Here is a 56,731-nt window from a genome sequence, read left to right as displayed (position 1 = left end):
CGGGTGCACCGCGGTGACGTCGCCGAACTTCTTGCTGATCCCGGTGAGCGTGACGCCCGCCCGCTGCTCCGTCACCGCGCTCACGCCCCGATCACCTTGGACCACTTGTCCTGGTACGCGGTCTCCTTGTCGTCGTTCATCGACATGAAGACCTGGCCTTTGTCGATCATCTGCCGGTCGGGGAAGATCAGCGGGTAGTCGGCGAGCGAGGCGTCGATCTTCTTCATCTCGGCGCGGGCGCCGACGACGGGGCAGATGTAGTTGACCCAGGCCGCCAGCTCGGCGGCGACGTCGGGCCGGTAGTAGTAGTCGATCAGCTTCTCGGCGTTGGTCTTGTGCCGGGCCCTCGCCGGGACGAGCAGGTCGTCGGTGGCGTAGAGGTAGCCCTTCTCCGGGATCACGAACTCGATGTCGTCGGTGTCGAACTGGAGCTGCACGATGTCGCCCGCCCACGCCAGGCAGGCGGCGATGTCGCCCTTGACCAGCTCCTCGGTGTAGTCGTTGCCGGTGAAGCGGCGGAGCTGGTCGCCGTCCACGGCCTTCTGGACCCGGGCGAGGGCGGCGTCGAAGTCGTCGTCGGTGAACTTCGTCGGCGACTTGCCCATGTCGATGAGCGTCATGCCGATGGTGTCCTGCATCTCCGTGAGCAGCGACACCTTGCCCTTGAGGCTCTCGTCCTCCAGCAACTGCGCGACGGAGGAGACCGCGCGGCCCCCGGTGGCCTTCTTGTTGTACGCGACGACCGTGGCCAGCCCCGCCCACGGCATGGTGAACTGCCGCCCCGGGTCGTGCGCGGCGTTGCGGAAGCGCGGTTCGAGGTTGACGTTGGCGTGCGGCAGGTTGCGCGGGTCCAGGCGCTGGGCCCAGCCGTGCCGGATGAGCCGGCCGGCCATGAAGTCCGACAGGCACACCAGGTCGCGGCCGGTGTCCTGGCCGGCGGCGAGCTGCGGCTTGATGCGGCCGAAGAACTCGACGTTGTCGTTGACGTCCTCGGTGTACGTCACGCGGATGCCGCTGCGCTCCTGGAAGCGCTCCAGGGTGGGGCGGACGTTCTCGTTCTCGTCGTCGACGTCGATGTACAGCGGCCAGTTGGAGAAGGCCAGCTCCTTCTCCTGCTTCGAGTAGTCCTTGGCGGCGGCGGCTTCGCCGTCCCGGCCGCCGCCGTCGGCGGCCGGGATGCCGCACGCGCCGAGCGCCGGGAGCGCCGCGGCCCCGGCCAGCGCGCCGCCCGCGGCGAGCAGCCGGCGCCTGGACATGGCGGCCCGGCCGCTGGTCAGGCTGCGCTCCCAGGCCCTCGCTATGGGTTCGGGGAGTGAGGCGAACGGGTCCATGGGGGTCGGCCTTCCTCGGGGACGGGCCAGTGGGCTGCGGGGCGCGTGGTACGGGGGTGCGCGGTGCCGGGGCCGGGCGAGCGGTGCGCGGCGGGCGTACGCGGGCGCCGGGCGGCTCAGGGGGTGAACACGGTGCGGTGCCACTCCTTGCGCGCGGTCCCGGTGATGTCCTGCATCACGTGCTTGATCTGGGTGTACTCCTCGAAGGAGTACACGGACATGTCCTTGCCGAAGCCGGAGGCCCGGTAACCTCCGTGCGGCATCTCGCTGATGATCGGGATGTGGTCGTTGAGCCACACGCAGCCGGCCCGGATCTCCCGGGCGGCGCGCGCGGTGCGGTAGACGTCGCGGCTCCAGGCGGAGGCGGCGAGGCCGTAGGGGGTGTCGTTGGCGAGCGCGATGCCCTCGTCGTCGCCGTCGAAGGGCAGCACCGCCAGCACGGGCCCGAAGACCTCGCTCTGCACGATCTCGCTCTCCTGCGCGGCGCCGGTGACGAGGGTGGGTTCGTAGTACGCGCCCGTGAGGTCCGGCGCCCGGCCGCCGGTGACGACGCGGGCGCCGGCGGCGCGGGCCCGGTCGACGAAGGCGGCGACGCGGTCGCGCTGGGCGTACGAGACGAGGGGGCCGAGGTCGGTCGCGGGGTCGAAGGGGTCGCCGAGCCGGACCCGGGCCATGAGCGCGGCGACGCCGTCGACGAAGGCGTCGTACAGCGGGCGCTGGACGTACGCGCGGGTGGCGGCGGTGCAGTCCTGGCCGGTGTTGATGAGCGCCCCGGCGACCGCGCCGTGCACGGCGGCCTCGAGGTCGGCGTCGTCGAAGACGAGGAACGGTGCCTTCCCGCCCAGCTCCAGATGGAGCCGCTTCACTCCGGCCCCCGCGGCGGTGGCGAGGGCGGCGACGCGGCGGCCGACGGCGGTGGAGCCGGTGAACGAGGTCATCGCCACGTCGGGGTGCCCGACGAGGTGTTCGCCGGCGTCGGGACCGGCGCCGCAGACGACGTTGACGACGCCGGCGGGTATCCCGGCGTCGGCGGCGGCCTCGGCGAACATCAGCGAGGTGAGCGGCGTCAGCTCGCTGGGCTTCAGCACGATCGCGTTCCCGGCGGCGACGGCCGGCAGCACCTTCCAGGCGGCCATCTGCAGCGGGTAGTTCCACGGCGCGATGGAGCCGACGACGCCGACGGGCTCGCGGCGGACCGCCGAGGTGTGGTCGGCGCTGTACTCCCCGGCGGCCCTGCCCTCCGGCAGCCGGGCGGCGCCGGCGAAGAACGCGGCGTTGTCGACGGTGCCGGGGACGTCGAACTCGGTGCTGAGCCGGATCGGCTTGCCGCACTGCAGCGACTCGGCGTACGCGAACTCCTCCGCCCGCTCCGCCAGCAGCCCCGCGAGCCGGTGCAGCGCGTCGGAGCGCTCGCCCGGGGTCGCGGCGCCCCAGCCGGGCTGCGCCGCCGCGGCGGCGGCCACGGCGGCGTCGACGTCCGCGGGTCCGGCGAGTTCGTACCGCAGGACCTCCGCGCCGGTGGCCGGGTCCGTGACGGTCTGCGTGCGTCCGGACGTGCCGGGGACCAGGCGGCCGGCGACGAACTGCGCGCCGGGGGCGAAGCGTGCCGCCGCTTCGAGGCGAGGGGCCATCGAACCACTCCGGATGTCGTTTCGGCAGGATGTCGTTCCGGCAGGGGGTGATGGCTGATCATGACAGGAGGTGCCATATCCGGCAAGGGATTCCGTCGTCTTCATTTGAAGACGCGACGGAATCAGTCTTCCGAGGTGTCCTGGGCCACCATCGTCCAGTCCAGACAGCGGCGCTGGAAGTCCGCCTCCTCGCCGAGCCGTACGAGCTGCTCCATCCCGTACGCGCGCACCGGCCGCGCCATCCGCACCGCCGGCTCCTCCGCCCCGGCGGCCGCCCGGCCGCCGCCCGCCCGTTCCCGCAGGACGAGGACGCCCTGGCGCTGGAGCGCGTGGAAGACGGCGGGCAGCGCGCCGGGGGGCAGCCGCTCGTCGGCGCAGACCTCGGTGGCGTCCGGAAGACGAAACGTTCCTGGAAAGACGCTGCAGCGCGCCCACAGCAACTGCTCTGCGGGGGTGAGCAGACGGTGGGTCCAGCGCAGCGAGGCCCGCAGCGAGCGCTGCCTGGCCGGCCAGCGCGGCTCCTCGACGGCCAGGTCGAGGCAGCCCGCGGGGCGGGAGATGCGCTCCAGCAGCCGGTCGGGGCAGTGCCGGGCGAGCTGGGAGGCGGCGATCCTGGCCGCCAGCGGCAGGCCCTCCAGCAGGGCGCAGGTGGCGTGCAGGGCCTCGCGGTCGGCGTCGTCGTCGAGCATGGCGTGCGGCGCCAGGCTCTCCAGCAGCGTCACGGAGTCGGCGGGCGCCAGCGGTTCGAGCCGCAGGGTCGCCCCGCGCGGCCGGCAACGCCGCCGCGCTCCGCCGCCTGCGCCGGGCCTTGCTCCCGCCCCCGCGGCAGCGGAGACCACGACTCGGGCTCCCGCGCCGGCCGGGGGCGCCGTACCGGGGCCGCCGCCGAGCGGCACCCGGCTCGTCACCACCACCCGCAGCCCCGTCCGCTGCCGCAGCAGCGCGTCCAGTCCGTCGGCGACCGCCCCGGCGACGTGCTCGCAGGTCTCCACGAGCAGGACCGCCGCCCGCCGTCCGCTGTCCGGCAGCCGCCGCGCCGCCTCCGCCAGCCGCCGGTGCACCGCGGCCGGCTCACGCACCGGCGCCATGTCGACGCGCAGCACCTCGGGGGCGGAACGCCCGCGGCCGAGACGGCCGATCGCCTCGGCCGCGAGCGCGCTCTTGCCGACCCCGCCGGGGCCGGTCACCGTCACCAGCCGCGTGTCACGTAAGAGTTCCCGAAGGCGTGCGGTGTCCGCCCGGCGCCCGATCAGCGTCATGTGGCCGTGCCCATCGTCGTCCAGGCTGGTCTGCTGCGTTTCCGCTGCGTCGCCGCAGCGGCGGAGTCCTCGTCGGCTCCGCGGGTTCAGCCTGCCCCGCGGACGGGCCGCGGACATCGGTAGCCCGCGCGGATCGGTATACGTATCCGCGCGGGCCGGGCCCGCGGCCTACCTAGGTAGGTGTGCGGGAACCGCGCTCAGAGCGCGGTCATCACGTGCTTGACGCGGGTGTAGTCGTCGAAGCCGTACGACGAGAGGTCCTTGCCGTAGCCGGACTTCTTGAAGCCGCCGTGCGGCATCTCGGCGACCAGCGGAATGTGGGTGTTGATCCACACGCAGCCGAAGTCCAGCGCCTTCGACAGCCGCATCGCCCGGCCGTGGTCCCTGGTCCACACCGAGGAGGCCAGCGCGTACTGCACGCCGTTGGCGTAGGCGAGGGCCTGGTCCTCGTCGGTGAAGGACTGCACGGTGATGACGGGGCCGAAGACCTCGTTCTGGATGATCTCGTCGTCCTGCCGGAGCCCGGAGACGACGGTCGCGGCGTAGTAGTAGCCCTTGTCGCCGATCCGCCGGCCGCCCGCCTCGACGCGCGCGTGCGCCGGGAGCCGGTCGACGAAGCCGGCGACGCGCTCCAGTTGCGCGGCGTTGTTCAGCGGGCCGTAGAGCGCGTCCGCCTCGCCGGGGCCGGTCTTCGTCTCGGCCGCCGCCTTGGCGAGGGCGGAGACGAACTCGTCGTGGACGGACTCGTGGACGAGCACGCGGGTGGCCGCGGTGCAGTCCTGCCCGGCGTTGAAGTAGCCCGCCACGGCGATGTCCTCGACGGCCTTGGGGAGGTCGGCGTCGTCGAAGACGATGACCGGCGCCTTGCCGCCCAGCTCCAGGTGCACCCGCTTGAGGTCCTTGGCCGCGCTGCCCGCGACCTCCTTGCCGGCCCGGACCGAGCCGGTGATGGAGGCCATCGCGGGGACGGGGTGCTCGACCATCAGCCGGCCGGTGTCGCGGTCGCCGCAGACGACGTTGAAGACGCCCTTGGGGAGGATCCCGCCCATGATCTCGGCGAGCAGCACGGTGGCGGCCGGGGTGGTGTCGGAGGGCTTGAGGACCACCGTGTTGCCCGCGGCCAGCGCGGGGGCGAACTTCCAGATCGCCATCATCACGGGGTAGTTCCAGGGCGTGACCTGGGCGCAGACGCCGATCGGCTCACGCCGTACGTACGAGGTGAGGCCGTCCATGTACTCGCCGGCGGACTTGCCCTCCAGCATGCGGGCCGCGCCGGCGAAGAACCGGATCTGGTCCAGCATCATCGGCAGCTCTTCCTCGCGGGTGAGCTCCAGGGGTTTGCCGGTGTCCTTGCACTCGGTCTCCAGCAGTTCGTCCGCCCTGGCCTCCAGGGCGTCGGCGATCTTCAGCAGCGCCAGCTGCCTCGCCCCGGGGGTGGCGTCCCGCCAGCCGGGGAAGGCCGCCGCCGCGGCCTGCACGGCGGCGTCGACGTCGGCGGCGCCGGACAGGGGCGCGGTCGCGTAGACCTCCTCGGTGGCCGGGTCGACGACGTCCATGGTCCGGCCATCGGCGGCGTCCCGGAATTCTCCGTTGATGTAGTTGCGCAGACGGCGCGGTTCGCTGGTCACTGCGACCCTCCAGTAGTCGGTCCGCTGATGCGCCCCACCCTAACGGCGGGAGATTTGCCCGTCACGAGGCGCCTGAACAGGAAGACTTCCGTCGCCGCCCGCGGCCTCGCCCGTGCGGCCACTTCCCCGTCCTCGTACGAGATTGACAGCTCAAGCATCTTGGAACAAGCGAATCCATCGCCTGTACGCCATTCATCCACGGATTCAGTTCCCGATCCCTTGCGGCGGGCTCCGGCGCTCGGGCAGAGTGACAGCGTGGCCACACATGACAAGAAGCAGGCGGGCTCGGCGCTGGACGACGTCTCGCTGAAGATCGTCGAGCAGTTGCAGCAGGACGGCCGCCGCTCGTACGCCGCGATAGGCAAGGCCGTCGGCCTCTCCGAGGCGGCCGTGCGCCAGCGGGTGCAGAAGCTGCTGGAGCAGGGCGTCATGCAGATCGTCGCCGTCACCGACCCGCTGACGGTCGGCTTCATGAGACAGGCGATGATCGGCATCACCGTCGACGGCGACGTCGAGCCGGTCGCGGACGCGCTGGCCGGGCTCGACGAGGTCGACTACGTGGTGGTGACCGCCGGCTCCTTCGACCTGCTCGCCGAAGTCGTCTGCCACGACGACGCCCACCTGCTGGAGCTCATCAACAAGCGGATCCGGGCGCTGCCCGGCGTCCGCGCCACGGAGAGCTTCGTGTACCTGAAGCTGCGCAAGCAGACCTACTCGTGGGGAACCTGATAACCGTGAGCAAGGACAGCACCGCCGCATCCGGCGCCACCCCCTCGGCCACCTCGAAGGCCGCGTACGACCACCTGTGGATGCACTTCACCAGGATGTCGTCGTACGAGAACGCCCCCGTGCCCACCATCGTCCGCGGCGACGGCGCGTACATCTACGACGAGACGGGCAAGCGCTACCTCGACGGCCTCGCCGGCCTCTTCGTGGTGCAGGCCGGACACGGCCGCACCGAGCTGGCCGAGGCCGCCGCCAAGCAGGCCGCGGAGCTGGCGTACTTCCCGATCTGGTCCTACGCCCACCCCAAGGCCGTCGAACTCGCCGAGCGGCTGGCGGCCGGCGCCCCCGGCGACCTGAACAAGGTGTTCTTCTCCACCGGCGGCGGCGAGGCGGTCGAGACCGCCTGGAAGCTGGCCAAGCAGTACTTCAAGCTCACCGGCCGGCCCGGCAAGTACAAGGTGATCTCCCGCGCCGTCGCCTACCACGGCACCCCGCAGGGCGCCCTCTCCATCACCGGCCTGCCGGGGCTCAAGGCCCCCTTCGAGCCGCTGGTCCCCGGCGCCCGCAAGGTCGCGAACACCAACATCTACCGGGCGGCCGGGCACGGTGGTGCCCCCGAGGAGCCGGCGGCGTTCGGCCGCTGGGCCGCCGACCAGATCGAGCAGCAGATCCTCTTCGAGGGCCCGGAGACGGTCGCCGCGGTCTTCCTGGAGCCGGTGCAGAACGCCGGCGGCTGCTTCCCGCCGCCGCCCGGGTACTTCGCACGGGTGCGGGAGATCTGCGACACGTACGACGTGCTGCTCGTCTCCGACGAGGTCATCTGCGCCTTCGGCCGGCTGGGCCACATGTTCGGCTGCGACCGGTACGGCTACGTGCCCGACCTCATCACCTGCGCCAAGGGCCTGACCTCCGGCTACTCGCCGCTCGCCGCCTGCCTGGTCTCCGACCGCGTCGCCGAGCCCTTCTACGCCGGCGGCAACACCTTCCCGCACGGCTACACCTTCGGCGGCCACCCCGTCTCCTGCGCGGTCGCCCTCGCCAACCTCGACATCCTCGGCCGCGAGGACCTCTACGGCCACGTACGCGCCAACGAGGAGGCGTTCCACGCCACCCTGCGCCGGCTGCTCGACCTGCCGATCGTCGGCGACGTGCGCGGCAGCGGCTACTTCTACGGCATCGAGCTGGTGAAGGACAAGGCCACCAAGGAGACCTTCACGGCCGAGGAGACCGAGCGGGTCCTCTACGGCTTCCTCTCCCGGGCGCTCTTCGAGAACGGCCTGTACTGCCGCGCCGACGACCGCGGCGACCCGGTGGTGCAGCTCGCCCCGCCGCTCGTCGCCGACCAGGCGGTCTTCGACGAGGCGGAGCAGATCCTGCGGGGCGTCCTCACCGACGCCTGGGCGCAGCTCTGACCCTGCCCGCCGGAGTGCGCGCGCGGGGCGGTCCCTCCGTACGAGCGGACCCCCCGGCGCGCCGCCCGCCGCCTCACCTGCGGTTCCGCCGCCCCTTCCTAGGGTGCGAGTGACCGGAGCCCTGCCGTCCTCGTTCCACCACCGTGGGGGCGCAAGGGGACCCAGGGAAAGAGGTGTGCGATGACCGCGGCGACCACTCGGACCGCCCCACCCGACAACGACGTGCTGTGGGCCCGCTCCCTGCACTACGCCCACGGCGGCACCCCGGCGCTGGCCGGCGTCTCGCTGGGCGTCGCACAGGGCGAGATCCTCGCCGTCCTCGGGCCGCGCGGCAGCGGCAAGACGACCCTGCTGAAGTGCCTGTCCGGGCAACTGCTGCCCCAGCAGGGCGAGGTGTGGTTCAACAGCGGCCCCGTGCACACCCTCTCCGTCGGCGCCCGCGAGCGGCTGCGCCGGGACCGCTTCGGCTGGATCGGCACCCGTCCCGAGCTGGTCCCCGAGCTGACCGCCTGGGAGAACGTGGCGCTGCCGCTGCTGCTGGCCGGCGATGCGCACCGCGTGGCGCGGCGCGCGGCGATGGAGTGGCTGGAGCGCCTCGACGCGGGCGACATCGCGCGCTGCCGGCCCGCGGTGCTGCCGCAGCAGCAGCGGCAGCACGTGGCCATCGCCCGCGCGCTGGTCGCCGGGCCCGACGTGGTCTTCGCCGACGAGCCGACGGCTCCGCTGCGGCAGGCGGAGGGGGTGCAGGCGCTGCGTACGCTCGTCGCGGCGGCGCGCTCGCACGGGATCAGCGTCGTGCTCGCCGGGCCGGAGGGCGACGCGGCCACCGCCGGGGCGGCGGACCGGACGTTCGCGCTGGTCGACGGGCGCCGGGCGGGCGGGGCGCGGACGGCGGCGGAGGTCGCGGGGTACGGGGACGGGGCGGCGGCAACGGGTACGGAGGCGGGGGCGGCGCGGCCGGCCGGGGCGCCGGGGCCCGCGGGGACGACGGAGAACGCGGAGGACTCGTGCTCAGTCTCCGCCTAGCCCGCGGCTCCCACCCGCTGGTCCTGCTCCGCCGGCTGCTCGTCGCGTGCGCCTCGGCCGGCGTCGGCTTCCTGCTGCTGACCGCCCTGGGCCACGCCTCGCCCGAGCAACTGCTGTGGTGCGTGGCGCCGCTGGCGGCCACCGTCCAGTTCGCGGTGGCCGTGGCCCGTACCGACCCGCACGCCAGGCCGTCGCAGGCGCTCTCCTCCGCGGGCTTCGGCCCGGCCACGGCGCCGGCGGTCGCCGCGGTGACGACGGCGGTGTCGTGCCTGCTGGGCAGCGCGCTGGCGCTGCTGTTCTTCCTGCACCTGCGCGGCGACCTGTCGGGGCTGCCGTTCGACGGCGCCGCCGCCGCGCTCCTCGGCGCCGGCGGCCCGCTGCCCGTCGTCGGCGCGCTCACGCTGCTCACCTGCGTACCGGCGCTGGCCGCGGCGGCGAGCGCGGCGAGCCTGCGCCCGCGGCGTACGGCGGCGCAGGGCTCCGCCGCGGCGGCGGCCCGGCTGCGGGCCCGGCGCGAGGCGGCGGACGCGACCGGGGTGACCCTGGCCGCGCCGGGGCCGGACGGCGACGACCCGCCGGTCCCCGCCGACCTGCCGTGGGGCACCGCGCTGGCGACGACGGGCCTGGCCCTCGGCGCGTACGCGGGCAGCTTCGCGAGCGCCGGGGACGACGCGGCGCTGAAGTTGCCGCTGCCCGGCGGCTCCGGCGACGCGGCGCCCGCGGTCGTCGCGAGCTGGGCCCTGATCACGGCGGGCCTGATCCTGGCGGGCCCCGGCATCGTCCACCTCTGCGGCCGGCTGCTGTGCGCGCTGCGCCCGGGCGCCCTGCGGCTGCTCGCCGGGCGGGTGCTCCAGCAGGAGGCCCGCCGGGTGGGCCGCCCGCTGGGCGCCCTGTGCGCGGTGGCCGCGGGCGGGGTGCTGTGCACGCTCGTCTGGCCGGACGGCGACGACGCCCGGTCGCTGGGCCCGTTGACGGTGCTCGGCGCGGCCACGGTGGTGGGCTGCGCGGTGGCGACGGCGGGCATGGCGGCGCTGGAGTCCACACGCGCCCGTACCCACGCCACCACCGCCCTCCTCCGCCTCGGCGCCTCCCCCCGCCTGCTGCGCCGCGCGGCGCTGCTCCGCACGACGGTCCTCCTGGCGGTCTTCGCCCCCCTCTCCCTGGCCCTGGGCGAACTGGCCTCACTGCCGCTGCGTTAGCGGAGGGCGGCGACGGCCGTCCCCTCCCCTGTGCGGGGGACCGCCGCGTCCCCCGTGTGAGCGCCCGCGGTTCGCCCGGGCGCGTGACGACCCCGGGGGCGTCCGCTGCCTAGCCTCCCCGCATGACGACGTACGGAGACATCCGCGCCCGGCGCCTCCTCGCCGCCCTGCTCGTGCTGCTGGTGCTGCCGGCGGCGGGCGCGTGCGGGGCGGACCGTGACCGGGACCGGGGCGTGCGGGACGACGGTGCCGCCGGGAAACGGACGGAAGCGCGCACCGGCGATCCCGCCGCCCGGGCGGTGGAGAAGTACCTCGACGAGGTGTGGCCGGAAGACGCGCCCGGCACCGTCGTCGCCGCCCGCGGCGGCGCCGCGGTGACCTGCTCGGGGCGCGGGCCCGCCGACCCCGGGACCGGTGCGCGGGCGGGCTGCGGCACCGTGTACGACATCGCGTCGATGACCAAGCAGTTCACCGCCGCGGCGATCGTCAAGCTCCAGACCGAGGGGAAGCTGCGCGTCACCGACCCCCTCTCCCGCCACCTCGACGGCGTGCCCGCGGGCAAGCGCGGCATCACCCTGCACCACCTCCTCACCCACACCGCGGGGCTGCCCGAGTCCCTCGGCGACGACTACGACCCGCTCTCCCGCGCCGGGCTGGTCTCCGGCGCCCTCGCCGCCCCGCTCCACTCGCCGCCCGGCGAGCGCTACGCGTACTCCAACACCGGCTACAGCCTCCTGGCCGCCGTCGTGGAGGAGGCGTCCGGCACCGGCTACGAGCCGTACCTCGCCGGCCACCTCTTCCGCCCCGCCGGCATGACCGACACCGGGTACGTGCTGCCCGACTGGGACCGGGACCGCATCGCCGTCGAGTACGACCGCGGGGGCCGCCCGCAGGGCCGGCCGATGGACCATCCCTGGGCCGGCGACGGCCCGTACTGGAACCTCCGCGGCAACGGCGGCATGCTCTCCACCGCCCGCGACATGCTCCGCTGGCACCGCGCTCTCCTCGGCGACCGCGTCCTTCCCGCGAAGGCGAGGAAGCTGCTGTTCACGCGGTACGTCCCGGAAGGCGGCGGCGCCGGGTCCTTCTACGGCTACGGCTGGAGCCTGCTCGACCTCGGCGGCGCCCCCGTCGCCACCCACGACGGCGGCAACGAGTGGTCCTCGGGGCGCGTCGCCCGTTTCCTGGACGACGGCACGCTGGTCTTCTGGATCAGCAACGCCGCGACCCGCGCGGGCGCGTGGGATCTGCCGGACCTGGACCGGGAGTTGACGACGGGAATCGCCGAACGGGTGCGCGAACGCGCCTAGGGTGGGGCGCATGCCGCACTCCCCCTTCGAGATCGAGTCCCTGGCCGAGTTCGACGCCGCCGTCGCCTCCGGTTCCATCAGCGGGTTCCGCGTGCAGTCCGTCGATCTGACGGACCGCACGCGGCTGCTGCTCACCGCGGACGTGCACGGCGCGGTCTTCCTCGGCTGCCCGATGGCCGAGGAGGCGGCGCACCGCGTGCAGCGCGACGGCGCGCTGGTCTTCCCCGTCGTGCCGGATCTGCCGTTCGACCCGTACCGGGGTGCGCTCTACACCCCGGACGAGTTGTTCGCGGGCCTGGCGCGGGGGTACGCGCAGACGCCCGACGCCCGCTCGTACGCCTGGTTCCAGCGCACCCGCGCCGAGCACGACATATTCGCCGCCGTCATCCGCGGCATGCACGACGAGTCGATGTCCAACGCGCTGGACGAGCGGCTGCGCGCCTGCCGCCCCGTCGTCGGCGTCATGGGCGGGCACGCGCTGGAGCGCGGCGGCGAGGACTACGCGGGCGCGGCCCGGCTGGGCCGGGCGCTGGTGCGCGCCGGGTTCGACGTGGCCACGGGCGGCGGTCCCGGCGCGATGGAGGCGGCCAACCTGGGCGCGTACGCGGCGGAGTTCGACGACGCGATGCTGGACGAGGCGGTGCGGATGCTGGGCAAGGCGCCGTCGTTCACGCCCTCGGTGGCGCAGTGGGCCGAGGCGGCGTTCGCGGTACGGGAGCGGTGGCCGGGCGGCGGCGACTCGATCGGCATCCCCACCTGGTTCTACGGCCACGAACCGCCGAACGCCTTCGCGGGGCACATCGCGAAGTACTTCGCGAACGCGCTGCGCGAGGACGGGCTGCTGGCCCGCAGCACCGCGGGCGTGGTGTTCCTGCCGGGCGCGGCGGGCACGGTGCAGGAGATCTTCGACGCGGCGACGCCCAACTACTACGAGTCGCGCGGCGAGCCGCGGCCGATGGTGCTGGTGGGCCGCGACCACTGGTCGGCGCGGCTGCCGGCGTGGCAGTTGCTGTCGGCGCTGGCGGACGGCCGCTCGATGGCGCCGCGGATCGCGCTGGTCGACGGGGTGGAGGAGGCGCCGGAGGCGCTGCTGAGGCTGGGCGCCGCGGACTAGGACGCGGGCTCCACGCGCTGCCCGGCATCCTGCCCGGAGTACCGTCCGGCGTCCGGGTCCGGCGGCAGCGTGACCGTCACCGTGAGCCCGCCGCCGTCGCGGGGGCGGGCGGACGCGTCCCCGCCGTGGGCGCGCGCGACGGCCCGTACGATCGACAGTCCCAGCCCGGCCCCGCCGCCGGTGACCAGCCGGTCGGCGCCCAGGCGGCGGAACGGTTCGAAGAGGGCGGGGATCTCGTACGGGGGCACGGTGGGCCCGGTGTTGGCGACCCGGAGTTCGGCCCGGCCGCCGGCCCCGGTGGCGCAGGTGACGCGGACGTGCCCGCCCGCGCCGGAGTTGTGGCGGACGGCGTTCTCGACCAGGTTGTGCACCAGCCGCTCCAGCAGCAGCGCGTCGCCCGCGGTCCACGCCTCCGCGGTCTTCACGGTCACCTCGATCCCGGCCTTCGCCGCCTCGGAGACGGCCTGGGCGGCGACGTGGGTGACGATGTCGGCGAGGTCGACGGGGTGCCGTTCGGTGATCTCGTTCTCGGAGGAGGCCAGGAGCAGCAGCCCGCTGATGAGCCGCTCGTGGCGGGAGTTGATCTGCAGCAGGTCCTCGCCGAGGCGCCGGATGTCCGCGGAGGCGGCGGGCCGGTGCATGGCGGTCTCGACCAGGGCGCGGCCGAGGGTGAGCGGGGTGCGCAGTTCGTGGGAGGCGTTGGCGACGAAGCGGCGCTGGCCGTCGAAGGAGCGGTCGAGCCGTTCGACCATGGTGTCGAAGGTGTCGGCGAGTTCCTTGACCTCGTCGTCGGGGCCGGCGAGCGCGATGCGTTCGTGCAGCCCGCGGCCGGCGGCGGGGGCGTCGGCGATCCGCCGGGCGGTGTCGGTGACGCGGTGCAGCGGGGCGAGGACCCGGCCGGCGACGAGCCAGCCTGCGCCGGCCGCGGCGGCGCCGACGACGAGGAGGGCGATGCCGCCCTGGGTGAGGAGGGAGGTGCCCGCGGCGTCGCGCAGGACGTCCTCGCGGCTCTCGGTGAACCGCTGGTGTTCGGGCCCGGGTTCCGGACCGGGGCCGGGGGCGCGGGCGGGGGTGCCGGCCGGCGCCGCGGAGGGTTCGGTGGCGCTGCTGTTGAAGGTGCCGCCGGCGCCGAGGCGGGCGTTGAACAGGATGTAGGTGAGGCCGAGGAGTACGGCTCCGGCGGCCAGGAACATGGCCCCGTAGACGAGGGTCAGCCGGGCGCGCAGGGTGAAGCGCCGCGGCCGGAGCACGGTGCGCGGGCCGCTCATGGGATGCGGTATCCGACACCGGTGACGGTCTCGACGACGGGCGGCTCGCCGAGCTTGCGGCGCAGCTTGAGCACCGCGAGGCGGACGGCGCCGGTGAAGGGGTCGGCGTGCTCGTCCCACGCCTTCTCCAGCAGGAGTTCCGCGGAGACCGGGGCGCCTTCCGCGCGGAGCAGTTCGGCGAGGACGGCGAACTCCTTGCGGGAGAGGGGCACAGAGCGTCCGTCGCGTACGACCTCGTGCCTGGCCTGGTCCAGGGCGATCCCGGCGCGGCGCAGCACGGGCGGCGCGGCGGGCCGGGCGCGGCGGCCGAGGGCGTGGACGCGGGCGGCGAGTTCGGGGAAGGCGAACGGCTTGGTGAGGTAGTCGTCGGCGCCGAGGCCGAGTCCCGCGACGCGGTCGGCGACGTCGGCGGAGGCGGTGAGCATCAGCACGCGCGCGGCGGAGCCGGCGGCGACGAGGCGGCGGCAGACGTCGTCGCCGTGGACGGCGGGGAGGTCGCGGTCGAGGACGACGACGTCGTAGTCGTGGACGGCGGCGCGCTCCAGCGCGGCGGCGCCGTCGTACGCGATGTCGACGGCGTGCGCCTCGGCGCGCAGCCACTCGCGGACGGCGGCCGCGAGCACCGGCTCGTCTTCGGCGACCAGCACCCTCATCGGCGGCCTCCCGTAGCTGGGTTCGGAGGCTCATGGTGCCGAAGGACGCGTTTCCTCGCCGTTAGGAGACGGGGGCGTACGGCGGAAACGGCGGGGAAACGCGCCGCCGCGTTGCATCGGCCCGTACGGCGCGGGCGGCTTGCGCCCGCGCCCCGAAGGAGCGGAGACGACGATGCGACGACGTACGCGCACCGCGCTCGCGGCCCTGCCGCTGGCGCTCACCCTGGCCCTCGCGGGCTGCGGCTCCGGCGGCGGCGACGGGACGGTGGCGACCGCGGGCGGCGAGGAGAAGAAGAGCGGCGGGAAGGACCCGGTCGCGGACGACATGGACGAGCAGATGCTGCAGTTCGCGCGGTGCCTGCGGGAGAACGGCGTGGACGTCCGGGACCCGGAGCCCGGGCAGGGCGTGAACCTGAACATGGACGGCGTCGGCAAGGCGAAGGCGGAGCGCGCCATGGAGGCGTGCCGGGAGTACGACCCGGCGACCCTCTCGAAGAACGACCCGATCAGCAAGGAGCTGGAGGAGAAGCTGCGCGCGTACGCGCGCTGCATGCGGAGCAACGGTGTGGCGGAGTTCCCGGATCCGGTGCCGGGCGGCGGGCTGCAGATGGACGGCGCGATCGAGCGGGACCCGGACTACGACGGGGCGGCGAAGGCGTGCAAGAAGCTGATGCCGGCGGGCGAGGGCGAGAGCTCCACGAACGAGGTGGAGGGCGAATGACGGCGCAACCCGCCGCCTCCCGGCAGGAGCCGGGCCCCGGGGACCCGCCCGCGGCGGACCGACCGGCCGCGGACCCGACCGCCGGCGGCCCCGGGGCGGATCCGTCTCCGCCGCGCCGCGGCCGGCACCGCCGCAGGCGGCGGCGGATCGCCGCCGGGGCGGTGTTCCTCGCCGCGACGGGCGGCGCCGCGGCGGCCGGGCTCGGCCTCGGCGGCACCGGCGACCCGGCCGGCGCCGCCGACGGCGACCTGCCCCCGGCCACCGCCGAGGTGACCCGTGGCACCCTGGTCGACACCCGGAGCGCCGACGCCGAGCTGGGCCACGGCCCGGCCACCGGCGCCGCCGCCCGCACCGACGGCACGCTGACGGAACTGCCGCGCGCGGGCGCGCGGGTGACCCGCGGCGAGGCGCTGTACGAGCTGGACGACGAGCCGGTGACCCTGCTGTACGGGGACCTGCCCGCGTACCGCGCGCTGGCACCGGGCGCCGAGGGCACGGACGTGGCGCAGCTCGAGCGCAACCTGAGCGCCCTCGGCTACACCGGCTTCACCGTGGACGACGCCTACTCCGGCGCCACGGCCGCCGCCGTCCGCGACTGGCAGGCCGACCTGGGCGCCGGGGCGACGGGCCGGGTGGAGCCGGGGCAGGTGGTGTTCGCGCCGGGCCCGGTCGTGGTGGCGAGCGTCGACGCGCAGCGCGGCGACCTCGTCGCACCGGGCGCCGACGTCCTCACGTACACCGGCACCGACGTGGCCGTCACCGCGGAACTGGACGTCGCCGACCGGCGGCTCGCGCGGCGGGGCGCGAAGGCGGGCGTGGAGCTGCCGGACGGGCGGACGGTGCGCGGCACGGTCGCGGAGGTGTCCGTACGGACGCGGCCGGCCGACGGCGAGCAGGAGGCGCGGACAGTGGTGGAGGTCGTCGTCCGGCTCGAGGGCGCGGAGGCGCGAAAGGCGGCGTCCGCGTACGACGAGGCGGGCGTGCACGTGGACTTCACCGCGGGCCGGCGCGAGAACGTGCTGACGGTGCCGGTCGCGGCGCTGCTGGCGCTGGCGGAGGGCGGCTTCGGCGTGGAGGTGGTGACGGACGGCACGACCCGGTACGTACCGGTGGAGACGGGCCTCTTCGCCGGCGGCCGGGTCGAGGTCTCGGGCGAGGGCCTGACCGCGGGCACGAAGGTGGGCATGCCGCGGTGATCGAGCTGACGAACGTGGTGAAGACCTACCCGGGCGGCGTCACCGCGCTCGCCGGGGTCTCCCTGCGCGTGGCCGCGGGCGAACTCGTCGCCGTCACCGGCCCGTCGGGGTCGGGGAAGTCGACGATGCTCCACGTCCTGGGCACCCTGGACCGCCCCACGTCGGGCGGGGTGCGGATCGCGGGGTACGACGCGGGCGCGCTGTCCGACGCCGGCCTGTCCGCGCTGCGGGCCCACCGGATCGGCTTCGTCTTCCAGCAGTTCCACCTCGCGGGCGGCACGTCGGCCCTCGACAACGTCGCCGACGGCCTCCTCTACACCGGCCTGCGCCCGGCGGAGCGCCGCCGCCGCGCGGCGGGGGTGCTGCACCGGGTGGGCCTGGCCCACCGCATGGAGCACAGGCCGCACGAGCTGTCGGGCGGCGAGCGGCAGCGCGTCGCGGTGGCCCGCGCGGTGGCGGGCGACCCGCCGCTGCTGCTGGCGGACGAGCCGACGGGGGCACTGGACACGGCGTCGGGCGCGGGGGTGGTGGAACTGCTGCGGGAGCTGAACGCGGCGGGGACGACGGTGGTGGTGATCACGCACGAGCGGGAGCTGGCGGCGTCGCTGCCGCGGCAGGTGCGGTTGCGGGACGGCAGGCTGGAGCAGGAGGGGGCGAGGGCGAAGTGAAGGGAAGGCCGGCTGAGGAGATGCCACCCGCGGTCCTCCGGCCGGGGGACGTGGTGCGCGGCGGGGCGGTGGGGCTGCGGACGCGGCCGCTGCGGGCGGTGCTGTCGGCGCTGGGGATCGCGATCGGGATCGCGGCGATGGTGGCGGTGGTGGGGATCTCGTCGAGTTCGCGGGCGGATCTGGACCGTACGCTCGCCTCGCTGGGCACGAACCTGCTGACGGTCTCGCCGGGCCGGACGATGAGCGGCGGGCAGGCGAAGCTGCCGGCGCGGGCGGAGTCCATGGTGGCCAGGATCGGCCCGGTGACGTCGGTGTCGGCGATCGGCCAGGTCCCGGACGCGCACGTCTACCGCACGGACCGGGTCCCGGAGGCGGAGACGGGCGGTCTGGCCGCGTACGCGGCACGCACCGGCCTCCCGGAGGCGACGGGCGCGCGGCTCCGTACCGGCACCTGGCTGAACGCGGCGACGGCGCGCTATCCGGCGGTGGTGCTGGGCGCGACGGCGGCGGAGCGGCTGGGCGTGGGCCGGGCGGCACCGGAGGTGCGGGTACTGGTGGGCGGCGAGTGGTTCACGGTGGTGGGGATCCTGGAGCCGGCGCCGCTGGCACCGGAACTGGACACCGGGGCGCTGGTGGGGTGGCGGGCGGCGAAGGACCGGCTGGGCTTCGACGGCCGGGCGACGACGGTCTACACGAGGTCGGCGGACGCGGCCGTGGAGGAGGTCCAGTCGGTGCTGGGCGCGACGGCGAACCCGGCGGCGCCGAACGAGGTGGAGGTCTCGCGCCCGTCGGACGCGCTGGCGGCGAAGCGCGCGGCGGGCGAGGCGTTCACGCGGCTCCTGCTGGGGGTGGGCGCGGTGGCGCTGCTGGTGGGCGGCGTGGGGGTGGCGAACACGATGGTCATCTCGGTGCTGGAACGCCGCGCGGAGATCGGCCTGCGCCGCGCCCTGGGCGCCACCCGGGGCCACATCCGCACGCAGTTCCTGGCGGAGTCGCTGCTGCTGTCGGCCCTGGGGGGCGCGGCGGGCGCGCTCCTGGGGGCGGCGGTGACGGCGTCGTACGCGGCGTCGCAGTCCTGGCCGCCGGTGATCCCGGCGTGGACCCTGGCAGGCGGCCTGGCGGCCACCCTGACGGTGGGCGCCCTGGCGGGCCTCTACCCCGCCCTCCACGCCAGCCGCCTCTCCCCGACAACGGCCCTGGCAACGCCGTAGCGGGAGTGGGGGGTGGGGGTGATGTGGGGCCCTCACCCCCCGAGTACCACCACCTCCGACGGGTCGAACTCCACCCCCACCCGTGCCCCCGCCTCCGGCGCACCCCGCAGGGCCACCGACGACTCCAGCTCCGGTCCCCTCACCGGTCGCAGCGTCAGCAGCACGTGGTCCCCCCGGAAGGTCCGCCCCACCACCGCGCAGTCCAGCCCCGTGCCCGCCGGGCGAACCCGTACCCCCGCCGGCCGTACCAGCAGCGCGTGCTCCCCCGAGACCCCGGAATCGGCCACCCCCACCCGCCCCCACGGCGTCTCCGCCGCCGATCCGCGCACCGTCCCCCGTACGACGTTCGCAAAGCCCAGGAACCGCGCCACGAACTCGTCCGCCGGCCGCTCCCACACCTCCACCGGCGTTCCGGTCTGCGCCACGCGCCCCTCCCGCATCACCACCACCCGGTCGGAGAGCGCGAACGCCTCCCCCTGGTCGTGCGTGACCGCCAGCACCGTCGTGCCCAGCCGCCCGAAGAGCTGCCGCAGCTCCACCACCAGCCGCTCCCGCAGCGACCGGTCCAACTGCCCCAGCGGCTCGTCGAGCATCAGCAGGTGCGGCGACGGCGCCAGCGCCCGCGCCAGCGCCACCCGCTGCTGCTCCCCGCCCGACAGCGCCCCCACGGCCCGCCGCTGCGCCCCCGGCAGCCCGACGAGCGACAGCAGTTCCGCCACCCGCTCCCGGGCCGCCGCCCGCGAGGCCCCGTGCATGCGCAGCCCGAAGGACACGTTCCCGGCCACGTCCCGGTGCGGGAACAACTGCTGGTCCTGGAACATCAGCCCCACCCCCCGCCGGTGCGCCGGCACCCCGGCCAGGTCCCGGCCGCCGAGCAGCACCCGCCCGCCGGCGACGGGCTGCAGCCCGGCCACCGCCCGCAGCAGCGTGGACTTGCCGCTGCCGCTGGGCCCGAGGACGCTGACGATCTCGCGGTCCGCGACGTCGAGGGCGATCCCGTCGACCGCGGCGCGGGCGCCGTAGCGCACGGTGACGTCGTCGAGTACGAGCATCAGAACTCTCCCGCCTGGTTCTTGCGGACCCGTTCCAGCAGCAGCAGCGAGGCCGCGCACACCGCCATGAGGATGGTGCTCAGCGCCATCGCCTGCCCGTAGTTGGTCTCCCCGGCCCGCCCGAGGAGCCGCGCGACGGCGACCGGCAGCGTCGGCCGGTCGGGCCCGGCGATGAAGACGGTCGCCCCGAACTCGCCGAGGGAGACCGCGAACGCGAAGCCGGCGGCGACGAGCACCGCCCGCCGCACCAGCGGCAGGTCGACCTCCCGCCAGGCCCGCAGCGGTGACGCCCCGAGCACGGCGGCGGCCTCCCGCAGCCGGTCGTCGACGGCGCGCAGCACGGGCAGCATGGTCCGTACGACGAAGGGGACGCCGACCAGCGCCTGCGCGAGCGGCACGAGGATCCAGGAGGACCTGAGGTCGAGCGGCGGGCTGTCGAGGGCGATGAGGAAGCCGAAGCCGACGGTGACGGCGGAGGTGCCCAGCGGCAGCATGAGCAACGCGTCGAAGCCGCGGACGAGGGGCCCGGCGCGGCGGGTGACGGCGGCCGCGGCGAGGCCGCCGACGACGACGGCGATGACGGTGGCGACGGCGGCGTAGGCGAGGGAGTTGCCGACGGCTTCCAGCGGCGGGACGGCGAACGTGCCGTCGCTCTCCTGGAGCGCGCGGTAGAAGCCGGGGCCGTGGCCGCCGGGGGTGGCGAAGGAGCGTTCGACGAGGACGGCGAGCGGCGCGAGGAGGAGCACGGTGACGAGGGCGACGACGCCGCCGAGGAGGGCGCGTTCGCCGGCGCCGCGGGGGCGGCGGGCGGTGGTCTCGGGGGCGACGAGGCGCAGCGCGGTCTCCCGGCGGCGTACGGTCCAGGCGTGCACGGCCAGGACGGCGGCGACGGCGGCGAGTTGGAGGAGGGAGAGGACCGCGGCGGTGGGCAGGTCGAGGAAGTCGGCGGTCTGGCGGTAGATCTCGACTTCGAGGGTGGCGTAGGCGGGGCCGCCGAGGATCTGGATGACGCCGAAGGAGGTGAAGGTGAAGAGGAAGACCATGAGGGCCGCGGCGGCGACGGCGGGGCCGAGCGCGGGCAGGGTGACGTGCCGCCAGGCGGCGAGGCGGCCGGCGCCGAGGACTCGGGCGGCTTCTTCCTGGCGCGGGTCGAGCTGGGCCCACAGGCCGCCGACGGTCCGTACGACGACGGCGAAGTTGAAGAAGACGTGGGCGAGGAGGATGGCCCACACGGTGGTGTCCAGCCGTATGCCCCACCACCCGTCGAGGACGCCGCCGCGGCCGGTGAGCGCGAGGAAGGCGGAGCCGACGACGACGGTGGGCATCACGAACGGCACGGTGACCAGGGCGCGCAGCAGTTGCTTGCCGGGAAAGTCGAAGCGGGCGAAGACGTACGCGGCGGGCAGCGCGAGGACGAGGGTGAGCCCGGTGGAGGCGGCGGCCTGCCAGAGGGTGAACCAGAGGACGCCGAGGATGTCCGGGTCGCCGAGGACGTCGGGGATGCGGCCGAACTGCCAGCGGCCGCCCTCGCGCAGCCCGCGGGCGACGATGGCGCTCACGGGGTAGGCGAAGAAGACGCCGAGGAACGCGGCGGGTACGGCCATAAGCGCGAGCCGCCCGGCCGCCCCGCGTATCCGGCGGCGGCGCGCGCCCGCCGCCGGTCCGGTCGGCGTACCCGTACCCGGTCCGGTGTCCGTCTTGCCGCGGCCCGCGGCCCGGGTCACTTCACGACCAGCGAGGTCCACGTCTTGATCCACTGCTCCCGGTTGTCGTCGACGGTCGCCGGGTCGAGGGTGTGGGGGTCGGCGATCTCCTCGCCGTAGCGGGTGAAGACCTCGGGCAGCGCGGTGTCCTCGCGCACGGGGTGGACGAACATGTTCAGCGGCATGTCCTGCTGGAACCGCTCGCCGATGAGGAAGTCGATGAGGGCCTTGCCGCCTTCGGCGTTGCCGGCGTTGGCGAGCAGCCCGGCGAACTCGATCTGGCGGAAGCAGGTGCCGGTGGACACCCCGGTGGTGGCCTCCTGGGGCCGGGACTCCATGTCGAGCACGGGCGGGCTGGAGGCGTACGAGACGACGAGCGGCTTGTCGCCCTTGCCGGCGCCGGAGAAGCGCTCGTAGTACGCCTGCTCCCAGCCGTCGACGACCTCGACGCCGTTCTCCCGCAGCTTGCCCCAGTAGTCCTCCCAGCCCTCCTCGCCGTACTCGTCGGCGGTGGCGAGGAGGAAGGCCAGGCCCGGGGAGGAGGTGGCGGCGTTCTCGGTGACGAGGAGGTCCTTGTAGCGGGGGTCGGCGAGGTCGTCGAAGGTCTGCGGCGGGTCGAGGTTCTTCTCCTCGAAGTACGCGCGGTCGTAGTTGACGCAGACGTCGCCGTAGTCGACGGGGGTGACACGGTGTTCGTCCGCGTCGAGCTGGAGTTCCCCGGGTATGCGGTCGAGCCCCTTCGCCTCGTACGGCGTGAAGATGCCGTTGTCGAGGCCGCGGGAGAGCAGCGTGTTGTCGATGCCGAAGAAGACGTCGCCCTGGGGGTTGTCCTTGGAGAGGACGGCCTGGTTGACGGCGGAGCCGGCGTCCTTGCCCTTGAGGATGTCGACCGTGTACCCGGACTGCTTCTCGAACGCCTTCAGCACGCCGTCGGAGACGGCGAAGGAGTCGTGGGTGACGAGGGTGACGCTCTTGTCGCCCGCGCCGGACCCGGATCCGTCGCCGGAGTCCGAGCCGCAGGCGGCCAGGCCCAGGGCGAGGGACGCGGCCAGGGCGGTGGTGACGATGCGCTTCATCGGGCTGCTTTCGTGGCGGCGGGCAGCCCGGGCAGCAGCAGAGTCTCGACCGAACTTCCTACCCAGAATGACCTGGGCGAGGTTCGAGGGTCTGCGGCCTGGACGGTGCCGCACTCTCAGCGCTGCGAGCGCTCCCCTGTCGGTGTGTACACGTGAACGGTATCAGGCGGGGGTGTCGGCCGCGGAGGCGGCGAGCTGCCCGCAGGCGCCCTCGATCTCCTGGCCGCGGGTGTCCCGTACGGTCACGGGCACGCCGTGGGCCTCCAGGGCGGCGACGAACGCCCGCTCGTCCTCGGGCCGGGAGGCGGTCCACTTGGAGCCGGGGGTGGGGTTGAGCGGGATGAGGTTGACGTGCGCGCGGCGGCCCTTGAGGAGGCGGCCGAGGAGGTCGGCGCGCCATGCCTGGTCGTTGATGTCCTTGATGAGCGCGTACTCGATGGAGACGCGGCGGCCGGAGCGGGCGGCGTACTCCCAGGCGGCGTCGAGGACCTCGCGGACCTGCCAGCGTGTGTTGACGGGCACGAGGGTGTCGCGCAGCTCGTCGTCGGGCGCGTGCAGGGAGACGGCGAGGCGGCACTTGAGCCCCTCGTCGGCGAAGCGGTGCATGGCGGGCACGAGGCCGACGGTGGAGACGGTGATGCCGCGCTGGGAGAGCCCGAGCCCGTCGGGCTCGGGGTCGGTGAGGCGGCGGATGGCCGACAGCACGCGGTTGTAGTTCGCCAGCGGCTCGCCCATGCCCATGAAGACGATGTTGGACAGCCGCGCCGGGCCACCGGGCACCTCGCCGTCGCGCAGGGCGCGCATGCCGTCGACGATCTGGTGGACGATCTCGGCGGTGGACAGGTTGCGGGTGAGCCCGGCCTGGCCGGTGGCGCAGAACGGGCAGTTCATGCCGCAGCCGGCCTGCGAGGAGATGCACATGGTGACGCGGTCGGGGTAGCGCATGAGCACCGACTCGACCAGCGTGCCGTCGAAGAGCCGCCAGAGGGTCTTGCGGGTGGTGTCGCCGTCGCAGCTCAGATGCCGTACGACGGTCATCAGCTCGGGCAGCAGCCCCTCGGCGAGCTTCGCCCGGGATGCGGCGGGCACGTCGGTCCAGCCGGCCGGGTCGGCCGCGTAGCGCGCGAAGTAGTGGCGCGAGAGCTGCGCGGCACGGAACGGCTTCTCCCCCAGCTCGGCGACGGCGTCGCGGCGCTCGGCGGGGGTGAGGTCGGCGAGGTGCCGCGGCGGCTTCTTGGCACCACGGGGGACGGCGAAGGTGAGCTCTCCTGGCTTCGGCATAGCCGTACCAGTGTCGCAGACGGATTCACCCCCGCCCGCCTCATCCCCGAACGCCCTGATTCGTCGCTACGAGCCCACTGGCCGGCGCTCACCGAAACCGCGCCCCGGGAGGGGGGAGGCGGCGGCCGGGTCAGCCCGCGCCGACGAAGATCACCATCAGCAGCCAGACCACCGGCGCCGTCGGCAGCAGCGAGTCCAGCCGGTCCATGATCCCGCCGTGGCCGGGGAGCAGCGTGCCCATGTCCTTGATGCCGAGGTCCCGTTTGATCATCGACTCGGCGAGGTCGCCGAGCGTCGCCGAGGCGGCTGCCGCGGCGCCCAGCAGGAGCCCCTGCCACCAGCGGCCGTCGTCGATGAGCAGTTCCATGCACACCGCGCCCGCCGCCATCGCGAAGGCCAGCGCGCCGCCCAGGCCCTCGCGGGTCTTGCCGGGGCTGATGCGCGGGGCGAGTTTGTTGCGGCCGAGCTTGTAGCCCACGGCGTACGCGCCGGTGTCGCTGATCACCGTGAGGATCAGGAATGTCAGCACCCGCTGCGGCCCGTCGTCGTCCGCGGCGAGCATCAGGGCGACGAAGGAGGCGAGGAACGGCACGTAGAACGCGGCGAAGACGCCGGCGGTGACGTCGCGGAGGTAGTCCTCCGCGGGGCGCGTCAGCCGCCAGACGGGGACGGCGAGGGCGGTGAGCGCGAGGGCCGCTCCGGCGCCCTCGGCGCCGGCCGCGTACCCGGCGATGACCATGGCGATGCCGCCGAGCACCAGCGGCACCAGCGGCGTGCGGATGCCGCGGACCTCCGCCAGCCGCGACGTCAGCTCCCACAGCCCGACCGCCACCGCGACGACGATGACGCCGAGGAAGAGCACTTTCACGACGAAGAGCGTGGCCAGCACGATGGCGCCGAGGCCGAGCCCGACGCCTATGGCCGCGCCGAGGTCCCGGCCGCCGCGGCGCCGCTTGGGAGCGGGCGGCGGCGGGGTGGAGGGATCGCCCGGGGCGCCGGATCCCCCGGAGGGACCTGGGGAGGGTTCGTCGGCAGGGGCGTCGCCGGACACGATGGGCATGCGCGGAGTCTGCGCCCTTTCACCCCCGCCGTACACGGGACCCGCCGGGGCCCCCCTGGAGGAGTCGTTCATCAGACCTCGAGCAGCTCTGCTTCCTTGTGCTTGAGCAGCTCGTCGACCTGGGCCACGTACTTGTGGGTGGTGTCGTCGAGCTCCTTCTCGCCGCGGCGGCCCTCGTCCTCACCGATCTCGCCGTCCTTGACGGCCTTGTCGATGGTCTCCTTGGCCTTGCGGCGTACGGAGCGGATGGCGATCCGCGCGTCCTCGCCCTTGGCCCTGGCGACCTTGATGAACTCCTTGCGGCGCTCCTCGGTGAGCTGCGGGAAGACCACCCGGATGATGTTGCCGTCGTTGGAGGGGTTGACGCCGAGGTCGGAGTCGCGGATCGCCTGCTCGATGTTGCGCAGGGCGCTCTTGTCGAACGGGGTCACCACCGCCATCCGCGGCTCCGGCACCGAGAACGACGCGAGCTGGTTGATGGGGGTCTGGGCCCCGTAGTAATCCGCCGTGATCTTGTTGAACATCGCCGGATGCGCCCGCCCGGTGCGGATCGCGGCGAGGTCCTCCTTGGCGACCACGACGGCCTTCTCCATCTTCTCCTCGGCTTCGAGGAGGGTCTCTTCGATCACCACTGGCTCCTGGTCTCATCCGTGAACGGAACGGGAGTGCTCCCGTCCGCCCGTACCATGCCTGCACGGTGTCCGACCGGCAGGCCGTTGTCCATCCCTCAGACCCGGCTGCCGTGCGCGCTCACGAGCGTACCGATCTTCTCACCCCGCACCGCCCGGGCGATGTTGCCCTCCTTCAGCAGCTCGAAGACGAGGATGGGCAGTTCGTTGTCGCGGCACAGGGTGACGGCCGTGGCGTCGGCGACCTTGAGGTCACGGGTGATGACCTCGCCGTATCCGAGCGCGTCGAACTTCACCGCGTCGGGGTTCTTCTTGGGGTCGGAGTCGTAGACCCCGTCGACGCCGTTCTTCCCCATGAGCAGGGCCTCGGCGTGGATCTCCAGGGCGCGCTGCGCGGCGGTGGTGTCCGTGGAGAAGTAGGGCATGCCCATGCCGGCGCCGAAGATGACGACGCGGCCCTTCTGCATGTGCCGGATGGCGCGCAGCGGGATGTACGGCTCGGCGACCTGGCCCATGGTGATCGCCGTCTGCACCCGGGAGTCGATGCCTTCCTTCTCCAGGAAGTCCTGCAGGGCGAGGCAGTTCATGACCGTGCCGAGCATGCCCATGTAGTCGGAGCGGGCCCGGTCCATGCCGCGCTGCTGCAGTTCGGCGCCGCGGAAGAAGTTGCCGCCGCCGATCACCACCGCGATCTCGTACCCGTCGCGGACGACGGCCGCGACCTCGCGGGCGATGGCGTGCACGACGTCCGGGTCGACGCCGAGGTCCCCGCCGCCGGAGAACGCCTCGCCGGACAGCTTCAGCAGGAAGCGCGAGCTGTCCCTCTTCGTATGGTGGCCTTTGTCCGCCTTCTCCCGGTGGCCGTGGTCCGCGTCGGCGTCCTCGTTCATGAAGTCTCCTCGTGCGCATGCGAAAGAGGCCATCGCCGTGGGGTTCTCATCCACCCATTCCCGGCAATGGCCTCCTCGTCACTTCCGCGGCCCGGCGGCGGTCCCCCGCACCGGCCCGCAACAACTCAACCCGACCCTAGCGGGGCCGGTGGCCGTTCGCCGTACACCGTGCGCCCCGTACGCCGCGGCGACCCGCCCCGCGTGCGCCGGATCGCGGCGCGCGCCGTCCGGTCGCGCTTGCGCGCGCCGGGCGCACGGTGCCCGCCGGTGGCGCCGGTGCTCAGGCGCCGACGCGGATGCGCGCGAAGCGGATCACCTGCGCGCCGGCCTCGTCGAGCACCTTCCGCACCGACTTCTTCGGGTCCTTGGCGAACGGCTGGTCCAGCAGCACGTTCTCCTTGAAGAAGCCGTTCACCCGGCCCTCGACGATCTTCGGCAGCGCGGCCTCCGGCTTGCCCTCCTCGCGGGAGGTGGCCTCGGCGACGCGGCGCTCGTTCTCCACCGTGTCGGCCGGGACCTCCTCGCGGCTCAGCCAGCGCGGGCTGAAGGCGGCGATGTGCTGCGCCACCTCCTTGGCCGTCTGCGGGTCGGCCTTGTCCAGCTCGACGAGCACGCCGACCTGCGGCGGCAGGTCGGGCATGGTGCGGTGCATGTACGTGCCCACGTAGGCGCCCTCGAAGCGCGCGAAGCGGTCGAGGACGATCTTCTCGCCGAGGGTGGCGTTGGCCTCGTCCACGTACGCCTGGACGGTCTTGCCGTCGATCTCGGAGGCGAGCAGCGCCTCCAGGTCGGCCGGCTTGGTGGCCGCGACGTGCTCGGCGAGGGCGTCGGCGACGGCGATGAACTTGTCGCCCTTGGCGACGAAGTCGGTCTCGCACTTCAGCTCCAGCAGGACGCCGGAGGAGTTGTCGTCGGCGATCAGGGAGACGACGGCGCCGTTCTCGGCGGAGCGGCCCTCACGCTTGGCGACGCCCTTCTGGCCCTTGACGCGGAGCAGCTCCACGGCCTTGTCGACGTCGCCCTCGGCCTCTTCCAGCGCCTTCTTGCAGTCCATCATGCCGGCGCCGGTGAGCTCCCGGAGCTTCTTGACGTCGGCGGCGGTGAAGTTCGCCATGATTCGGTGGTTTTCTCTTCTCGACGGGTGACTGGGATCGGCGGATCAGGCCTGCGGGGCGTCGCCGGCGGGCTGCGTGCCCTCGGCGGCCTCGGTGGCCTGCTCGGCGGCCGGGGCGGGGGTCTCGTCGGCCTGCTCGGCGTCGGCGACCTTGGCGGTCTCGGCGGAGACCTGCACCTCGGCCTCGGCGGCGGCCTCGTCCGTCTTCTCGGCCGGGGCGGCCGGCGCGGTCTTGCCGTCCTTCTCGCCGGCGAGAAGGTCGCGCTCCCACTCGGCGAGCGGCTCGGCGTCGGTCTTGACGGCCTTCTCGTCACCGGTGGCGGCACCGGAGCGGGCGATCAGACCCTCGGCGACGGCGTCGGCGATGACGCGGGTCAGCAGCGTGACGGAGCGGATCGCGTCGTCGTTGCCCGGGATCTTGTAGTCGACCTCGTCGGGGTCGCAGTTGGTGTCGAGGATCGCGACGACCGGGATGCGCAGCTTGCGCGCCTCGCCGACGGCGATGTGCTCCTTCTTCGTGTCCACGATCCAGACGGCGCTCGGCACCTTCTGCATGTCGCGGATGCCGCCGAGGGTCTTCTCCAGCTTGGCCTTCTCACGGGAGAGGACCAGCAGTTCCTTCTTGGTGAGGCCGGAGGCGGCCACGTCCTCGAAGTCGATGGCCTCCAGCTCCTTGAGGCGCTGCAGCCGCTTGTGGACCGTGGAGAAGTTGGTGAGCATGCCGCCCAGCCAGCGCTGGTTCACGTACGGCATGCCGACGCGGGTGGCCTGCTCGGCGATGGCTTCCTGGGCCTGCTTCTTCGTGCCCACGAACATGATGGTGCCGCCGTGCGCGACGGTCTCCTTCACGAACTCGTAGGCGCGGTCGATGTACGACAGCGACTGCAGGAGGTCGATGATGTAGATGCCGTTGCGCTCGGTGAAGATGAAGCGCTTCATCTTCGGGTTCCAACGGCGGGTCTGGTGCCCGAAGTGGACGCCGCTTTCCAGCAGCTCCCGCATCGTGACGACGGCCATGGCCGTACTCCTCGTGTGTCTCGGTTGTGCGCGGCGGCCGGCCGGCCACCGCTCCTGACGCCCCTGCGCGTCGCGCCTCCGGCGGGAGCCGGAGGACCGAGTGACGCGGCCACCTTCAGGCAGGTGGCGGGGCGTGCGAAGTCGACCCGGAGAGCCGGGTCGCCACCAGAAGTGTACGGGACGGCGTCACCCGCCTGCGCCACGAAGCCCGGTCCCCGGGCGGGTCTCCGGGCGGTCCCCCGCCCCGGGTTGTCCACAACCGGCCGGTTATCCACAGAATCCGTCCATGATCCCCAAGCTCTCCCGGCCCTCGGCCAGACTCCCCCCATGAACGGACGACGCGAACCCCGCGCGGCCGGCGTCCCTGGCCGCGGGGCGCGGTGGGCGCTCGCGGCCGGGCTCGCCGCGGCCCTGACGGCGGGCGCCTGGCCCGCACCCCCGTTCACGCCGGCGGACACGACGGCCGACACAGCGGCGGAGGCGGAGGCGGAGGCGGGTGGGGAGGGGGCGGGGGCGGGGCGGGGGGAACGGGGGATACGGGAGACGTCCGCGCCCGGCGGGCGGTCCACCGGTCCGGGGCGGCCGGCCGCGGCGCCGGCCGAGCCGACGGCCCCCGGGGTGGAGGCGGTGTGGCCGGTTGACGGGGGGCCGCGGGGGCGGCCGGTGGTGGAGCGGGGGTTCGAGGCGCCGCGGTCGCCGTACGGCCCGGGCCATCGCGGGGTCGATCTGCGGGCATCGGCGGGGCAGCCGGTGCGGGCCGCGGCGGCGGGGCGGGGTTCGTTCGCGGGGCGGGTGGCGGGGCGCGGGGTGCTGGCCGTCGACCATCCGGGCACGGGCCGCCCGCCGCTGCGCACCACGTACGAGCCGGTGGTGCCCGCCGTACGCAAGGGCGAGCGGGTCGGGAAAGGGCAGGTCATCGGACATCTGCAGGGCGGCGGGTACCACTGCGCGACGGCCTGTCTGCACTGGGGGCTGCGCCGCGGCCCGGTCTACCTCGACCCGCTGTCGCTGCTGCCGCCCGGGCTGCTCACCGCGGGCCATGCCCGGCTGCTGCCGGTGTTCGGCGTCCCGCCGCCCGCGGGCGGCGGCTGACGCCGCGACGAGGGCGGTGCCGTCAGCGGGCGGCGCCGTGGAGGGCCACGGCGACGGCCGTGTCGGCGACGGTCTCCGGGGCGTCGGTGCCGAGTTCGGTGCGGCGGACGGCCGCGTCGACGACCCCCTGGAGGAGGGTGGCGGCGAGGCGGGGTTCGTCGTGGCCGAGGTCCGCCAGGGCCGCGACGACCATGGTGACGAGCCCGCCGTGCGCGGCGCGGATCTTCTCCCGGGCGCCGGCGTCGAGTTCGCCCGCGGAGATGGCGACGACGGCCCGGTGGCGGCGGTCGCCGACCAGCGCGAGCTGGGTGCGTACGTACGCCTCGACCTTGGCCTCCGGGGTGTCGGCGCGCTCCATGGCCGCCTCCACCTCGGCCGCCCAGCGCGGGAAGTCGACGGCGCACAGTTCCTCGACCACGGCGGCCCGGCTGCGGAAGTACTCGTACACGGACGAGCGTGCGAGGCCGGTGCGCTCGGCGAGCGCGGCGAAGTTCAGCGCTTCGGTGCCGCCCTCGCCGAGGAGTTCGCGCGCGGCGTCGAGCAGCGCGCCGTGCTGCATGGTCCGGTGCTCGGCCACGGAGGCCGCTCGAATCTTCGGCACGGTCCAACTTTAGACCGCGGCGGCCGTTCAGCCGCCCGAGTCGGCCAGCTTCGCGCGCAACTGCAGGACGGACTTGGTGTGGATCTGGCTGACCCTGCTCTCGGTGACGCCGAGGACCTGGCCGATCTCGGCGAGCGTGAGGCCCTCGTAGTAGTAGAGGGTGACGACGGTCTTCTCCCGGTCGGGCAGGGTGTTCACGGCGCGGGCGAGGAGCCGGCGCAGCTCGCGGTCCTCGGCGACCTCGACGGGGTCGTCGGCGGCGGTGTCCTCGAGGGTGTCCATGAGGCTGAGCCGGTCGCCGTTGTCGGAGCTGACGTGCAGCAGTTCTTCGAGGGCGACGACGTTGGCGAGGGAAAGCTGGCTGAAAACCCCGTGCAGCTCTTCGAGCTGGATGCCCATCTCGGCGGCGACCTCGGCTTCCGAGGGGGTGCGGCGGAGGGCGGCTTCGAGGGTGGCGTAGGCGCGCTCGACGGCGCGGGCCTTCTGCCGTACGGAGCGGGGGATCCAGTCCAGCGCCCGGAGCTCGTCGATCATCGCACCGCGGATGCGGGTGATGGCGTACGTCTCGAACTTGATGGCGCGCTCGGGGTCGAACTTCTCGATGGCGTCGATGAGCCCGAAGACTCCGGAGGAGACGAAGTCGGCCTGTTCCACGTTGGACGGCAGGCCGACGCTGACGCGTCCCGCGACGTACTTCACCAGGGGCGAGTAGTGGAGGATGAGCTGCTCGCGCAGCCGGCCGTCACGCGTCTCCTTGTACGACCGCCACAGCTCGTCGACCGACGAGGGTGCTGTGCGTGATGCGGCACGGTCGGACCCGGAGATGTGCTGGGGCATGCGTCGTCGCCTTGAACCGTTCTGGTGGGGGACTGGGTTCGGTGGGGGCCGTGGGGGGAGCGAGCGGGTGTGGGGAGGGGGCGGAGCGGGGAGGGTGACGCCGTGGGGAATGCGGGAACGTTCCGCGAGCGTAGCGTGACCGTACGGTCGCATTCTGCGACTGACGGCTCTTCATGAGTACGCAGATTCGTTCCGCGGACCGCACCTGCGGGTTATCAGGAGGTCACAGCGGGGGGACGGCCGCCGCGGCACCGGGTGGGGGTCGGTTTGCATCTCCCCCACCCTTTCACCCGAACGTCCCAGGTCAAGGAACGGCTCGTCACCTTTTGGGGTGCTCGCTGGAGCGCGGGGCCAGCCGCCAGCCGGTGCCGTCGCGGCGGACGAATCCGAGGGACTGCAGCTCATGAAGCCTGCCCAAGGCTTCGTCGCGCTCCGTGCCCGCCTCTTGTGCGATCTGTTCCAGCGGCGCTGTACCCCGACCGGGGAGTGCTTCGAGCACTCGTGCGGTGGCGGGCGGGAGCAGATCGCGTGGTACGACGGGGCCGCGGCGGACCGGGGCGAGGTCCGCACCGATGCGGCCGACCAGCTCGACGACTTCGGCCGCCTCGGTGACGAGCTCTGCCTCGCCGCGCAGCAGCTCGTGCACCCCTGAGGAGAGCCCGGAGGTCACCGGGCCCGGTACGCCCATCGTCGGGCGGCCGAGGCGCTGCGCCCAGCGGGCGGTGACGAGGGAGCCGCTGCGGCGCTCGGCCTCGACGACGACGGTGCCGCGGGTGAGGGCCGCCATGACGCGGTTGCGCAGGAGGAAGCGCGACCGGGTGGGATGGTCGCCGGGGGCGAGTTCGGCGACGATGAGGCCCTGTTCGGCGACGCGGCCGAGGAGCTCGCTGTGGCCGGGCGGGTAGACCCGGTCGACGCCGCAGGCCAGTACGCCGACGGTGGCTCCGGTGGCGGCGAGGGCGCCGCGGTGGGCGGCGGCGTCGATGCCGTAGGCGGAGCCGGAGACGACGGTCCACCCGGCGTGGGCGAGGCCGGCGGCGAGCGTCGCGGCGACGTGGGCGCCGTACTCGGTGCAGGCGCGGGCGCCGACGACGGCGACGGACTTCAGCGCCCAGAGCCGGAGGTCGGCGCGGCCGCGGACCCAGAGGCCGAGGGGTCTGGCGGCGGCGAGGTCGTCGAGCTGCCGGGGCCATTCGGGGTCGCCGGGGCAGACGAACCGCGCTCCGACGGCTTCGGCGGCGGCGAGGTCCTGCCGGGGGCCGGGTCCGCCGAGCCGCCGCCGGTAGCGGACCAGCCGGGTCTCGGCCTCCGGTGAGGGCGGCGGGGCGTCGCCGGTCACCCAGCGCATGAGCGCCACGGCCCCGTGCGTACGCAGCCACCTTCCGGCGACCTCGTCTCCGGGCTCGACGAGCCGCGTCAGCGCGACCCGCGCCAACCGCTCCCCGTCGCGCTCCGCGCCTCGCTCCGCGGGTTCAGCCGGGCCCGCTGCGGGCGCGGGCTCCGTCCCCTGGCGGCTACGGGCCGCCGGCCGGGTGCCGGAGCCCCGGCCGCGCCGTGGCCAGGCGGCCGGGGTCCGCATCGCGCCCGGCACCGGTCCCGCGACCGGGCCGGACGGCCCGCTCTGCCCCTCGGCCGGAGGCACCGGCGCAGCAGGCGGCGGGCCCTCCTCTCCCGGCGCCGGATCGGCCGCCGGGCCCGCGCATGCACCGCTCGGCAGGCCGCTGCGCGGCTTCCAGGCGAGTTTCTCGGTCGCATTCATTCGACGGGCTCCCTCGTTGCCTGGGTACGGGCGCCTCGGGGCACTCCCGTGCGGAGTTCCAGGGCCGCGGCGACGTCCTCGGGCCCCGGGCGGTCGTGGCCCGCGAGGTCGGCGATGGTCCAGGCGACGCGGAGGACCCGATCGAGGCCGCGGGCGGTGAGCAGGCCGCGTTCGAGGTCGCGTTCCGCCGGGGCGAGGACGCCGGGGGCGGGGTGCCAGCGGCGCCGCAGCTCGTGGCCGGGGACTTCGCCGTTGGTGCGCCAGGCGGTGCCCGCGTAGCGCGCGGCGGCGCGGTCGCGGGCGGCCAGGACCCGGGCGGCGGCTTCGGCGGTGGGCTCGGCGCGTTCACCATCGGCCGAGAGCTCGGCGCGGCTGACGGCGTCGACGGCGACCCGGAGGTCGACGCGGTCGAGGAGCGGGCCGGTGAGCCGGCCCTGGTAGCGCCGGATGGCCATGGGCGGGCATTCGCAGCCGCCTTCCTGGCGGGCGAAGCGGCCGCAGGGGCAGGGGTTGGCGGCGAGGACCATGAGGAAGCGGGCGGGGAACTGGACGACGCCCGCGGACCGGGCCACGACGACGTGACCGGACTCCAGGGGCTGTCTGAGGGCGTCGAGGATCCGGCCGCTGAATTCGGGCGCTTCGTCCAAGAAGAGCACGCCGCGGTGGGCCAGGGAGACGGCTCCCGGCTTGGGCAGCGCGTTGCCGCCGCCGATGAGGGCGGGCAGGGTCGCGGAGTGGTGCGGGGCGGCGTAGGGGGCTTCGCCGACGAGGGGCTGGCCCGCGGGCAGGGTGCCGGCCACCGAGTGGATGGCGGTCACTTCGAGCGCCTCGGTCTCGGTCAGGGGCGGCAGCAGCCCGGGCAGCCGTTCGGCGAGCATCGTCTTGCCCGCTCCCGGGGGGCCCTTCAGGTACAGGTGATGGCCGCCCGCGGCGGCGACTTCCAGGGCGAAGCGGGCCCGGTGCTGCCCCGCGACGTCGGCGAGGTCGGGGCGGTACGCGCCGGGGCCGAGGGCCGCCGGGGTGCACCAGCCGGCTCCGGGCACGGCGAGCCGGGCGGACGGGACGGCCGGGGCGCCGCCGGTTTCCGCGGGCTCGTCGGGGGGCGGTTCGTCGTTGAGGATGGCGATGAGCTGGCGCAGGCTGCGGACGCCGAGGACGGAGACGTCGGGGACGAGGGTGGCCTCGCCCGCGGCGGCCTCGGGGACGACGACCTGGCGGCAGCCTGCCTCCGCGGCGGCGAGCACGGCGGGCAGCACGCCGGGGACGGGCCGGACGCGGCCGTCGAGGCTCAGCTCGCCGACCATGACGAGCCCGGTGAGGGCGTCGGGCGCGATGCGTCCGGCGGCGCCGAGGGTGGCGCAGGCGATGCCGAGGTCGAATCCGCTGCCGGATTTGGGTACGGCGGCGGGGCTGAGGCCGACGGTGAGCTTCTTCTGCGGCCAGTCGACGCCGGAGTTGACGACGGCGGCGCGCACCCGGTCGCGGCTTTCCGTGAGGCTCTTGTCGGGGAGCCCGACCAGCGTGAACGTCGCGACCCCCGGCTCCAGGTCGGCCTGGATCTCGACGACGACGCCCTCGACGCCGACGAGGGCGACCGAGCACGTGCGGGCGAAGGCCATCAGGCGGCCCCCCGCACGTGCTCGACGACGGGGGCGCCGCGGTCCGGCAGCACCACGCCGACGACGTCGATCCGCATGCCGCCCGGCGGGACGCCGCCGTGCCGCAGTGCCCAGGCTTCGGCGAGCCGCCGGAGCCGGTCCGCCTTGGCCGGCGGGACGCCGGCCATCGGATGCTCCCAGCCGCCTTCCCGTCTGGTCTTGACCTCGCAGACGACGAGGGCCTCGCCGTCGAGCGCGACGATGTCGATCTCGCCGTCGCTGCATCTCCAGTTCCGCGCCAGGACGGTCATTCCCGCCTGGACGAGCCGCCGCTCCGCGATCCGTTCCCCGTACTGTCCGAGCGCCTGCCGCTGCTTCGGCATCGGGCACCACCTCCCGCGTCCGACTGTGTCGTGGCGCGGGAAAAGTTGTTGATCTTGGTGGATAACCGGCGGGTTGTGGACAACTCCCTCACCCATGAGGGTGACGGAGGAGGGGAGCTCAGCCGAGGTCGTCGGAGGGCATCTCCAGGTCGGACTTGCTCAGCTCCTCGATGTTCACATCCTTGAACGTGAGCACCCGCACCTGCTTGACGAAACGGGCCGGCCGGTACATGTCCCAGACCCAGGCGTCCGCCATCGACACCTCGAAGAACACCTCGCCCTGGACCGAGTGGACCTGCATCTCGTAGTCGTTGGTGAGGTAGAAACGCCGCTCGGTCTCGATCACGTATTTGAACAGACCGACGACGTCGCGGTACTCCCGGTAGAGCTTCAGCTCCATCTCGGTCTCGTACTTCTCGAGGTCCTCGGCGCTCATGGCACGTTCCCCTTCCGCCTGTGCGTGACCCCATTGTGCGTCCCCCGGGCACGACGGGCCCGGGCATAGCCGGAAACCGGCCCGTAGGCGGCGCCGCCCAGGATCAGCGCCGCCCCGGCGACGACCGCGAGCAGCAGTGGCCCCAGCGGGCCGGGCTCGGAGATCCCCCGGGCAGCGCCGCGAAGCCGTCCGGGCGCTCCAGCATGCCCGCGCTGCCCAGCGGCCACGCCGTCGCGTCGACCCGGCTTCTGACGGCGTCGCGGGGTATGGCTCCGCCGCCCGATTCGGCCAGATGGCTGCGGGAGTCGACGGAGTCCCCGCGGTGGTCGCCGAGGAGGAAGATCATTCCCTCGGGCACGGTCGTCGCGGGGAAGTCCTCCTGAGCCGCGCGCTGACTCTCCGTGACGTACCGCTCCGTGACCGGCACATCGTCGACCGTCAGCCGCCCCTGCGCGTCGCAGCAGCGGACCGTGTCACCGCCGACCGCCACGACCCGCTTGACCATGGGCAGATCCCCCCACGCCGCGTCCTCGAAGACCACGACGTCGCCGCGGCGCACCTCGTCGCCCGAGATCCGCTCGGCCAGCACCCGGTCGCCGGAGGCGACGGTGGGTGCCATGGAGGACGTCGGCACGGTGTACGGCACGTACACCGCGGCGCCCCAGGCGAAGCCGCCGAGGAACAGCACGCACCCGACCGCCACGGCCAGGCCCGACAGCATGTTCCCCCTGCGCCCGGCTCCGCTGCTGCTCATGGGCGCACACTACCCAGAGGCCCGGCAGGCAGTCAGCCCGCTCGGTGAACCACCGTGATCAGCGACGCCCGGCCCCGCCTCGGCACCGGCCCGCGCCCGTGAATCCGCAGGCCAGGCGGGTCGCATACGGCTCGGAAGCCGCCGCGGGCCCGGCGATCACATCACCCGGACGGCCCCGTGCCCCCCGCGCACCCTGAGCAAGCGGCCCGGCCGGGAGCGGCCCGGCCCCGGCTCGCCTCAGTCGTTCAGGTCCGCCTTGCGGATCAGCCGGCGCCGCCGCCACAGCACCAGCGGCACCGCTCCGGCCAGCCCCAGCGCCGCCGGCGCGGCCCCCGCCGCGGCGTTCAGCCCCGGCTGGTCGAAGGTGCCCGGCACCGGCAGGGTGCCCCAGCGGTCGATCGGCCAGGCCCGCGCGATGGCCCGCCCGACGACCAGGTCCTCGTCGACGAAGCCCTTGTCCGGCGACTTCTCGTGGTAGCGGGAGTCCAGCGAGTCCTGCCGGTGGTCGCCCATCACCCACAGCTTGCCCTCCGGCACCTTCACGGGACCGAAGTCGTTGTCCTCGCAGGGGGTGTCGCCGGGGAAGATGTACGAAGTCTCGTCCAGCGCCTTGCCGTTCACCTTCACCGGGCCGACGCCCTTGCACTCCACGGTGTCGCCGCCGACCGCGATGACGCGCTTGATGAGGTCCTGCTCCTCCGCCGAGGGCATGAGGCCGATGAAGCTCAGCCCCTTCTGGATGCCTTCGAGCACGGGCCCGGAGTCCGACGACGGCGCCTCGTTCAGCCAGCCGCCCGGGTCGTGGAAGACGACGACCTCGCCGCGCTCCGGCTCGGCGCCGAACCACGGCGTGAGCTTGTCCACCAGCACGCGGTCGCCGACCTGCAGCGTGTCCTGCATGGAGTTGGAGGGGATGGAGAACGCCTGGACCAGGAAGGTCTTGATGATCAGCGCGAGCACCAGCGCGACGAGGATGAGGATCGGCAGTTCCTTCCAGAAGGAACGCTGCTTCTTCCCGCCCGCGGCGGCCGCGCCGCCGCCGTCCGCGTCCTCCCCCCCGCTGCTGCTCCCGCCGCTGCCGTCCCCGCCGTCGCTCATCGCTCCCGCTTCCGTCGCCGCAGGGCCGCCGGGAGCGCCGGCCGCGGCGTCCTGCGGGACACCGTCCTTGCCGAGTGAGGGTCGGGGGGCGCCGTCCCACGCGGTGTCCGCCGGGCCGCCGGCCGCCTGCTCCGGAGGGCTGCCAGGAGGGCCGGCAGCCGGCTGCTGCGCGCGCCCCTGACCGGGCCGGTCTTCGGGATCCTCGTGACCGGACCGGGCGCTGACTGCCACGTCCCCCACATCCACTCCTCACCTTGCCGCTGCCTGCCCCTGGTCAGGTGCAGGCCCACCACTCCCATAACGAGCGAGAGTTCCGCAGGAGTCGGGAGGGGCTCCATTCGGCCCACTTCTTTCGAGGACACCTTATTCGTCTGCGCGTCCGACTCCGGAACCGAGGCATAGGTGTCCGGTGAGTCGAATTTGTCCCAGTGACCGAGCGGCCAGGCGATGGCCATGGCCCTGCCCACGACGTCCTCTTCCGCGATCGTCCCCTGGTACGGACCGTCCAGGTGGTAGCGCGAGTCGGCGGAGTTGGAGCGGTGGTCGCCCATGACGAAGATCCGGCCGTCCGGCACGGTCACGTCGAAGGTCCGCTGCGACGGCTTGTCCCCGGGGTGCAGGTACGGCTCCACCAGCGCGGTGCCGTTGACCGTGACCCGCCCGCCGTCGTCGCAGCAGACCACGCGGTCGCCGCCGACCGCCACGACCCGCTTGATCAGGTCCTGTTCGTGCTCCGAGGGCAGCAGCCCGATGAACGTCAGCACGTCCTTGACCTGCGCGACGCCCACGGGGTCGTCGAGCCGGTCCTCCTCCCGGTTGCTGAGCCAGCCGCCGGGGTCCTTGAAGACGACGATGTCGCCGCGCTCCGGCTTCGCGCCGAACCAGGGCGTGAGCTTGTCCACGACGACCCGGTCGCCGATCCGGATCGTCTGTTCCATGGATCCGGAGGGGATGACGAACGCCTGCAGCAGGAAGGTCTTGACGCCCAGCGCGATCAGCATGGCCGCGCCGATGATGAGCGGGATCTCCTTTATCCGCGAACGGGTTCTGCGCCGCCGCGCCCGCTTGGCCGCCTTGCGGCGCTCCGCGCGCCCGCCGAGCCGCGGACCCTCCTCACCGGCGGGGCTGCGCGGGCCGCTCTCCGGCTCGTACGGATCGTCGCCGCCCGGGGCGTACGTGCCGTCGCCCTGCCCGCCGTCCCGTCCGTACGGAGGGCCCTCGCCGTGCCCGCTGTCCGCGCCGTACGGTCCTTCGCCGTATCCGCCGCCCGGACCGTACGGATCTCCGCCGCCCCCGCGTCCGTACGGATCCCCGCCCCCGTACCCGCCACCGCCGCTGCTCCCGTGCGGATCCCGGCGCCCCGGCCCGCCCCCGCGCCGCGGCGGTCCTCCCGGCCGCCGCCGCCCGCGTGACGCGCGTGGCTACCCCCCATATCCCGGCCGTCCCAGCGAGCCGGCCCGGTCCGGCGGCCACCCCCGCCAGTCCGCCCTGCCGATCACCTTCTCCACCGAGATCGTGCCGCCCCCGGGCGACCCGAGGTGATCGCGGGAGTCGCGGGAGTCGCTGCGGTGGTCGCCCATGACCCAGAGCCGGCCGGGCGGCACGATGACGTCGAACTCGACCAGCGACGGGGCGTCGCCCGGATACAGGTACTCCCGCTCATCGAGCGGCTTTCCGTTCACCTTCACCCTCCCCCGTGCGTCGCAGCAGATCACGCGGTCACCGCCGACACCGATGACGCGCTTGACGTAGTCGGTGCCTTCGGGCTCCGCGAGGCCGGTGGCCGCGCCGGCCCTGCGCAGCAGGCCCGGCACCGCACCCCCGCCGTCACCGGCGGCGGCGAAGGTCCCCGAGCCGTCGAAGACGACAACGTCTCCGCGCTCCGGTTCGTCCCCGAACGCGTAAGCGAGCTTGTTCACCAATACCCGGTCGCCGGGCTGGAGAACCGGCTCCATGGAACTGCTCGGCACCAGGAACGGCTGCACGACGAAGGCGCTGACGAGCAGCCCGAGGACGGTGAAGGTGGCCGCGAGGGCAACGGCCCAGCGCAGCAGACGGAGAAAAGAGGAGCGCGAGGACCCCTCCCGCCCGGACTCCGGGGAGGAGGAGTCGTCGCGCTCCTCGGGCCGCAGCTCAGTGTCCATCGCAGCGAAGCCTAATATGGCGATTCGCCCGCGTGGACCGGCCGCGTCAGCTCTCGCGCTTCTCCTTGATCTTCGCGGCCTTGCCGCGGAGGTCGCGCAGGTAGTACAGCTTGGCGCGGCGGACCTGGCCGCGGGTCACCAGCTCGATCTTCTCGACGACCGGGGTGTGCACGGGGAAGGTGCGCTCGACGCCGACGCCGAAGCTGACCTTGCGGACCGTGAAGGACTCGCGGACCCCGGCGCCCTGCCGGCGGATGACGACACCCTTGAACTGCTGGACACGGGAGCGGTTGCCCTCGATGACGCGCACGTGCACGTTGACCGTGTCACCGGGCCGGAAGGGCGGGATGTCGTCGCGCAGGGAGGCTGCGTCGACGCTTTCGAGAAGGTTCATGACCGTCTGCTTTCTTCGCCGATGCCACAGGTCATCGACAAGAGTCCGAAGTGGGACAGAGGATGCTGCAGCGTCGTACGGGCGTCATGTCCCCCTGTGGCAGGGGCGCCGCGTCGGACGGCAGGCAGCAACGGCCTATTCTTCCACGTCGGCGCCCGTACGCCAAAATCGTCCGTCGGGCCCCTCGGCCCAGCCGAGTTCGGCGAGCAGTGCCCTGTCGTGCTTGTCGTACGCACCGGGCGCGGCCCGCGCGATCAGGTCGGGGCGGACCTCGGCGGTGCGGCGCAGCGCCTGGTCGCGGCGCCAGCGGGCGATGCGGCCGTGGTCGCCGCTGAGCAGGACGTCGGGTACGGTCCTGCCGCGCCAGTCGGGGGGCTTGGTGTAGACGGGGCCTTCCAGGAGGTCGGCCATGGCGCCGGGGGCGAAGGAGTCGTCCTGGTGGGAGGCGGCGTTGCCGAGGACGCCGGGCAGGAGGCGTACGACGGCCTCGGCGATGACGAGGACGGGGGCCTCGCCGCCGGCGAGGACGTAGTCGCCGATGGACACCTCGTGCAGCCGGTAGCGGCCGGCGTACTCCTCGACCAGGCGCCGGTCGATGCCCTCGTAGCGGGCGGGGGCGAAGACCAGCCAGGGCTCGGCGGCCAGCTCCACGGCCAGTTCCTGGGTGAAGGGCCGGCCGCTGGGGGTGGGGACGACGAGGACGGGGTCGCCGGTCCCGGAGCCGGCGACGGCGTCGAGGGCCGCGCCCCACGGCTCGGGCTTCATGACCATGCCGGGGCCGCCGCCGTAGGGGGTGTCGTCGACGGTGTGGTGCCGGTCGAACGCCCACTCCCGCAGGTCGTGGACGCGGACGTCGAGCACGCCGCGCTCGATGGCCTTGCCGAGGAGCGAGAGCCGCAGCGGCTCCAGATAGGCGGGGAAGATCGAGACGACGTCGATCCTCACGCCGGGCCCTCTCCCCCGCGGCCGCCTTCCGGCGCACCGTCCCGGCCGCCGCTGACGGCCACGTCCAGCAGCCCCGGCGGCGGCTCCACGACGACGCGCTGCGCGTCGAGGTCGATCTCGGGCACGATCTCGCTGACGAACGGGATCAGCGCCTCGCCGCCGTCCGGGCGCGCGACGACCAGCAGGTCCTGGTACGGCAGGTGCGCAACCTCCGCGACGCGCCCCACGGGGGTGCCGTCGCGGAGGACGACGTCGAGGTCGGCGAGCTGGTGGTCGTAGAACTCCTCGGGATCCTCCGGAGTCGCCTCGGGGTCGACGTCGGCGACGAGGAGGGTGTTGCGCAGCGCCTCGGCGGCGGTGCGGTCGGTGACGCCCTCGAAGCGCAGCAGCAGCCGGCCGCTGTGCACCCGCCCGGTGGCGATGGTCAGCGGTCCCGCGGCGGCGGGGTCCGTGGTGAGGACCGCGCCCGGGGCGAGCCGCCGCTCGGGCTCGTCGGTGCGTACCTCGACGGTGACCTCGCCCTTGATCCCGTGGGCGCGGCCGATCCGCGCGACTACGAGTTGCACGGCTGCCTTCCTCTTCGTACGTCGTCGGCCGTCACCCGGTGCGCGCCGGGCCCGCGCGGCCGTACGGGACGGCCCGCCGCCCGCGTACGGCGACGGGCCGGGGCGCCTGCCGGCCTCCCCGGCCCGTGCCGGTGACTGCTCCGTCCGTCCGCGCGACGACCGGTCAGCGGACCTGGTCCACGTCGACGAGGTCGACGCGGATGCCGCGGCCGCCGAGCGCGCCGACGACCGTGCGCAGCGAGCGGGCCGTACGGCCGTTGCGGCCGATGACCTTGCCGAGGTCCTCGGGGTGCACCCGGACCTCCAGCACCCGGCCGCGGCGCAGGTTGCGGGAACTGACCTCGACCTCGTCGGGGTTGTCGACGATGCCCTTCACCAGGTGCTCAAGGGCTTCTTCGAGCATCGTCAGGCCCCGGGGGCCTCGGCCGCGGCCTCGCCGGGCTCGGCGTCGGCCTTCTTCTCGGCCTTCTCGGCCTTCTCCGACTTCTCGCTCTTCTCGGCCTTCTCAGCCTTATCGGCCTTGTCGGCCTTCTTCGCCTTGGGGGTCACCGCCTCGCCCTTGGGCTCGTCGGCGGCGTCCTTGGCGGCGGCCTCGAAGAGGGCGCGCTTGTCGGCCTTCGGCTCGGGGACCTTCATCGGCTCGGGCGCCGGCAGGCCCTTGAACTTCTGCCAGTCGCCGGTGACCTTGAGGATGGCGAGCACGGGCTCGGTCGGCTGCGCGCCGACACCCAGCCAGTACTGCGCCCGCTCGGAGTCGACCTCGATGCGCGAGGGGTTCTGGACCGGGTGGTAGAGCCCGATCTCCTCGATGGCCCGGCCGTCACGGCGGGTGCGCGAGTCGGCGACGACGATGCGGTAGTGCGGCGACCGGATCTTGCCCAGGCGCTTCAGCTTGATCTTGACTGCCACGGGAGTGGTGTCTCCTGAAGTTGACGTGATTGGGCCGGCCGAGGTGCTGCGTGGGGTTGCAGTGCCCGGGCGCCCGATGGACGCGTCAGCCGGAGGAGAGAGGGGTCCTGTGCGGCTGCCGAGTTCAGCTCACCATTGTGCCACACGGTCCCGACGCCCCTGCCCGCGCGGTCGCACGCCTCGTACCGCCCGCCGGTGCCCGCGAGGGCGTGCCGGACGGGCGGCTGGGCGAGGTACCCGTATGGGGCGGCGCACACGGCTTCAGGCGGCCGCCTCCGCGATCCGGCCGGCGGTCCGGCGGTCGGCCGGCGCTCGGGCGGGATCGGGGGGTCGGGAGTCCGGCGGCGGGGTCAGGCCGCGGCGGCGGGCTCCGGGATGCGGAACGGCTTGCCGCAGCCGCCGCACACGATCGGGGCCTGGGCCAGGACCGACGGCACGACGCGGACGTTCCGCCCGCAGTCGCACACGGCCTTCACCCGCACACCGCCGCCGGACGACCCGTGCCGGGCCGCGGGACCGCGGAAGCTGCGCGGGCTGTCGGCGGCGGTGGCCGCGTCATGAGCCCGCAGCGCCTTGCGCAGGCGCTCGCCGGCCGCGCGATAGCGCTTCTTGGCGGCCGGGGTGAGGGTCACCAGGGAGAACCCGCTGCTGGGGTGCGGCTCGTCGGGGTGGTCGAGGCCCAGCTCCTCGGCGATGGCAAGGAAGCGTCTGTTGTGGTAGCGGCCGGCCCGGGAGGTGTCCCGTACCCCGCGGGCCGCGGCAATGCCATGAACGGCTTCGTGCAGGAGTCGCTCGAAGGACAGCTCCGCCCCGCAGGCGGACGAGGACTCCCCGATCAGTGATTCCGGCGCGGCGAGGTCCGGCAACTCCGGGTGGTGCCGCTGAATCTCGGCCCACGCGGCTGCCAGCTCCGCGGCAAGTACAAGTGGTGTCGTGCTCACGTCGGGAGTAACGAGCGAGCCCCCTTCGGTGTTCCGATTCCCGGCATCCCAAATAATTTGCATCTACCCGTCAGTTCGCGATGATGCGGTGGGGACCGGGGCGCCTGTGCTGATCTGTGGAGGTCTGCCGCTTAAATGATCGGGTCACAACAAAGCCGTACGTGACCGCTTGTGCACCGTCATGCGCCCTTCGCACCGTGCGCCTCCACCGTCCCGCCGGAGGCCGCCGCTCCGGACGATCAGTACGCCCGGGCGACGACGGCGAGCGTACCGGGCTCGTCGTCCGCTCCCGGCACCGACCCGTCCGCCGCGATCAGGCAGCGCACCGACACGGCCTGCTCCGCCAGCCGGGCCTCGCCCGCGGGACCGAGGTCCGCCCACGGGATACGGGCCCAGCCGCCGGCCGCCGCCGCCTCGGCCGCCTCCGCGACCGTCCGCACGTCCGTCGTCCGCTCCTCACGCATTCGACGTGACTCGGCCAGCAACCGTTCCTGATCGTCTTCGAGAATCTTCGGCAGCATCCCGGCCCGGTCGTCCAGGAGCGCGTCGAGCGCCACCGGCTCCTTGGTGCCGGGCACCCGCCGGACGAGCGTCGCGGTGCCGGCGGCCAGGTCGCGCGGGCCGATCTCGACCCGTACGGGCACCCCCTTCAGCTCCCAGTCCACCGCCCGCCGTCCGAAGGGGACGTCGACGCGGTCGTCGACCCGGACCCGTACCCCGGCGGCGGCCAGCCGGTCGCCGGCCTCGCGCGCCTTGGCGAGCACCGCCTCGTCGCCCTTCACGGCCAGCACCACCGCCTGCACGGACGCCAGCCGCGGCGGGACGCGCAGCCCGTCGTCGTCGCCGTGCACCATGATCACGCCGCCGACCATGCGGGTCGTGGAGCCCCAGGAGGTCTGCCACACGTGCTCGCGGGCGCCGTCCGCGGTCAGGTACCGCGTGCCGAACGCCTTCGCGAAGTTCTGGCCCAGCTCGTGGCTGGTGCCCATCTGCAGCGCTTTGCCATCGCGCATCATCGCTTCGAGGGTCAGGGTGTTGAGGGCGCCGGCGAACCGCTCGGCGGCGGTCTTGCGGCCCGGGAGCACGTCGATCGCCAGCACGTTCACCATGAAGTCGGCGTACACGTCGCGCTGGATACGGGCCGCGTAGTCGCGCGCCTCCTCGTACGTGGCGTGCGCGGTGTGCCCCTCCTGCCACAGGAACTCCGTCGTGCGCAGGAACATCCGCGGCCGCAGCTCCCAGCGCACCACGTTGGCCCACTGGTTGATCAGCAGCGGCAGGTCGCGGTAGCTCTGCACCCACTTGGCGAAGTAGTCGTTGACGATCGTCTCGGAGGTGGGCCGGACGACGACCGGCTCCTCCAGCTCCTTGCCGCCGCCGTGGGTGACGACGGCCAGTTCCGGCGCGAAGCCCTCGACGTGGTCGGCCTCCCTGGCCAGGTAGGACTCCGGGATGAAGAGCGGGAAGTACGCGTTCTGCGCGCCCGCGTCCTTGATCCGGTCGTCCATCTCCCGCTGCGTGCGCTCCCACAGCCCGTACCCGTACGGCCGGATGACCATCGTGCCGCGCACCGGGCCGTTGTCGGCCAGCTCGGCCTTGGTGATGACGTCCTGGTACCAGCGCGGGAAGTCGTCCGCCTGGGGCGTGAGTACGGGTGCCTTTGCCATGGCGGAGATCGTAGGGGCCGGCCGCGGGCCGCAGGTAACGGTTTACGAGGCCCCCGCCGGCCCGCCGGCCGCCGCCGTCACAGCAGCTTCTTGAACTCCTCCGGCAGCTCGAAGTCCTGCGGCGGCTGCTCCGCGCCGCCGCCGAAGGGGCTGCCCGAGGCGGCCCGGCGCTCGGCCGCGGCCTGCTCGTCGGCCTTGCGCTTCATCGGATTGCCGCTGCGCTGGCGCCCCTTGGCCTTCTTCTGCTGCTTGCCCTTGCGCTTGCCGCCGCCGCCCGCGCCCGGCATCCCGGGCATGCCCGGCATCCCCGGCATGCCGCCGCCCTGGGCCATCTTCGACATCATCTTGCGGGCCTCGAAGAACCGCTCCACCAGGTTCTTCACGGCGCTGACCTCGACGCCGGAGCCGCGCGCGATCCGGGCCCTGCGGGAGCCGTTGATGATCATCGGGTCGTGGCGCTCCCCCGGCGTCATCGACTTGATGATCGCCGCGGTACGGTCCACGTCCCGCTCGTCGAGGTTGTTGATCTGCTCCTTCATCTGGCCCATGCCCGGCATCATGCCGAGCAGCTTGGAGATGGAGCCCATCTTGCGGACCTGCTCCATCTGCGCCAGGAAGTCGTCGAGCGTGAACTCCTTCGGCCCCTTCGCCAGCTTGGCCGCCATCTTCTCGGCCTCTTGCTGGCTGAAGGTCTGCTCCGCCTTCTCGATCAGCGACAGCATGTCGCCCATGCCGAGGATGCGGGACGCCATGCGGTCCGGGTGGAACGCGTCGAAGTCGTCCAGCTTCTCGCCGTTGGAGGCGAACATGATCTGCTTGCCGGTGACCTGCGCGATCGACAGCGCGGCGCCGCCGCGGGCGTCGCCGTCGAGCTTGGAGAGCACCACGCCGTCGAAGCCGACGCCGTCGCGGAACGACTCGGCCGTGCTGACGGCGTCCTGGCCGATCATCGCGTCGACGACGAAGAGGATCTCGTCGGGGCCGACCGCGTCCCGGATGTCGGCGGCCTGCTGCATCATCTCGGCGTCGACGCCGAGGCGGCCGGCGGTGTCGACGATCACCACGTCGTACTGCTTGTCGCGGGCGTGGGTGATCGAGTCCTTGGCCACCCGCACCGGGTCGCCGACGCCGTTGCCCGGCTCGGGGGCGTAGACGGCGACCGAGGCGCGCTCGCCGACGACCTGCAACTGGTTGACGGCGTTGGGGCGCTGGAGGTCGGCGGCGACGAGCAGGGGCGTGTGCCCCTGGCCCGCCAGCCACTTGCCGAGCTTGCCCGCGAGGGTCGTCTTGCCCGCGCCCTGGAGGCCCGCGAGCATGATCACGGTCGGCGGGGTCTTGGCGAACCGCAGCCTGCGGGTCTCGCCGCCGAGGATGCCGACGAGCTCCTCGTTGACGATCTTGATGACCTGCTGGGCGGGGTTGAGCGCCTGGGAGACCTCCGCCCCGAGCGCGCGCTCCTTGACCTGCTTGATGAAGGCCCGTACGACGGGCAGCGCGACATCCGCCTCCAGGAGGGCGACGCGGATCTCCCGCGCGGTGGCGTCGATGTCCGCCTCGGACAGCCGGCCTTTCCCCCGGAGGGTCTTGAAGGTCGCTGCTAGGCGGTCGGAGAGCGTATCGAACACGGCGTTCGCGATTCCTTGGCTCGGGTGGTCAGGCGATGTCGGCTCTCCAGGGTATCCGCCCGGCGGCGCGTGCGGACCGGCGGTGCGCGGCGGACCGGTTCAGACCAGCGCCGCCTGGAGCCTCCCGGCCAGCTCGTCGGCGGCGCGGTCGGCGAGGGGGCGGCCGGCGGGGTCGGTGACGTAGAAGGCGTCGACGGCGTTGGCCCCGAGGGTGCTGACGTACGCGCCGCGCACCCGCACCCCGGCCGCCTCCAGCGCCCGGCCGATGCGGTGCAGCAGGCCGGGGGCGTCCTGGGCGCGGACCTCGATGACGGTCGCGTGCTGGGAGCTGCCGGGGGCGACGGTGACGCGGGGCGGCGGGCCGGGGGTGCCGCGGCGGCGGGGGCGGTACGCCTTCTCCCGCTCGGCGAGGCGGGCGGGAACGTCGAGCGTGCCGTCGAGGACGCGCAGGAGGTCGGCGCGGAGGCGGTCGGCGGCGGGAAGCGAGCCGAACTCGGACGCGACGCGCCAGTTGAGGAGGAGGACGTGCGGGTCGTCGGGGTCGTCGGAGGTGCCGGGGCCGGCCGCGCGCCCGGGGCCGGCAGGGGTGCCGGTGGGGTCCGGCGCGGGCTCCAGGCCGTCCGCCACCCCCGGCGGCAGCCGCAGGGGGCGCAGCTCCGCGGTGCGTACGGTCAGCCGGTGCAGCGCCAGTACGCCCGCGAGCGCGGCCATGGCGTCGGGGCGGTCGGGGAGGGCCACCAGCAGCTCCACGCCCAGCGGCAGGGCGCCGGCCCGCTCCGTACCCGCCGCGTCTTCCGGCTCCGCCTCCGCGGGCGGCGGCTCCTCGGTCCTGGCGCGCAGCATCAGCGCCGGGGCGCGGGTACGCCACGCCTCCACCGCGAGCCGCTCCTCCGCCGCCCCGGGGGCCCGCTCGGCCCGCTCCTCGACCGCCCCGGGGGGCTCGCCGGCCAGCGCGGCGCCGACCCGCCCCGCCAGGTCGGCGACGAGCGAGGCGCGCCAGGCGCTCCACGCCGCGGGCCCCGTGGCCAGCGCGTCGGCCTCGGTGAGCGCGTGCAGCAGCTCCAGCGTGCCGCGCCCGCCGACCGCGTCGGCCACGAGGCGTACGGTCGCGGGGTCGTCCAGGTCGCGCCGGGTGGCGGTCTCGACGAGCAGCAGATGGTGGCGTACGAGCGTGGCCACGACGGCGACGTCGGCGGGCGGGAAGCCGATGCGCCGGGCCATGTCGCGGGCGATGGTCTCGCCGGTGGCGCTGTGCCCGCCCGGGCCGTCCGGCCAGCCCTTGCCGATGTCGTGCAGGAGCGCGGCGACCAGCAGCAGGTCGGGACGGCCGACGCGGCGGGTGAGCGCCGCGGCCCGTACCGCGGTCTCCACGAGGTGGCGGTCGACGGTCCAGCGGTGCACGGCGTTGCGCTGGGGGCGGCAGCGTACCCGCTCCCAGTCGGGCAGCAGCCGGGTGAGGAACCCCTCCGCCTCCAGGCTCTCCCACACCTGCACGGTGGCCTCGCCGGCGCCGAGGAGGGTCACCAGTTGCTCGCGCGCCTCGTCCGGCCACGGCACGGGCAGCGGCGGCGTCTGCGCGGCCAGCAGCCGTACGGCGTGCAGCGACAGCGGCAGTCCCGCCTGCGCGGCGGCGGCAGCGGCGCGCAGCGGCAGCACGGGGTCGCGGGCCGGGCGGGCGGTACGGGCGAGGACGACCTCGCCGTCCTGCTCGACGACGCCGTCGGCGAGGGGGGTGCGCTCGGCGGGGCCGCGCTGGCCGGAGCCGATGAGGTTCCGCAGCCGGGCGGCGCCGCGGCGGCCGCCGCGGGCGCGCAGGACGCGGTCGACCTCGCGCCAGGTGACGTCGGTGGCGTACGCGAGGGTGCGGGCGGCCTCGTAGACCTCGCGCAGCAGGGTGTCGGCGTCGAGCAGGCCGAGGGCTTCGGCGACCTGGTCCTGCTCCTGGAGCGCGAGCCGGTCGGTGGCGCGGCCGGTGGTCAGGTGCAGCACGTCGCGGGTGTCGAGGAGCCGTGCGCGGGCGCGGTCCAGTCCTTCGCGGGGGGCGTCGGCGAGCCAGGAGGCGGCGACGGCGCGCAGGGCGGTGGCGTCGCGGAGGCCGCCGCGGGCCTCCTTGAGGTCGGGCTCCAGCAGGAACTGCAGCTCCCCGTGGCGCTCGGCCCGCTCCCGGCCCAGCTCGCGCAGTTCGGGGAGGCGGCGGGCGGCGCGGTTGCGCCAGTCGGCGAAGACGGCGGTGCGCAGCGCGGAGGTGAGCGCGGCGTCCCCGGCGACGTGGCGGGCGTCGAGCAGGCCGAGGGTGACCTTGAGGTCGTCGGCGGCGGTCTTGAGCGCTTCCGCGGAGGTGCGTACGGAGTGGTCGAGGGCCAGGCCCATGTCCCAGACGGGGTACCAGAGCCGGTCGGCGAGGGCGGCGAGTCCGGCGGGCCGGAGGGAGCCGTCGTGGAGGAGGAGCAGATCGAGATCGCTGCGGGGTGACAACTCCCCGCGCCCGTAGCCCCCGACGGCGACCAGGGCGACACCGCGGAGCCCGCGGGCGTCACCGGGGCCGGCACCGGATACGGACCCCGATACGGCGCCGCCGGCCGCCCCGTGGAGCAGGCCGGCGAGCCAGCGGTCGGTGGCCCGCGCCAGCGCGGCCCGCCGCGGCGCGCCGCCCTCGGCGTCGAGCAGCCGCACCCGGGCGGCGGCGTAGGACTCCTCGGCCGGCGGGGCGCCGGATGCGGCGGATCCCGGTACGGAGTGCGCGGTGCCGCGCGCCGGTTGCGGGTCCTTCTCCCCGGCCGGCGGGCCGCTCCCGGCCCCGTCCCCGGACACGGGCGCTCCGCCGGGGCGCGCACCCTCCCCGGGCGCTGCCGGGGCGGGCCCCGTCCGGGAAGCCACCCGGCCGGCGCCCGGTGTCCCCCGCGAGGGCCCCCGGCGCCTCCGGGGGTCCCCGCCTCCGCCAGTTCCCCGCCCGTGTATCCCCCCGGCCGCTGCCGTCCGGTCTCCGTCACCCACGTACTCCCGCCAGTTGGTCCGCCCACGGCCGGGCCCGCACCCTTGCGGGCCCGGCCGTGGGCGGGGGTCGCCGACCGCCAGGTCAGAGCGCGTCGGGGCCGCGCTCGCCGGTGCGGACCCGTACCGCCGTGTCCACCGGGACGCTCCACACCTTGCCGTCGCCGATCTTGCCCGTCCGTGCCGCCTTCACCACGACCTCCACCAACTGCTCGGCGTCGTCGTCCTCCACCAGCACCTCGATACGCACCTTCGGCACGAGGTCCACCGTGTACTCCGCGCCCCTGTACACCTCGGTGTGACCGCGCTGCCTGCCGTAGCCGCTGGCCTCCGTGACCGTCAGCCCCTGCACGCCGAAGGCCTGGAGGGCCTCCTTCACCTCGTCCAGCCGGTGCGGCTTGATCACTGCCGTGATGAGCTTCACGCGTCAACCCTCTTGTCCGCGGCCGCGGCCGCCGTCGCCCTGTCCGTGCCCGACGCCTGACCGCCCACGGACGCCGCTCCCGGCGCCGCGGCCACCGCCGCCGAGCCCACGCCGCTGAAGTCGTACGCGCTCTCCGCGTGCTGCGAACGGTCCACGCCCGCGAGTTCCTCGTCCTCGCCGACCCGGAAGCCCACCAGGCGGTCGATGCCCTTGGCAAGGAGCCAGGTGACGACGAACGTGTAGACGAGCACCACGCCCGCGCCCGCCGCCTGCCGGCCGAGCTGCTCGAGACCGCCGCCGTAGAAGAGGCCGATCTCGTCGATGGCGAAGAAGCCGATCGCGAGCGTGCCGACGATACCGCCGACCAGGTGGACGCCGACGACGTCGAGCGAGTCGTCATAGCCCAGCTTGTACTTCAGGCCCACGGCCCAGGCGCAGACGACCCCGGCGATGATCCCCACCGCCAGCGCGCCCATGGCGTTCACCGACGCGCCGGACGGGGTGATCGCCACCAGTCCCGCGATGGCGCCGGACGCGGCGCCGAGCATCGTGACCGAGCCGTGCCGCCACTTCTCGTAGATCAGCCAGCCGACGACGGCGGCGCCGGTGGCGACCTGGGTGTTGAGGAGCATCGTCGCGGCGACGCCGTCGGCGGCCAGCTCGGAGCCGGCGTTGAAGCCGAACCAGCCGAACCACAGCAGCGCGGCGCCCAGCAGCACGAAGGGCAGGTTGTGCGGCCGCATCGGGTCCTTCTTGAAGCCGATGCGCTTCCCCACGACGAGCACGGCGGCCAGCGCCGCGACGCCGGCGTTGATGTGCACGGCGGTGCCGCCCGCGAAGTCGATGGCCTTGATGTCGCCGTTCAGGCCGATGAAGCCGTCCGGGCCCCAGACCCAGTGCGCGACGGGGAAGTAGACGATCGTGACCCACAGGGCGATGAAGAGCGCCCAGGCGGTGAACTTCACCCGGTCCGCGAGGGCGCCGCTGATGAGTGCGGGGGTGATGATGGCGAACATGAGCTGGAAGGCGGCGAACGCGAGCACCGGGATGCCCTCGTCGCCTCCCGTCAGCGTCTCGGGGGTGATCCCGGCCATGCCGGCGTGGTCGAGGTCGCCGAGGACGCCGCCGCCGATGTCGTCGCCGAAGGTGAGGCTGTAGCCGTAGAGCACCCACAGGATGCTGACGATCCCGAGCGAGATGAAGCTCATCATCAGCATGTTCAGGGTGCTTTTGACCCGCACCATGCCCCCGTAGAAGAAGGCAAGACCGGGCGTCATCAACATGACCAGCGCCGCGCTGATCAGTACAAATGCGGTATCGGCGCCATTCAACGTCGCGTCTCCTCCTCGTGCGGCCCGTGCGGGCAGAAGTGGTGCGGGCCGGAATGCGCACGAGGCTGGCGCAGCGGGGTTTCCGCCACCGCCCCCCGGTGTTTCGGGGGCGTGACGAAGGCCACGGAGGTGTTACAGGGCGATGAACTTCCCGCGGGCGCGGGCGGGCGGGGTTACTCTCGCACGCACCACGGGGGCGGCCCGTCCGGGGGACGGGCCAGGGTGGCCGGGTGCCGGGGAGCCGCGGGTTCGAATCAGCCGGCGGCTTCCACGGTCTCGGGCAGTTCGCGGGCGAGCCGGTCGGCCAGGTCGGCGACCTCGCCCACGGCGCCGTACCGGCGCACGGCGGTGTCGACGGTCTTGCGCAGCCGGGTGTTGACCCGCTCGGAGCGCACCTGGCGGGCGACGGTCAGCGCCTCGCCCGCGCACAGGGCGCACTGCCGGGGATCCTCCTCCAGCAGGTGGACGGTGGCGAGGCCGACAAGGTTCAGCGCGTACGAGCGGCGCCGCTCGGCGTCGGCGGCGAAGAGCTCGACGGCGCGCGCCATGACGGGCCGGGCGAGGGCGGCGTAGGTGGGGCTGCGGCCCGCTACGTAGGCGAGGTCGCGGTAGGAGTGGGCGTTCTCGCTGTTCAGTTCCGCCTCGGAGAAGAAGCGGATCCAGTCGGGCTCGGAGCCGTCGGGGTCGATCTCCTCGAAGCAGTCCTGGGCCATGCGGACGGCCCGGTGGCAGCGGTCCGGGCGGCCGAGGTTGGCGTACGCGCGTGCCTCCATCGCATACAGCATCGACTGGGTACGGGCCGTGGCGCTGTCGCGGCTGCCGTACTGGGCGAGGTGGATCAGCTCCAGGGCGTCGTCGGCGCGGCCGAGGTGGATCATCTGCCGGGCCATGCTGGAGAGCACGTACGCGCCGAGCGGCCGGTCGCCGGCCTCCTTGGCGGCGTGCAGGGCCAGCACGAAGTACTTCTGGGCGGTGGGCTGGAGGCCCACGTCGTAGCTCATCCAGCCGGCGAGCTGGGAGAGTTCGGCGGTGATGCGGAAGAGCCGCTCGGCGACCGCGGGCGCATGCGGCTCCTGGAGCAGGTCGGTGATCTCGTGCAACTGCCCGACGACGGCCTTGCGGCGCAGCCCGCCGCCGCACTGGGCGTCCCACTGGCGGAACTTGGCGGTGGTGGTCTCCAGCAGCGCCAGCTCGGGCCCGGAGAGGGCGCAGGGCGGGACGCCGGCGGGCGCGGCGAAGGCGGCGGCCGGGGCGGGCACGGGGGCCGCAGGGCCGCCGGACCCGGGAGGGTGCGCCAGCCAGCGCTGCATGGGCTCGACGAGGACGGGGCCCGCGGCGACGTTCAGCGAGGTGCCGAGGAAGCCGCGGCGGGCGAGCATGAGGTCACTGCGCGAGAACTCGCTGATGTGCTCGACGGTTTCCGCGGCGTTCCACGGCAGGTCGATGCCGGAGACGGCGGGGCGGGGGCGGGCGGCGTGGAGTCCGAGCTGGTCGACGCCGACGACGCGGCCGAAGCGCTCCGAGAACAGGTCGGAGAGGATCCGCGGGATCGGCTCGCGCGGCTGCTCGCCGTCGAGCCAGCGGCGGACGCGGGAGGTGTCGGTGCTGATGTGGTGGGCGCCGAGCTGGCGGGCCCGGCGGTTGACCTGCCTGGCCAGCTCGCCCTTGGACCACCCGCTGCGCAGGAACCAGGAGGTGAGCTCCTCGTTGGGGCCCTTGCCCGCGCCGGTGGCGCCGGTCCGGCTGCCGCCCGTGCCGTCCAACTCCAACGCCCCCATCCCGCCTCGGCCGTCGTGGTACGCCCCGGATTATCCCCGGAACCGAAGCCCCCGAAGCCCGGTGGGAATTCCTGCCGTTGGCATATCCACCTGTCGCATGCCGCCGCCGCTGGCACTGAAAGTAATCCTACGATCACGGTTTCGCGAGCGCGATCCCGGAAACGCCACCATTCGCCACCCCTACGAGTGAACACGGCGCCGCTGACACGCGGTTGACTTGACGAGGGACGGCATCGCAGCGTTCGAGGTGACGCCCGGCAGGGCGCGCGCCGCGGGTCACGCTACCCCCTGGCGCGCCATCACACCCCGGATACACCTCCCCGACAACACAGTGTTACCAGCAAACTGCTGTGAGTGAGGCGTGCGGAGTGACCGACCGCACCGGCGAGCAGTTGGAGGGGGCATGGGTTTCCCGATCGGCGGCATCCGCGGCCGACGCGACATCGGATCCGTCCGGCGCGCCCGTACGTCCGCCGGACACGCGGCGACGGCGGTGGCGGAGTACACCGGGCTGTGGGGCTGGGACGTGCTGCCCGGCGCGCCGCTGGTGCGCGGCGACGGCGGCGGGCGCGTCTGCTCGTGCGCGCGGGGCGCCGCCTGCCCCGCCCCCGGGGAGCACCCGCTGCCGGACGCCCGCCCGGTCCCCGCGGGCACCCCGCTGGACGAGGTGACGGACGCCTGGGCGGGCACGCCGGGAGCAGCGGTGCTGCTGCCGGTGGGCCTGTCGTTCGACGCCCTGGAGGTGAGCGCCGTCGCGGGGCGGCGGGCGCTGCCGCGGCTGGAGCGCCTCGGGCTGCCGCTCGGCCCGGTCTGCGCGACCCCGGACGGGCGGGCGCACTTCTTCGTCGCCCCCGGCGCCGCCGCCGAGCTGCCCCGGCTGCTCTACCGGATGGGCTGGGACGGCGCCCGGCTCGACCTGCGCTGCCTCGGCCGGGGCGACTATCTGCTCGCACCGCCCTGCGATCTGCGCGGCCTCGGCCCGGTGCGCTGGCTGCGCCCGCCGACGCTGGACACGGCGGGCGGCCCGCCGCCGGCCCGGCTGCTGCTGGGCACGCTGGCGTACGCGCAGAGCGCCTGGCTGCGCGCGGGCTGACCCCGGCGCCCGCGTACCGGCGGGCACCGGCGGCGTGCGTGCGGTCCGCTCCACCGGCCGCCCGGACGGCGGGACGGCCCCCCTGCCCGGCGGGGTCGGCGGGGGTCGGCCCGGGGCAAGCGGTTCAGTCGCCGATCAGCGCGTCCACGAACGCCTCGGGCTCGAACGGCGCCAGGTCGTCCGCGCCCTCGCCCAGGCCCACCAGCTTGACCGGCACGCCCAGCTCCCGCTGCACGGCGATCACGATGCCGCCCTTGGCGGTGCCGTCCAGCTTCGTCAGCACCAGCCCGGTGATGTCCACGACCTCCGCGAAGACCCGCGCCTGCACCAGCCCGTTCTGCCCGGTCGTGGCGTCCAGCACGAGCAGCACCTCGCCGACCGGCCCGTGCTTCTCCACCACCCGCTTGACCTTGCCCAGCTCGTCCATGAGCCCGGTCTTGGTGTGGAGCCGCCCCGCGGTGTCGATGAGCGCCACGTCGGCGCCCTCGTCGATGGCCTCCTTCACCGCGTCGTACGCGACGGACGCCGGATCGCCGCCCTCCGGTCCGCGTACGGTACGCGCGCCGACCCGCTCGCCCCAGGTCTGGAGCTGGTCCGCGGCGGCGGCCCGGAAGGTGTCCGCGGCGCCCAGCACCACGGACTTGCCGTCGGCGACCAGCACCCGGGCGAGCTTGCCGGTGGTCGTGGTCTTGCCGGTGCCGTTCACGCCGACGACCAGCACGACGCCCGGCACCTCGCCGCCCTCGGGGCCGACCGACTCGGCGGTGTCCAGCGACCGGTCGGCCTCGGTGCCGACGAGCGCCAGCAGCTCCTCGCGGAGCAGCGCGCGCAGTTCCTCGGGCGTGCGCGTACCGAGGACCCTGACGCGCTCGCGCAGCCGCTCCACCAGCTCCTGCGTCGGCTGCACGCCGACGTCGGCGGTGAGCAGCGTGTCCTCGATCTCCTCCCAGGTGTCCTCGTCGAGGTGTTCGCGGGAGAGGAGGCCGAGGAGGCCCTTGCCGAGGGAGTTCTGCGAGCGGGCCAGCCGGGCGCGGAGCCGGACGAGGCGCCCGGCCGACGGCGCGGGGACCTCCAGCTCCGGCGCGGGCGCCGGCGGCTCGGCGACGACGGTGCCGGTGGCGGCGGCCTCGCCCGGCAGGTCCACCTCCTCGATGGTCCTGCGCTGCTCGTCGCCGGGCTCCCCCGCCTCCTCGCCGACCTGCGGCTCGGCGGGGGTCGTGGTGCCGGGCGACGGCGGCGGGGGTACCTGCTTCCGGCGGCGGGAGCCGACGACCAGGCCGCCCGCGACGAGGACTGCGACGACGGCAATGGCGATGACGATGAGGATGATGTCCATAACGCCCACCAGTATCGCCCGCCGGGGAAGTGTTCGCGGCACCCCGCCCACTTCCGGCCCGCGGGCGCGGGCGCGGAGGGCTCAGCTGAGCCGCTGGCTGATCACCTTGGAGACGCCGTCACCCTGCATCGAGACGCCGTAGAGGACGTCGGCGACCTCCATCGTGCGCTTCTGGTGCGTGATCACGATGAGCTGCGAGGTGCGCTGCAGCTCCTGCATGAGCCGCACCAGCCGCTGCAGGTTGGTGTCGTCCAGCGCGGCCTCGACCTCGTCCATCACGTAGAACGGGCTCGGCCTGGCCATGAAGATCGCCACCAGCATCGCCACCGCGGTGAGCGAGCGCTCGCCGCCGGAGAGCAGCGACAGCCGCTTGACCTTCTTGCCCGGCGGCCGCGCCTCCACCTCGACGCCGGTGTTCAGCATGTCGTCCGGGTCGGTGAGGATCAGCCGGCCCTCGCCGCCGGGGAAGAGGCGGGAGAAGACGCCCTCGAACTCGCGGGCGGTGTCGTGGAAGGCGTCGGTGAAGACCTGCTCGACGCGCTCGTCGACCTCCTTGACCACCTGGAGCAGGTCGGCGCGGGTGCGCTTGAGGTCGTCGAGCTGTTCGGTGAGGAACTTGTGCCGCTCCTCCAGCGCCGCGAACTCCTCCAGCGCCAGCGGGTTGACCTTGCCCAGCTTGGTGTACGCGCGCTCCGCGGCCTTCAGCCGCTTCTCCTGCTCGGCGCGCACGTACGGCCGCGGCCGGTTGCGCGGATGCTCCGGATCCTCGGGCAGTTCCTCGCCCTCGGCGGGCAGCGACGGCGGTACGGGCTGGTCGGGCCCGTACTCCGCCACCAGGTCGGCGGGCTCGACGCCCAGCTCCTCCAGCGCCCGGCCCTCCAACTGCTCGATGCGCAGCCGCTTCTCGGCGCCCAGCACCTCGCCGCGGTGGACGGAGTCCGTGAGCTTGTCCAGCTCGCCGGCCAGCTCACGGGAGAGCCGGCGCTGCCGGCCCAGCTCCTGCTCGCGCTCCGCGCGGGCCCGCTCGGCGGCGGCGCGCTCCTCCTCGGCGCGGGCCAGGGAGACCTCGACGTGCGCGAGGAGCTGCCGGGCACCGGCGGCGACCGCGGTGGCGACGGCCGCCTCGTGCCGCAGCCGGGCGCGGCGGCGCTCGGCCCGGGTGCGGGCCTCGCGCTCGGCGCGGGCGGCGCGGTCGAGACCGTCGGCGCGGCCCGCGAGGCCCTTGACGCGCTCCTCGTGGGTACGGACCTGGAGTCTGGCCTCCATCTCGGTCTGCCGGGCGTTGGCGCCGTCGGCGGCGAGCCGGTCGCGTACGGAGGTGTCGGAGCCGTCGTCGCCGTCCTCGGCGGCGCCGGCCTCCTCCTCGGCGGTCTCCAACTGCGCCGCCAGTTCCTCCGCCTCCGCTCCGGCGCGGGCCAGGGCCTCCTCCGCGCGGGCCGCCGCGGCGGCGCTGCGCTCGGCCTCGCCCGCGGCGGCGCGGGCCTGCCCGGCGAGCCGGCCCAGCTCGCCGGCGACGCGGGACTTCTCCCGGTCCGCCGCGCTGCGCCGGCCGCCCAGCTCCTCGACGAGCGCGGCGCACTCGGCGCGCCGGGCGACGGCCGCCTCCTGCCGGTCGCGGAGCCGCAGGCAGCGGGCGTCCAGCTCGGTCAGCTCGGCCGCCGCCTCGTCGACGGACGCCTGCACCTCCAGCAGGCTGGGGGCGCCGGCGGAGCCGCCGTGGGCGAAGTGGCCGCCGAAGAGGTCGCCTTCCGCGGTGACGGCGGTGAGCTCGGGCCGGAGCGAGACGAGGTCCTCCGCCTCCTCCAGCGTGGCGACGTACACGGTACGGGCCAGCAGCCGGCGCACGGCGGGCAG

General features: G+C 74.2%; 50 protein-coding genes, 2 pseudogenes and 1 riboswitch (2 of these 53 cut by a window edge). Of the genes and pseudogenes, 12 read left to right on the top strand and 40 right to left on the bottom strand.

Translation table 11 applies throughout. The features are described 5' to 3' along the window. The 5 genes from DMB38_RS27580 to DMB38_RS27560 all read right to left on the bottom strand — a co-directional run. Positions 1-84, bottom strand: the 5' end (the start) of a protein-coding gene (locus DMB38_RS27580) for an ABC transporter ATP-binding protein (protein WP_125937411.1). It extends 1,074 nt beyond the left edge of the window; 84 of the gene's 1,158 nt are visible here — the first part of the coding sequence; its start codon is at positions 82-84; its stop codon lies off the left edge, out of view. After that, on the bottom strand, positions 81-1,331 hold the full coding sequence (locus DMB38_RS27575) for a spermidine/putrescine ABC transporter substrate-binding protein (RefSeq protein WP_125937410.1): 1,251 nt from the start codon (positions 1,329-1,331) through the stop codon (positions 81-83). The genes DMB38_RS27580 and DMB38_RS27575 overlap by 4 nt, the downstream gene beginning before the upstream one ends. Positions 1,332-1,447: 116 nt before the next feature. Beyond that, positions 1,448-2,962, bottom strand: a complete 1,515-nt coding sequence (locus DMB38_RS27570) for a gamma-aminobutyraldehyde dehydrogenase (RefSeq protein ID WP_125937409.1) — start codon at positions 2,960-2,962, stop codon at positions 1,448-1,450. A 122-nt stretch (positions 2,963-3,084) separates the two neighbouring features. Then, a complete protein-coding gene (locus DMB38_RS27565) occupies positions 3,085-4,155 on the bottom strand; it encodes a hypothetical protein (RefSeq protein ID WP_240662499.1) in 1,071 nt (356 codons plus the stop codon). Positions 4,156-4,418: 263 nt separating this feature from the next. Next, entirely contained in the window at positions 4,419-5,849 is a 1,431-nt protein-coding gene (locus tag DMB38_RS27560) for a gamma-aminobutyraldehyde dehydrogenase (RefSeq protein ID WP_125937407.1), read from the bottom strand. Between the two features lie 255 nt (positions 5,850-6,104). On the opposite strand from DMB38_RS27560, the gene DMB38_RS27555 reads away from it, so the two are divergent. The 6 genes from DMB38_RS27555 (at position 6,105) to DMB38_RS27530 (ending at position 12,636) form a co-directional block, all read left to right on the top strand. Continuing rightward, entirely contained in the window at positions 6,105-6,578 is a 474-nt protein-coding gene (locus tag DMB38_RS27555) for an Lrp/AsnC family transcriptional regulator (RefSeq protein ID WP_047018360.1), read from the top strand. Between the two features lie 5 nt (positions 6,579-6,583). After that, on the top strand, positions 6,584-7,987 hold the full coding sequence (locus DMB38_RS27550) for an aspartate aminotransferase family protein (RefSeq protein WP_125937406.1): 1,404 nt from the start codon (positions 6,584-6,586) through the stop codon (positions 7,985-7,987). Positions 7,988-8,167: 180 nt separating this feature from the next. Then, entirely contained in the window at positions 8,168-9,013 is an 846-nt protein-coding gene (locus DMB38_RS27545) for an ATP-binding cassette domain-containing protein (RefSeq protein WP_125937405.1), read from the top strand. Continuing rightward, positions 8,995-10,212, top strand: a complete 1,218-nt coding sequence (locus DMB38_RS27540) for a hypothetical protein (protein WP_125937404.1) — start codon at positions 8,995-8,997, stop codon at positions 10,210-10,212. The genes DMB38_RS27545 and DMB38_RS27540 overlap by 19 nt, the downstream gene beginning before the upstream one ends. 122 nt (positions 10,213-10,334) lie before the next feature. After that, positions 10,335-11,522 carry a serine hydrolase domain-containing protein gene (locus DMB38_RS27535; protein WP_125937403.1) on the top strand — a complete coding sequence of 396 codons (1,188 nt, stop codon included), beginning with the start codon at positions 10,335-10,337 and terminating at the stop codon, positions 11,520-11,522. Positions 11,523-11,532: 10 nt separating this feature from the next. Further along, positions 11,533-12,636 carry an LOG family protein gene (locus DMB38_RS27530; protein WP_125937402.1) on the top strand — a complete coding sequence of 368 codons (1,104 nt, stop codon included), beginning with the start codon at positions 11,533-11,535 and terminating at the stop codon, positions 12,634-12,636. Here DMB38_RS27530 and DMB38_RS27525 read toward each other — a convergent pair. Together DMB38_RS27525 and DMB38_RS27520 are read right to left on the bottom strand one after the other, a co-directional pair. Next, complete coding sequence (locus DMB38_RS27525; protein WP_125937401.1) at positions 12,633-13,904, bottom strand: HAMP domain-containing sensor histidine kinase; 1,272 nt, start codon at positions 13,902-13,904, stop codon at positions 12,633-12,635. The two genes, DMB38_RS27530 and DMB38_RS27525, sit on opposite strands and share 4 nt — an antisense overlap. Further along, a complete protein-coding gene (locus DMB38_RS27520; protein WP_125937400.1) occupies positions 13,901-14,557 on the bottom strand; it encodes a response regulator transcription factor in 657 nt (218 codons plus the stop codon). Before DMB38_RS27520 ends, DMB38_RS27525 begins: the two co-directional genes overlap by 4 nt. A 172-nt stretch (positions 14,558-14,729) precedes the next feature. Here DMB38_RS27520 and DMB38_RS27515 point away from each other — a divergent pair, with 172 nt between their 5' ends. Genes DMB38_RS27515 through DMB38_RS27500 form a run of 4 tightly spaced genes read left to right on the top strand, consistent with a single transcriptional unit; the run spans position 14,730 to position 18,353 of the window. Beyond that, positions 14,730-15,278: a hypothetical protein gene (locus tag DMB38_RS27515; RefSeq protein WP_125937399.1), complete on the top strand. Its 549-nt coding sequence runs from the start codon at positions 14,730-14,732 to the stop codon at positions 15,276-15,278. Then, entirely contained in the window at positions 15,275-16,474 is a 1,200-nt protein-coding gene (locus DMB38_RS27510) for a peptidoglycan-binding protein (RefSeq protein ID WP_125937398.1), read from the top strand. Before DMB38_RS27515 ends, DMB38_RS27510 begins: the two co-directional genes overlap by 4 nt. Next, positions 16,471-17,142, top strand: a complete 672-nt coding sequence (locus DMB38_RS27505; RefSeq protein WP_125937397.1) for an ABC transporter ATP-binding protein — start codon at positions 16,471-16,473, stop codon at positions 17,140-17,142. Before DMB38_RS27510 ends, DMB38_RS27505 begins: the two co-directional genes overlap by 4 nt. A 20-nt stretch (positions 17,143-17,162) precedes the next feature. Then, positions 17,163-18,353, top strand: a complete 1,191-nt coding sequence (locus DMB38_RS27500) for an ABC transporter permease (RefSeq protein WP_125937396.1) — start codon at positions 17,163-17,165, stop codon at positions 18,351-18,353. A 32-nt stretch (positions 18,354-18,385) separates the two neighbouring features. On the opposite strand, the gene DMB38_RS27495 is transcribed toward DMB38_RS27500, so the two are convergent. The 9 genes from DMB38_RS27495 to rpsB form a co-directional block, all read right to left on the bottom strand. Further along, positions 18,386-19,405 carry an ABC transporter ATP-binding protein gene (locus DMB38_RS27495; RefSeq protein ID WP_125937395.1) on the bottom strand — a complete coding sequence of 340 codons (1,020 nt, stop codon included), beginning with the start codon at positions 19,403-19,405 and terminating at the stop codon, positions 18,386-18,388. Next, complete coding sequence (locus DMB38_RS27490; protein WP_125939312.1) at positions 19,405-21,009, bottom strand: iron ABC transporter permease; 1,605 nt, start codon at positions 21,007-21,009, stop codon at positions 19,405-19,407. The genes DMB38_RS27495 and DMB38_RS27490 overlap by 1 nt, the downstream gene beginning before the upstream one ends. Before the next feature lie 116 nt (positions 21,010-21,125). After that, positions 21,126-22,184: a thiamine ABC transporter substrate-binding protein gene (locus DMB38_RS27485; RefSeq protein WP_125937394.1), complete on the bottom strand. Its 1,059-nt coding sequence runs from the start codon at positions 22,182-22,184 to the stop codon at positions 21,126-21,128. Positions 22,185-22,221: 37 nt separating this feature from the next. After that, a riboswitch (TPP riboswitch) is annotated at positions 22,222-22,332 on the bottom strand. A 14-nt stretch (positions 22,333-22,346) separates the two neighbouring features. After that, complete coding sequence (rlmN, locus tag DMB38_RS27480; RefSeq protein ID WP_125937393.1) at positions 22,347-23,465, bottom strand: 23S rRNA (adenine(2503)-C(2))-methyltransferase RlmN; 1,119 nt, start codon at positions 23,463-23,465, stop codon at positions 22,347-22,349. Between the two features lie 130 nt (positions 23,466-23,595). Next, positions 23,596-24,525, bottom strand: a complete 930-nt coding sequence (locus DMB38_RS27475) for a phosphatidate cytidylyltransferase (protein ID WP_125937392.1) — start codon at positions 24,523-24,525, stop codon at positions 23,596-23,598. Between the two features lie 71 nt (positions 24,526-24,596). Continuing rightward, positions 24,597-25,154 (bottom strand): ribosome recycling factor, encoded by a 558-nt coding sequence (gene frr, locus DMB38_RS27470; protein ID WP_047018345.1) that lies wholly within the window; start codon positions 25,152-25,154, stop codon positions 24,597-24,599. A 98-nt stretch (positions 25,155-25,252) separates the two neighbouring features. Further along, a complete protein-coding gene (gene pyrH / locus DMB38_RS27465; RefSeq protein WP_125937391.1) occupies positions 25,253-26,044 on the bottom strand; it encodes a UMP kinase in 792 nt (263 codons plus the stop codon). A 280-nt stretch (positions 26,045-26,324) separates the two neighbouring features. Continuing rightward, positions 26,325-27,158: a translation elongation factor Ts gene (gene tsf / locus DMB38_RS27460; RefSeq protein ID WP_125937390.1), complete on the bottom strand. Its 834-nt coding sequence runs from the start codon at positions 27,156-27,158 to the stop codon at positions 26,325-26,327. Positions 27,159-27,203: 45 nt separating this feature from the next. Continuing rightward, positions 27,204-28,175: a 30S ribosomal protein S2 gene (gene rpsB, locus DMB38_RS27455; protein ID WP_125937389.1), complete on the bottom strand. Its 972-nt coding sequence runs from the start codon at positions 28,173-28,175 to the stop codon at positions 27,204-27,206. 327 nt (positions 28,176-28,502) lie between these two features. On the opposite strand from rpsB, the gene DMB38_RS27450 reads away from it, so the two are divergent. After that, positions 28,503-29,267 carry a M23 family metallopeptidase gene (locus DMB38_RS27450; RefSeq protein ID WP_125937388.1) on the top strand — a complete coding sequence of 255 codons (765 nt, stop codon included), beginning with the start codon at positions 28,503-28,505 and terminating at the stop codon, positions 29,265-29,267. 22 nt (positions 29,268-29,289) lie between these two features. Here the strand turns inward: DMB38_RS27450 and DMB38_RS27445 are convergent, their stop codons facing one another. The 22 genes and pseudogenes from DMB38_RS27445 to DMB38_RS27340 all read right to left on the bottom strand — a co-directional run bounded on the left by DMB38_RS27445 (position 29,290) and on the right by DMB38_RS27340 (position 52,448). Then, entirely contained in the window at positions 29,290-29,844 is a 555-nt protein-coding gene (locus DMB38_RS27445; protein ID WP_125939311.1) for a TetR/AcrR family transcriptional regulator, read from the bottom strand. A gap of 51 nt (positions 29,845-29,895) precedes the next feature. Continuing rightward, complete coding sequence (gene whiG / locus DMB38_RS27440; protein ID WP_047018340.1) at positions 29,896-30,705, bottom strand: RNA polymerase sigma factor WhiG; 810 nt, start codon at positions 30,703-30,705, stop codon at positions 29,896-29,898. A 319-nt stretch (positions 30,706-31,024) separates the two neighbouring features. Then, positions 31,025-32,464 carry a DNA-processing protein DprA gene (gene dprA, locus DMB38_RS27435; RefSeq protein ID WP_240662497.1) on the bottom strand — a complete coding sequence of 480 codons (1,440 nt, stop codon included), beginning with the start codon at positions 32,462-32,464 and terminating at the stop codon, positions 31,025-31,027. Next, positions 32,461-34,083: a YifB family Mg chelatase-like AAA ATPase gene (locus DMB38_RS27430; protein WP_125937387.1), complete on the bottom strand. Its 1,623-nt coding sequence runs from the start codon at positions 34,081-34,083 to the stop codon at positions 32,461-32,463. The genes dprA and DMB38_RS27430 overlap by 4 nt, the downstream gene beginning before the upstream one ends. Continuing rightward, positions 34,083-34,445: a YraN family protein gene (locus DMB38_RS27425; RefSeq protein WP_047018338.1), complete on the bottom strand. Its 363-nt coding sequence runs from the start codon at positions 34,443-34,445 to the stop codon at positions 34,083-34,085. The genes DMB38_RS27430 and DMB38_RS27425 overlap by 1 nt, the downstream gene beginning before the upstream one ends. A 118-nt stretch (positions 34,446-34,563) precedes the next feature. Then, a complete protein-coding gene (locus DMB38_RS27420; protein ID WP_101421213.1) occupies positions 34,564-34,881 on the bottom strand; it encodes a DUF2469 domain-containing protein in 318 nt (105 codons plus the stop codon). After that, positions 34,878-35,602 (bottom strand): annotated as a pseudogene (gene lepB / locus DMB38_RS27415) (signal peptidase I). Before lepB (DMB38_RS27415) ends, DMB38_RS27420 begins: the two are co-directional and overlap by 4 nt. Before the next feature lie 270 nt (positions 35,603-35,872). Further along, positions 35,873-36,973: a signal peptidase I gene (gene lepB / locus DMB38_RS37210; protein WP_240662496.1), complete on the bottom strand. Its 1,101-nt coding sequence runs from the start codon at positions 36,971-36,973 to the stop codon at positions 35,873-35,875. Then, positions 36,918-37,824: pseudogene (gene lepB, locus DMB38_RS37205) on the bottom strand (signal peptidase I); the annotation flags it as partial. The gene lepB (DMB38_RS37210) and the pseudogene lepB (DMB38_RS37205), both read right to left, overlap by 56 nt. Positions 37,825-38,154: 330 nt before the next feature. After that, positions 38,155-38,877 carry a signal peptidase I gene (gene lepB / locus DMB38_RS27400; protein WP_125937385.1) on the bottom strand — a complete coding sequence of 241 codons (723 nt, stop codon included), beginning with the start codon at positions 38,875-38,877 and terminating at the stop codon, positions 38,155-38,157. 46 nt (positions 38,878-38,923) lie between these two features. Then, on the bottom strand, positions 38,924-39,271 hold the full coding sequence (rplS, locus tag DMB38_RS27395; RefSeq protein ID WP_047018333.1) for a 50S ribosomal protein L19: 348 nt from the start codon (positions 39,269-39,271) through the stop codon (positions 38,924-38,926). A 135-nt stretch (positions 39,272-39,406) separates the two neighbouring features. Beyond that, a complete protein-coding gene (gene trmD / locus DMB38_RS27390) occupies positions 39,407-40,216 on the bottom strand; it encodes a tRNA (guanosine(37)-N1)-methyltransferase TrmD (RefSeq protein ID WP_125937384.1) in 810 nt (269 codons plus the stop codon). Next, positions 40,213-40,782 carry a ribosome maturation factor RimM gene (gene rimM / locus DMB38_RS27385; RefSeq protein WP_125937383.1) on the bottom strand — a complete coding sequence of 190 codons (570 nt, stop codon included), beginning with the start codon at positions 40,780-40,782 and terminating at the stop codon, positions 40,213-40,215. The genes trmD and rimM overlap by 4 nt, the downstream gene beginning before the upstream one ends. Positions 40,783-40,945: 163 nt before the next feature. Continuing rightward, complete coding sequence (locus tag DMB38_RS27380) at positions 40,946-41,185, bottom strand: RNA-binding protein (RefSeq protein WP_027771538.1); 240 nt, start codon at positions 41,183-41,185, stop codon at positions 40,946-40,948. 2 nt (positions 41,186-41,187) lie between these two features. Next, complete coding sequence (rpsP, locus tag DMB38_RS27375; RefSeq protein ID WP_125937382.1) at positions 41,188-41,691, bottom strand: 30S ribosomal protein S16; 504 nt, start codon at positions 41,689-41,691, stop codon at positions 41,188-41,190. 350 nt (positions 41,692-42,041) lie between these two features. Further along, entirely contained in the window at positions 42,042-42,632 is a 591-nt protein-coding gene (locus DMB38_RS27370; protein WP_047018329.1) for a hypothetical protein, read from the bottom strand. A 239-nt stretch (positions 42,633-42,871) separates the two neighbouring features. Next, entirely contained in the window at positions 42,872-44,299 is a 1,428-nt protein-coding gene (gene proS / locus DMB38_RS27365; protein ID WP_125937381.1) for a proline--tRNA ligase, read from the bottom strand. 77 nt (positions 44,300-44,376) lie between these two features. Next, on the bottom strand, positions 44,377-45,924 hold the full coding sequence (ffh, locus tag DMB38_RS27360) for a signal recognition particle protein (RefSeq protein WP_047018327.1): 1,548 nt from the start codon (positions 45,922-45,924) through the stop codon (positions 44,377-44,379). Between the two features lie 99 nt (positions 45,925-46,023). Continuing rightward, positions 46,024-48,597 carry a [protein-PII] uridylyltransferase gene (locus DMB38_RS27355; protein ID WP_240662762.1) on the bottom strand — a complete coding sequence of 858 codons (2,574 nt, stop codon included), beginning with the start codon at positions 48,595-48,597 and terminating at the stop codon, positions 46,024-46,026. Positions 48,598-49,000: 403 nt separating this feature from the next. After that, on the bottom strand, positions 49,001-49,339 hold the full coding sequence (locus DMB38_RS27350) for a P-II family nitrogen regulator (protein WP_027771544.1): 339 nt from the start codon (positions 49,337-49,339) through the stop codon (positions 49,001-49,003). Then, entirely contained in the window at positions 49,336-50,670 is a 1,335-nt protein-coding gene (locus DMB38_RS27345; protein WP_125937379.1) for an ammonium transporter, read from the bottom strand. Before DMB38_RS27345 ends, DMB38_RS27350 begins: the two co-directional genes overlap by 4 nt. 254 nt (positions 50,671-50,924) lie before the next feature. Then, entirely contained in the window at positions 50,925-52,448 is a 1,524-nt protein-coding gene (locus DMB38_RS27340; protein ID WP_125937378.1) for a hypothetical protein, read from the bottom strand. A gap of 403 nt (positions 52,449-52,851) precedes the next feature. Here DMB38_RS27340 and DMB38_RS27335 point away from each other — a divergent pair, with 403 nt between their 5' ends. Continuing rightward, positions 52,852-53,541 carry a bifunctional DNA primase/polymerase gene (locus DMB38_RS27335; RefSeq protein ID WP_125937377.1) on the top strand — a complete coding sequence of 230 codons (690 nt, stop codon included), beginning with the start codon at positions 52,852-52,854 and terminating at the stop codon, positions 53,539-53,541. A gap of 124 nt (positions 53,542-53,665) precedes the next feature. Here DMB38_RS27335 and ftsY read toward each other — a convergent pair whose 3' ends face one another. Both ftsY and smc read right to left on the bottom strand, forming a co-directional pair. Next, complete coding sequence (ftsY, locus tag DMB38_RS27330) at positions 53,666-54,877, bottom strand: signal recognition particle-docking protein FtsY (protein WP_125937376.1); 1,212 nt, start codon at positions 54,875-54,877, stop codon at positions 53,666-53,668. 81 nt (positions 54,878-54,958) lie between these two features. Next, positions 54,959-56,731, bottom strand: partial view of a chromosome segregation protein SMC gene (gene smc, locus DMB38_RS27325; protein ID WP_125937375.1) — the 3' end only. The gene runs 1,800 nt beyond the window's last position; only the last 1,773 of its 3,573 coding nucleotides appear in the window; its start codon lies beyond the right edge, outside the window; its stop codon occupies positions 54,959-54,961.

Origin of the sequence: Streptomyces sp. WAC 06738, assembly GCF_003945505.1 — a bacterium.
GTDB lineage: Bacteria > Actinomycetota > Actinomycetes > Streptomycetales > Streptomycetaceae > Streptomyces.
The sequence above is the reverse complement of the archived record's forward strand: the minus strand, read 5'-3'. Positions and strand labels throughout refer to the sequence as shown.

Bases quoted from the DNA above. Each gene is read 5' to 3' on its own strand.
- DMB38_RS27575 (WP_125937410.1), bottom strand. From the start codon at position 1,331: ATGGACCCGTTCGCCTCACTCCCCGAACCCATAGCGAGGGCCTGGGAG.
- DMB38_RS27570 (WP_125937409.1), bottom strand. From the start codon at position 2,962: ATGGCCCCTCGCCTCGAAGCGGCGGCACGCTTCGCCCCCGGCGCGCAG.
- DMB38_RS27545 (WP_125937405.1), top strand. From the start codon at position 8,168: ATGACCGCGGCGACCACTCGGACCGCCCCACCCGACAACGACGTGCTG.
- DMB38_RS27535 (WP_125937403.1), top strand. From the start codon at position 10,335: ATGACGACGTACGGAGACATCCGCGCCCGGCGCCTCCTCGCCGCCCTG.
- DMB38_RS27530 (WP_125937402.1), top strand. From the start codon at position 11,533: ATGCCGCACTCCCCCTTCGAGATCGAGTCCCTGGCCGAGTTCGACGCC.
- DMB38_RS27525 (WP_125937401.1), bottom strand. From the start codon at position 13,904: ATGAGCGGCCCGCGCACCGTGCTCCGGCCGCGGCGCTTCACCCTGCGC.
- DMB38_RS27520 (WP_125937400.1), bottom strand. From the start codon at position 14,557: ATGAGGGTGCTGGTCGCCGAAGACGAGCCGGTGCTCGCGGCCGCCGTC.
- DMB38_RS27515 (WP_125937399.1), top strand. From the start codon at position 14,730: ATGCGACGACGTACGCGCACCGCGCTCGCGGCCCTGCCGCTGGCGCTC.
- DMB38_RS27510 (WP_125937398.1), top strand. From the start codon at position 15,275: ATGACGGCGCAACCCGCCGCCTCCCGGCAGGAGCCGGGCCCCGGGGAC.
- DMB38_RS27500 (WP_125937396.1), top strand. From the start codon at position 17,163: ATGCCACCCGCGGTCCTCCGGCCGGGGGACGTGGTGCGCGGCGGGGCG.
- DMB38_RS27495 (WP_125937395.1), bottom strand. From the start codon at position 19,405: ATGCTCGTACTCGACGACGTCACCGTGCGCTACGGCGCCCGCGCCGCG.
- DMB38_RS27490 (WP_125939312.1), bottom strand. From the start codon at position 21,009: ATGGCCGTACCCGCCGCGTTCCTCGGCGTCTTCTTCGCCTACCCCGTG.
- DMB38_RS27485 (WP_125937394.1), bottom strand. From the start codon at position 22,184: ATGAAGCGCATCGTCACCACCGCCCTGGCCGCGTCCCTCGCCCTGGGC.
- rlmN (WP_125937393.1), bottom strand. From the start codon at position 23,465: ATGCCGAAGCCAGGAGAGCTCACCTTCGCCGTCCCCCGTGGTGCCAAG.
- DMB38_RS27475 (WP_125937392.1), bottom strand. From the start codon at position 24,525: ATGCCCATCGTGTCCGGCGACGCCCCTGCCGACGAACCCTCCCCAGGT.
- pyrH (WP_125937391.1), bottom strand. From the start codon at position 26,044: ATGAACGAGGACGCCGACGCGGACCACGGCCACCGGGAGAAGGCGGAC.
- tsf (WP_125937390.1), bottom strand. From the start codon at position 27,158: ATGGCGAACTTCACCGCCGCCGACGTCAAGAAGCTCCGGGAGCTCACC.
- rpsB (WP_125937389.1), bottom strand. From the start codon at position 28,175: ATGGCCGTCGTCACGATGCGGGAGCTGCTGGAAAGCGGCGTCCACTTC.
- DMB38_RS27450 (WP_125937388.1), top strand. From the start codon at position 28,503: ATGAACGGACGACGCGAACCCCGCGCGGCCGGCGTCCCTGGCCGCGGG.
- whiG (WP_047018340.1), bottom strand. From the start codon at position 30,705: ATGCCCCAGCACATCTCCGGGTCCGACCGTGCCGCATCACGCACAGCA.
- dprA (WP_240662497.1), bottom strand. From the start codon at position 32,464: ATGAATGCGACCGAGAAACTCGCCTGGAAGCCGCGCAGCGGCCTGCCG.
- DMB38_RS27430 (WP_125937387.1), bottom strand. From the start codon at position 34,083: ATGGCCTTCGCCCGCACGTGCTCGGTCGCCCTCGTCGGCGTCGAGGGC.
- DMB38_RS27425 (WP_047018338.1), bottom strand. From the start codon at position 34,445: ATGCCGAAGCAGCGGCAGGCGCTCGGACAGTACGGGGAACGGATCGCG.
- DMB38_RS27420 (WP_101421213.1), bottom strand. From the start codon at position 34,881: ATGAGCGCCGAGGACCTCGAGAAGTACGAGACCGAGATGGAGCTGAAG.
- lepB (WP_125937385.1), bottom strand. From the start codon at position 38,877: ATGGACACTGAGCTGCGGCCCGAGGAGCGCGACGACTCCTCCTCCCCG.
- rplS (WP_047018333.1), bottom strand. From the start codon at position 39,271: ATGAACCTTCTCGAAAGCGTCGACGCAGCCTCCCTGCGCGACGACATC.
- DMB38_RS27380 (WP_027771538.1), bottom strand. From the start codon at position 41,185: ATGCTCGAAGAAGCCCTTGAGCACCTGGTGAAGGGCATCGTCGACAAC.
- proS (WP_125937381.1), bottom strand. From the start codon at position 44,299: ATGGCAAAGGCACCCGTACTCACGCCCCAGGCGGACGACTTCCCGCGC.
- DMB38_RS27340 (WP_125937378.1), bottom strand. From the start codon at position 52,448: ATGGGGGCGTTGGAGTTGGACGGCACGGGCGGCAGCCGGACCGGCGCC.
- DMB38_RS27335 (WP_125937377.1), top strand. From the start codon at position 52,852: ATGGGTTTCCCGATCGGCGGCATCCGCGGCCGACGCGACATCGGATCC.
- ftsY (WP_125937376.1), bottom strand. From the start codon at position 54,877: ATGGACATCATCCTCATCGTCATCGCCATTGCCGTCGTCGCAGTCCTC.